General features: G+C 42.3%; 44 protein-coding genes. 31 read left to right on the forward strand and 13 right to left on the reverse strand.

From position 1 onward, the window contains the following. From JL57_RS04870 to hisH, 13 genes are all read left to right on the forward strand, one after another. A partial coding sequence (locus JL57_RS04870) for a hypothetical protein (protein WP_034140940.1) occupies window positions 1-180 on the forward strand: 180 nt, incomplete at its 5' end. Between the two features lie 253 nt (window positions 181-433). Continuing rightward, window positions 434-1,210 carry a methyltransferase domain-containing protein gene (locus JL57_RS04875; protein ID WP_291299718.1) on the forward strand — a complete coding sequence of 259 codons (777 nt, stop codon included), beginning with the start codon at window positions 434-436 and terminating at the stop codon, window positions 1,208-1,210. Window positions 1,211-1,318: 108 nt separating this feature from the next. Further along, complete coding sequence (locus JL57_RS04880) at window positions 1,319-1,942, forward strand: pseudaminic acid biosynthesis-associated methylase (protein ID WP_034140941.1); 624 nt, start codon at window positions 1,319-1,321, stop codon at window positions 1,940-1,942. 64 nt (window positions 1,943-2,006) lie between these two features. Beyond that, a complete protein-coding gene (locus JL57_RS04885; protein WP_291299719.1) occupies window positions 2,007-2,753 on the forward strand; it encodes a glycosyltransferase family protein in 747 nt (248 codons plus the stop codon). Between the two features lie 28 nt (window positions 2,754-2,781). Continuing rightward, window positions 2,782-3,891, forward strand: coding sequence for a UDP-2,4-diacetamido-2,4,6-trideoxy-beta-L-altropyranose hydrolase (pseG, locus tag JL57_RS04890; RefSeq protein WP_291299720.1), 1,110 nt, complete (start codon window positions 2,782-2,784; stop codon window positions 3,889-3,891). A gap of 60 nt (window positions 3,892-3,951) precedes the next feature. Continuing rightward, entirely contained in the window at window positions 3,952-4,503 is a 552-nt protein-coding gene (gene pseH, locus JL57_RS04895) for a UDP-4-amino-4,6-dideoxy-N-acetyl-beta-L-altrosamine N-acetyltransferase (RefSeq protein WP_034140942.1), read from the forward strand. Between the two features lie 22 nt (window positions 4,504-4,525). Beyond that, on the forward strand, window positions 4,526-5,206 hold the full coding sequence (locus JL57_RS04900) for a formyltransferase family protein (protein WP_034140943.1): 681 nt from the start codon (window positions 4,526-4,528) through the stop codon (window positions 5,204-5,206). Further along, the gene (locus JL57_RS04905) at window positions 5,207-5,896 is read left to right on the forward strand and encodes a PIG-L deacetylase family protein (RefSeq protein WP_034140944.1); all 690 of its coding nucleotides are present in this window, start codon (window positions 5,207-5,209) and stop codon (window positions 5,894-5,896) included. It abuts the gene before it with no gap. 12 nt (window positions 5,897-5,908) lie between these two features. Beyond that, window positions 5,909-6,958 carry a pseudaminic acid synthase gene (gene pseI, locus JL57_RS04910; protein WP_034140945.1) on the forward strand — a complete coding sequence of 350 codons (1,050 nt, stop codon included), beginning with the start codon at window positions 5,909-5,911 and terminating at the stop codon, window positions 6,956-6,958. A gap of 276 nt (window positions 6,959-7,234) precedes the next feature. Further along, the gene (locus tag JL57_RS33530; protein WP_291299721.1) at window positions 7,235-8,500 is read left to right on the forward strand and encodes a lipopolysaccharide assembly protein LapB; all 1,266 of its coding nucleotides are present in this window, start codon (window positions 7,235-7,237) and stop codon (window positions 8,498-8,500) included. 71 nt (window positions 8,501-8,571) lie between these two features. After that, window positions 8,572-9,906, forward strand: coding sequence for an N-acetyl sugar amidotransferase (locus JL57_RS04920; RefSeq protein ID WP_034140946.1), 1,335 nt, complete (start codon window positions 8,572-8,574; stop codon window positions 9,904-9,906). Beyond that, the gene (locus tag JL57_RS04925) at window positions 9,899-10,675 is read left to right on the forward strand and encodes an imidazole glycerol phosphate synthase subunit HisF (protein WP_034140947.1); all 777 of its coding nucleotides are present in this window, start codon (window positions 9,899-9,901) and stop codon (window positions 10,673-10,675) included. The genes JL57_RS04920 and JL57_RS04925 overlap by 8 nt, the downstream gene beginning before the upstream one ends. Continuing rightward, window positions 10,663-11,316, forward strand: a complete 654-nt coding sequence (gene hisH / locus JL57_RS04930) for an imidazole glycerol phosphate synthase subunit HisH (RefSeq protein WP_034140948.1) — start codon at window positions 10,663-10,665, stop codon at window positions 11,314-11,316. The genes JL57_RS04925 and hisH overlap by 13 nt, the downstream gene beginning before the upstream one ends. Before the next feature lie 189 nt (window positions 11,317-11,505). On the opposite strand, the gene JL57_RS04935 is transcribed toward hisH, so the two are convergent. The 10 genes from JL57_RS04935 to JL57_RS04980 form a co-directional block, all read right to left on the reverse strand. Next, the gene (locus JL57_RS04935; protein WP_034140949.1) at window positions 11,506-12,207 is read right to left on the reverse strand and encodes a cytidylyltransferase domain-containing protein; all 702 of its coding nucleotides are present in this window, start codon (window positions 12,205-12,207) and stop codon (window positions 11,506-11,508) included. Between the two features lie 4 nt (window positions 12,208-12,211). Then, window positions 12,212-13,378, reverse strand: a complete 1,167-nt coding sequence (gene neuC / locus JL57_RS04940; protein WP_034140950.1) for a UDP-N-acetylglucosamine 2-epimerase — start codon at window positions 13,376-13,378, stop codon at window positions 12,212-12,214. Further along, the gene (gene neuB / locus JL57_RS04945) at window positions 13,375-14,373 is read right to left on the reverse strand and encodes an N-acetylneuraminate synthase (RefSeq protein WP_034140951.1); all 999 of its coding nucleotides are present in this window, start codon (window positions 14,371-14,373) and stop codon (window positions 13,375-13,377) included. Before neuB ends, neuC begins: the two co-directional genes overlap by 4 nt. After that, on the reverse strand, window positions 14,370-15,011 hold the full coding sequence (locus JL57_RS04950) for a NeuD/PglB/VioB family sugar acetyltransferase (RefSeq protein ID WP_034140952.1): 642 nt from the start codon (window positions 15,009-15,011) through the stop codon (window positions 14,370-14,372). The genes neuB and JL57_RS04950 overlap by 4 nt, the downstream gene beginning before the upstream one ends. A 4-nt stretch (window positions 15,012-15,015) precedes the next feature. Beyond that, window positions 15,016-16,056: a sugar phosphate nucleotidyltransferase gene (locus tag JL57_RS04955; RefSeq protein ID WP_034140953.1), complete on the reverse strand. Its 1,041-nt coding sequence runs from the start codon at window positions 16,054-16,056 to the stop codon at window positions 15,016-15,018. A 250-nt stretch (window positions 16,057-16,306) separates the two neighbouring features. After that, window positions 16,307-17,473, reverse strand: coding sequence for a LegC family aminotransferase (locus JL57_RS04960; RefSeq protein WP_034140954.1), 1,167 nt, complete (start codon window positions 17,471-17,473; stop codon window positions 16,307-16,309). Window positions 17,474-17,494: 21 nt separating this feature from the next. Next, a complete protein-coding gene (locus JL57_RS04965) occupies window positions 17,495-18,475 on the reverse strand; it encodes an NAD-dependent 4,6-dehydratase LegB (RefSeq protein ID WP_034140955.1) in 981 nt (326 codons plus the stop codon). 507 nt (window positions 18,476-18,982) lie between these two features. Next, the gene (locus tag JL57_RS04970; protein ID WP_034140956.1) at window positions 18,983-19,390 is read right to left on the reverse strand and encodes a type VII toxin-antitoxin system HepT family RNase toxin; all 408 of its coding nucleotides are present in this window, start codon (window positions 19,388-19,390) and stop codon (window positions 18,983-18,985) included. Further along, entirely contained in the window at window positions 19,380-19,790 is a 411-nt protein-coding gene (locus JL57_RS04975; RefSeq protein ID WP_034140957.1) for a type VII toxin-antitoxin system MntA family adenylyltransferase antitoxin, read from the reverse strand. Before JL57_RS04975 ends, JL57_RS04970 begins: the two co-directional genes overlap by 11 nt. A gap of 192 nt (window positions 19,791-19,982) precedes the next feature. Next, window positions 19,983-20,972, reverse strand: a complete 990-nt coding sequence (locus tag JL57_RS04980; RefSeq protein ID WP_034140958.1) for a glycosyltransferase family 4 protein — start codon at window positions 20,970-20,972, stop codon at window positions 19,983-19,985. 135 nt (window positions 20,973-21,107) lie between these two features. Here JL57_RS04980 and JL57_RS04985 point away from each other — a divergent pair, with 135 nt between their 5' ends. Continuing rightward, entirely contained in the window at window positions 21,108-21,689 is a 582-nt protein-coding gene (locus JL57_RS04985; RefSeq protein WP_034140959.1) for a bifunctional 2-polyprenyl-6-hydroxyphenol methylase/3-demethylubiquinol 3-O-methyltransferase UbiG, read from the forward strand. Here the strand turns inward: JL57_RS04985 and JL57_RS04990 are convergent. Further along, the gene (locus JL57_RS04990; RefSeq protein ID WP_034140960.1) at window positions 21,684-22,679 is read right to left on the reverse strand and encodes a glycosyltransferase family 4 protein; all 996 of its coding nucleotides are present in this window, start codon (window positions 22,677-22,679) and stop codon (window positions 21,684-21,686) included. The two genes, JL57_RS04985 and JL57_RS04990, sit on opposite strands and share 6 nt — an antisense overlap. A 198-nt stretch (window positions 22,680-22,877) precedes the next feature. Between JL57_RS04990 and JL57_RS04995 the strand changes: the two genes are divergently transcribed. From JL57_RS04995 to JL57_RS33535, 7 genes are all read left to right on the forward strand, one after another. Next, a complete protein-coding gene (locus JL57_RS04995) occupies window positions 22,878-23,921 on the forward strand; it encodes an NAD-binding protein (RefSeq protein ID WP_034140961.1) in 1,044 nt (347 codons plus the stop codon). A gap of 84 nt (window positions 23,922-24,005) precedes the next feature. After that, on the forward strand, window positions 24,006-24,923 hold the full coding sequence (locus JL57_RS05000) for an NAD(P)-dependent oxidoreductase (protein WP_034140962.1): 918 nt from the start codon (window positions 24,006-24,008) through the stop codon (window positions 24,921-24,923). Between the two features lie 162 nt (window positions 24,924-25,085). Continuing rightward, a complete protein-coding gene (locus JL57_RS05005; protein ID WP_034140963.1) occupies window positions 25,086-25,790 on the forward strand; it encodes a glycosyltransferase in 705 nt (234 codons plus the stop codon). Between the two features lie 36 nt (window positions 25,791-25,826). Next, window positions 25,827-26,768, forward strand: coding sequence for a hypothetical protein (locus JL57_RS05010; protein WP_291299722.1), 942 nt, complete (start codon window positions 25,827-25,829; stop codon window positions 26,766-26,768). A 55-nt stretch (window positions 26,769-26,823) separates the two neighbouring features. Then, window positions 26,824-27,174: a hypothetical protein gene (locus JL57_RS05015; protein ID WP_034140965.1), complete on the forward strand. Its 351-nt coding sequence runs from the start codon at window positions 26,824-26,826 to the stop codon at window positions 27,172-27,174. 137 nt (window positions 27,175-27,311) lie between these two features. Continuing rightward, complete coding sequence (locus tag JL57_RS05020) at window positions 27,312-28,178, forward strand: YncE family protein (RefSeq protein ID WP_034140966.1); 867 nt, start codon at window positions 27,312-27,314, stop codon at window positions 28,176-28,178. A gap of 244 nt (window positions 28,179-28,422) precedes the next feature. Continuing rightward, window positions 28,423-28,812 (forward strand): UDP-N-acetylglucosamine 2-epimerase, encoded by a 390-nt coding sequence (locus JL57_RS33535; RefSeq protein ID WP_291299723.1) that lies wholly within the window; start codon window positions 28,423-28,425, stop codon window positions 28,810-28,812. A gap of 98 nt (window positions 28,813-28,910) precedes the next feature. Here JL57_RS33535 and JL57_RS05030 read toward each other — a convergent pair whose 3' ends face one another. Next, a complete protein-coding gene (locus JL57_RS05030; RefSeq protein WP_034140967.1) occupies window positions 28,911-29,786 on the reverse strand; it encodes a CAP domain-containing protein in 876 nt (291 codons plus the stop codon). A gap of 402 nt (window positions 29,787-30,188) precedes the next feature. Between JL57_RS05030 and JL57_RS05035 the strand changes: the two genes are divergently transcribed. The 10 genes from JL57_RS05035 to JL57_RS05080 all read left to right on the forward strand — a co-directional run bounded on the left by JL57_RS05035 (window position 30,189) and on the right by JL57_RS05080 (window position 43,125). After that, window positions 30,189-30,920: a PIG-L deacetylase family protein gene (locus JL57_RS05035; RefSeq protein ID WP_034140968.1), complete on the forward strand. Its 732-nt coding sequence runs from the start codon at window positions 30,189-30,191 to the stop codon at window positions 30,918-30,920. Beyond that, window positions 30,921-32,069, forward strand: coding sequence for a DUF362 domain-containing protein (locus JL57_RS05040; RefSeq protein WP_034140969.1), 1,149 nt, complete (start codon window positions 30,921-30,923; stop codon window positions 32,067-32,069). It abuts the gene before it with no gap. A 56-nt stretch (window positions 32,070-32,125) separates the two neighbouring features. After that, window positions 32,126-33,148 (forward strand): DUF1786 domain-containing protein, encoded by a 1,023-nt coding sequence (locus JL57_RS05045; RefSeq protein WP_034140970.1) that lies wholly within the window; start codon window positions 32,126-32,128, stop codon window positions 33,146-33,148. A 115-nt stretch (window positions 33,149-33,263) separates the two neighbouring features. Further along, a complete protein-coding gene (gene cdaA / locus JL57_RS05050) occupies window positions 33,264-34,076 on the forward strand; it encodes a diadenylate cyclase CdaA (protein ID WP_034140971.1) in 813 nt (270 codons plus the stop codon). Between the two features lie 4 nt (window positions 34,077-34,080). Further along, window positions 34,081-35,322 carry a YbbR-like domain-containing protein gene (locus JL57_RS05055; RefSeq protein ID WP_034140972.1) on the forward strand — a complete coding sequence of 414 codons (1,242 nt, stop codon included), beginning with the start codon at window positions 34,081-34,083 and terminating at the stop codon, window positions 35,320-35,322. Window positions 35,323-35,326: 4 nt separating this feature from the next. Continuing rightward, window positions 35,327-36,928: an NAD(P)/FAD-dependent oxidoreductase gene (locus tag JL57_RS05060; protein ID WP_034140973.1), complete on the forward strand. Its 1,602-nt coding sequence runs from the start codon at window positions 35,327-35,329 to the stop codon at window positions 36,926-36,928. Window positions 36,929-37,019: 91 nt separating this feature from the next. Continuing rightward, complete coding sequence (gene glmM, locus JL57_RS05065; RefSeq protein WP_291299724.1) at window positions 37,020-38,357, forward strand: phosphoglucosamine mutase; 1,338 nt, start codon at window positions 37,020-37,022, stop codon at window positions 38,355-38,357. A gap of 655 nt (window positions 38,358-39,012) precedes the next feature. Next, the gene (glmS, locus tag JL57_RS05070; protein ID WP_034140975.1) at window positions 39,013-40,836 is read left to right on the forward strand and encodes a glutamine--fructose-6-phosphate transaminase (isomerizing); all 1,824 of its coding nucleotides are present in this window, start codon (window positions 39,013-39,015) and stop codon (window positions 40,834-40,836) included. A gap of 157 nt (window positions 40,837-40,993) precedes the next feature. Beyond that, on the forward strand, window positions 40,994-41,824 hold the full coding sequence (locus JL57_RS05075) for a heteromeric transposase endonuclease subunit TnsA (protein ID WP_034140976.1): 831 nt from the start codon (window positions 40,994-40,996) through the stop codon (window positions 41,822-41,824). Then, window positions 41,821-43,125 carry a hypothetical protein gene (locus JL57_RS05080; protein WP_291299725.1) on the forward strand — a complete coding sequence of 435 codons (1,305 nt, stop codon included), beginning with the start codon at window positions 41,821-41,823 and terminating at the stop codon, window positions 43,123-43,125. Before JL57_RS05075 ends, JL57_RS05080 begins: the two co-directional genes overlap by 4 nt. A 148-nt stretch (window positions 43,126-43,273) precedes the next feature. On the opposite strand, the gene JL57_RS05085 is transcribed toward JL57_RS05080, so the two are convergent. Then, on the reverse strand, window positions 43,274-43,453 hold a 180-nt coding region (locus JL57_RS05085), incomplete at its 5' end, for a hypothetical protein (protein ID WP_034140940.1).

Consider the following 43,453-nt stretch of genomic DNA (forward strand, 5'->3'; position numbering starts at 1 on the left):
ATACGTGGGCAAAAACGGGTTGAGATCTACCTTCGCCTCGTTGATTTAAGCCGCTTAATTATGGGGATGATCCACCACGCCCAGGAATACTTAGTTCCTAAAGGACGAAGTCAAGAGTTGCGACGCCTTGCTGAAGAAGCTATTTATGACCGAAAATTCGTTCTTCTTCGCACAGCTTAAGCACCAGAGCATCCTAAAAGCAAGTCTTGGAATCCAACCCCAGATGGAACCAAGGAAGTACTATATCCTTTTTTAGGGTGTTTTTTCGCGACGTATCCTTTTTCAGTATCGAGAAGTCTTTCGGGAGCTTTAGGAGGAGTATAAACTTCTAAACGAGTGACACGCTTGTTCGCTTGCAGGGTTTGTTTTTGCCTGTTCCTGCTTTTTTGTAACAACCACTGATAGGAGCAACACTAATTCGATTGAAGACATAATGATAAGTTATGATTTTCAGGCAGGGACGTATTACCAAGAATACAAAAAAGATCCATCATTAAAAGACAAATATTGCTCATATCTAGCAAATGTTATCAATGATTTTGGTCATTATAAAACTTTATTGGAAGTAGGGGTTGGAGAAGGAACCACATTAGGGCCATTGCTTCAATGTTTAAATAACAAGCCTGATAAAGCCTATGGATTTGATCTTTCTTGGTCCAGAATAAAATATGCTAATAAATTTCTCGAAGAACTAGGAATTAGAAATGTTGAATTATTTACAGGAAACTTATTTGCTACTCCACTAAAGGATAATTCGATTGATATAGTTTACACTTCCCATTCGATTGAACCTAACGGAGGAAAAGAAAAGGAGGCATTAATTGAGTTATATCGCATAACTAATAAGTATTTAGTTATGCTGGAACCTTCCTATGAATTTGCTTCTATCCAGGCTAAAGAAAGAATGTTAAGTCACGGGTATGTGACAAAACTATTTTCCACGGCAGTAGAACTTGGTTTCAATGTTATCGAACATAGATTATTTGAAATATCGTCCAATCCGTTAAATCCGACAGGGTTAACTATTATTAAAAAAGAGTTTAATTCAGAGTCCTTAAATCCTCTATGTTGTCCTTTGACAAAGACAGATCTTATCCATAGGAATAACGCTTACTTTTCGGAGGAAAGCCTTTTAGCCTATCCGATAATCGATGGCATACCATGTTTGATGGCGGAAAGTGCTATTGTTGCTACCAAGTTTATAGAATAAGGTTTGTGATTAAAGGGATAAACTGAAAATAAGACTCAATAAGCAAAAAGCCAGTTACTGGAATATCATAGATTGTATCTATTTTATAAAGATATTTATGGAGGATTTATGAAAAAATACAAAACTGAGCAGGAAAGATTTTGGGCTGGTCAATTTGGTGACGAGTATATTAAGAGAAACGACAACGAAGCAATAATCGCCAGTAATATTGCCATGTTTTCTAAAATACTGGATGGCATTAAAAATGTTGAGTCAGTGATCGAGTTTGGAGCTAATATCGGCTTAAATTTGATAGCCGTAAAAAGTCTTCTTCCTAATACTGAAATCTCTGCTATTGAAATTAATCAAAAGGCAGTCTTAGAGTTGCAGCAACTAAGTGAGAAAATAACGATCTATCATAAATCAATACTCGATTTCATACCTGAATATAAACGGGATTTTGTATTGATTAAAGGTGTGTTAATTCATTTAGACCCAAACTGTCTTCAAGATGTATACGATAAACTTTATCAAACAAGCAATCGTTATATCTGTATTGCAGAATATTATAATCCAGTTCCTGTAGAAATTTCGTATCGAGGACATGAGGGGAAACTTTTTAAAAGGGATTATGCTGGGGAAATGCTCGAAAAATTCAAGGATTTAAGTTTAATAAAATACGGGTTTGCCTATCATAGAGATCCTTCATTTCCTCAAGATGATCTAACTTGGTTTCTATTTGAGAAAAAGTGACTTATATGCTTTTTGGTTCATTCTGATTTTAATTAAAACATGTTGTTTTTGGGGAGTTTTGAATATGAGTTCTAAGATGAAGGTTGGAATTATCGTCCAGGCTCGGATGACGTCAACACGGTTACCAGGAAAAGTGCTTAGGCCTGTGCTGGGTAAGCCACTTTTAGAATATCAGATAGAACGGCTTCAGCGGGTTCGTCGCGCGGATGAACTTATTATCGCAACAACGACCAAGGACACGGATCAGCCGATTGTCGATTTAGCTGAACGGTTGGGAATTAAGGTCTTTCGAGGACCAGAAGAGGATGTACTATCACGGTATTTCTATGCGGCTCAGGAAAATGATTTAGATGTCGTTGTTCGTATCACTTCAGATTGCCCACTCATAGATCCGGTGGTGATTGACCGCGTTATTAGTGCATTTCTAGATAAAACGGTCAACAGTGACTATGTTTCGAATTGCTTGACCAGAACGTTTCCCAGGGGGATGGAAACCGAGGTCTTCCCGTTCGGTCTCCTAGAAACGGTGTATCGGGAAGCGATTGAGAAGTCATGCCGTGAACACGTCACCCCGTTTATTTATGAAGATTGCCAGAGATTTAGCCTATTGAACGTTGCCTTTCAGCGTGATGAAAGCCAACAACGGTGGACGGTGGACACTCCAGAGGATTTTGAACTGATAGAGCGAATTATTGCAACACTCTATCCGATCAATCCCTTATTCGAATTGGAAGATGTCTTGGCTCTAATGAGCGCTAATCCAAACTGGTTAGAGATCAATTCTCACATCGAACAGAAGAAGGTACGCTAAATCGATCATCTCATGAGAAAAAGAGCTGATGAAATTGTTAATACTTATTCGTGCAGATGCTTCACAATCGATTGGTAGCGGCCATATCATGCGCTGTCTGACGTTCGCAGAACGACTATTAGTACGGGGTGGAGAAGTAGTTTTCGTATGCAGGGATCTCCCTGGCAACCTGTCTGAATATATTAGAAGTCAGGGTTTTGAGGTGCATCTTCTTCCCTTGGATGAAGCCTGTGACTTAGCCTTGAGAAGACCAGAGCAAGTATGGTCGAAAACCAGGTCAGAAGCAGATGCAGAGCAGACGATGGGAGTTCTAAAGAAGTATGGGAGAAGGATTGACTGGTTAATCGTCGATCATTATGGTATTGATCATCATTGGCAATCGCTTTTGAGGGGGGGAGTAGGCCATACCCTGGTGATTGATGATTTGGCCAATCGGCGTCATGACTGTGATGTCCTATTGGATCAGAATTACTATCACAATGCGGCGGATCGTTATCACGGATTGGTTCCTAAGGACTGCTCTTTATTTCTTGGGCCCCAATACCTTTTATTAAGAAACGAATTTTACAAAGCTCGGGAAGACATGAAAATCAGGACGGGCGAGGTTTACAACATCTTGGTGTTTTATGGGGGAGCGGACGCGACGAATGAGACTGAAAAGTGTCTAACCGGATTAATGGATTACCTAGGCTCAACGATAGAAATTCATGTGGTAACCGGTCAGTCTAATCCAAACAAAGATAGAATTAAGGACATTTGCACTTCAAGGCGGAACCTATCTTATCATTGTCAAGTTTCAAATATCGCTGAACTTATGAACAAAGCAGACCTAGCCTTTGGAGCGGGGGGCGCTACCACTTGGGAGAGATGTTTTCTGGGTCTACCTTCCGTCGTGACGGTAACAGCGGAAAACCAAATGGAAACAACTCAGGCAGTGTCTGAACTGGGCGCAATCTGGAATCTTGGCTGGTACGAGAAGGTCAATGTCAACGCGTTAGTTAAAGTTGCAGAGAGATTTTTAATGGAACCCAATAAATTAGAAGGCATGCAAAAGAAGGCTCTTGATTTAGTGGGAGTTAGAGGTTCCTCAGGCATAGAGCAGTTGGTCGAGGCCATATCTCAGAGAAGAGTGAACTAAAGCATCGTGAATTTAATTGTTGAGCATAATTATCGATTGCGATAAAGGAGGTAGGTACAGATGCTCAAACTGGTTGAAATTGAAGAATCAGATCTAGAAACACTGATGCACTGGCGAATGCTACCTGAGGTAACAAACTATATGTTCACCGAACCTCAGTTAACTATGGAAATGCAAAACAAATGGTTTGATGCCATTAGTCATGATCCAACCTGTAGATACTGGATCGTTAAACTTGAAAATACGAAGATCGGGAGCGTCTACCTAACAACTATCGATTTTCAAAACAGTCGGTGTTCGTGGGGATACTATATTGATCCCTCAATAAGAGGTCGTGGTTATGGAAAACTTTTAGAGTACAATATCTTTGATTTTGTTTTCAATGAATTGGGATTAAATAAGCTAACGAGCGAGGTTCTGGCCTTTAACGAAAGAGTCGTTAAACTCAAAGCAAAGTGCGGCTCCCAAATTGAAGGAGTATTGAGAGAGCATATAAAAAAAGGAAACACATATCACGATGTTGTGGTCATGGGGATTTTAAGAGATGAGTGGCTGGAGCGCAGAACTAAGATCGATTACAATAAGATTCACATAGAATGCAGTAGTAACTGAATTCGAAAGTGGGAATGTTATTATGCCTTATGTCATAGCTGCAAGCCGACCTGGATATGAGCAGATTACTCATCAGATAGCTCAGCTCACGGGTGACGAATGTCATTTGATCGATAAGCAAGAGAACTTAAATTTGAACGTGTTAAGAGAACTTAATCCGACTTACGTGTTTCTTCCACATTGGTCTTATATAGTTCCTAAAGACGTGTATGAAGCCTATGAATGCATCATATTTCATATGACAGATTTGCCATTTGGTAGAGGGGGAAGCCCACTGCAAAACTTGATATCGAGGGGGATCTATGAGACTAAAGTTTCGGCTCTTCGATGTAGTGAAGGCATAGATACCGGACCAATCTATGTCAAGCGAAATCTTTCCTTATACGGATCTGCGGAGGAAATATATCTCAGAGCAGCCAAAATTATTAAAGAAATGATCTTTTTTATTATAGAAAATTCACCGCTTCCTAGAGGACAAGAAGGTGAAGTCGTTCATTTTAAGAGACGCCATCCAGAAGAAAGTAATATTGACGAGCTCGAAAGCTTAGAGAAAGTCTGTGATTATATACGAATGCTTGATGCAGAAGGATATCCCTACGCATTCTTTGAGACAAAGCACCTGCGAATGGAATTTCGAAGAGCATCCTTGAAACAAGATTGTATTCACGCGGATGTGATAATAACCATAAAAGAGGATAAATAAATGAACAACAAGGTTATAGTTGTAGTGGCGCATCCGGACGACGAAGTATTAGGTTGTGGAGCAACTATCGCTAAACACGTCGAGAATGGTGACGAGGTTCATATCCTTATTCTTGCTGAAGGCCAAACGAGTAGAGATGTGCAGAGAGATCGAAATAAAAACTCTGAGGTGCTTAATTATCTATCTATAGCTGCTCAAGAAGCGGCTAAAGTTTTAGGAGTTGCCACTGTGACACTAAAAGACTTCCCAGATAACCGGATGGATTCAGTCGATTTGTTAGACGTTGTAAAAGTAGTTGAAGACTTCATAAAACTTCATCAGCCAAATATTCTCTATACTCATCACTATGGTGACCTGAATATCGATCATCGAATCACGAATCAAGCAGTAATAACCGCAGCCAGGCCTGTTCCGGGATCATCTATCAAAACGATTCTCTTCTTTGAAATCCCTTCGAGTACGGAGTGGCAAGCCTCTAGTTCCAGTTTGCAATTTACTCCGAATTGGTTTGTCAATATTACAGACAATCTTGATAAAAAGATTGAAGCTTTAAAGAAATATGAGCATGAGATGCGGAGCTGGCCTTTCCCTAGATCACTCGATGCAGTGGGCTACTTAGCGAAGTGGAGGGGATCTTGCATCGGGACTGAGGCAGCAGAGGCTTTTATGCTAGGGAGAAATATTAACTAAAGAGGTGTCCTGATGTTAACTTTAAAGATTGCTGGAACGAAAATTGGCAAAGAATACAAGCCGTTTATTATAGCAGAGATGTCGGGTAACCATAATCAGTCGCTGGAGAGGGCTTTGGCAATTGTGGACGCTGCAGCTAAAGCTGGTGCACATGCCTTAAAATTACAAACATATACAGCAGACACTATGACATTGGATATAGATGAGGGTGCGTTCCATATCGATAATCCAGAAAACCTTTGGCGGGGCAACTCTCTCTACAAACTTTATCAACAGGCTTATACTCCCTGGGAATGGCATAAACCAATTTTTGATCGGTGTAAAGAGCTAGGACTCATTGGTTTTAGCACCCCATTTGATGAGACGGCTGTTGAATTTCTAGAATCGCTGGGCGTACCTTGTTATAAGGTCGCATCCTTTGAGAACACGGATCTCCCCCTGATCCGCAAGGTGGCGTCTACAGGGAAACCTATGATTATTTCGACAGGCATGGCAACAGTGGCCGAGCTGGATGAAACGGTTAGAGTGGCGAAGGAGAGTGGGTGTTTGAATGTCATTTTATTAAAGTGCACAAGTACCTATCCTGCCACTTCAGATAACACTAATATTTTAACGATACCCCACATGCGGGAGCTGTTTGAGTGTGAGGTAGGGTTATCGGACCATACGATGGGACTCGGAGTCGCGGTAGCGAGTGTCGCTCTGGGTGCAACGATAATTGAGAAACATTTCACCTTATCTAGGTCCGATGGAGGGGTGGATTCCGCTTTCTCTATGGAACCATTCGAAATGCGACAACTGGTTAATGAAACTGAATGTGCCTGGCAGGCCCTAGGTACGGTGGCGTACGGAGCAACAGAAAAAGAGATGGCGTCATTTAAGTATAGGCGATCTTTGTATATTGTGGCGGATATGCAGGCCGGGGATATATTGACTCATGACAATTTAAAGTCGATAAGACCAGGTTTTGGACTCCCTCCAAAGTATTTAGATATTTTAATTGGTAAGCGGGTTAATCAAGTTATTTCTAAAGGGACACCAGTAAGCTGGGATATAATATAAGCTGGTAACTGATATTACCTATGTCTCAACCGATGAAGGATGGCTGTATGTGGCTGGAGTAATGGACTATGTAACATAATAAGCATAAGCGCACACGCGAGGAGATGAATGCATACCATAGAGTAGTCTCACTAATGCTAGGCCACGAGGGCCCTCAGTCATCATAACAATATTTTGGAAAACGTGCTTCACCAATGGTTTTGCAATCAATTTTTGTAGACAGTGAAATCAATTAATGATGCCCTAATTAAGGAGAATATAATTGGAGGCTGAATTATGGATTGGTATTCAATCTACGGACTTCATGCAATTATCAGAGAATATGCTAGCTGCCCATCGACGCTACCGATTTTTTGTCGATTTCAACACGGATGGGACCCTATCCCAAAGCCTGACCCATATGATGCTCAAACTGATAAACCGCTGATGTTAGTTTGGAATAAAACACGTCTAAAAATATGGAATGAAGGAAGTAGTATTCCTGCAGCTATTGTTGGTGCACCTTTTGTACACTATCGAAAATCAAGGCAAATTGAGAAGGATATAGCTGCTAACGGTACAATAGCCTTTCCTGCACATTCTCAGCCAACAATTGACGCAGTATTCGATATTGATGGGTATTGTGAACAACTGAAAAGTCTTCCCATCGAGTTTCATCCGATAACGATATGTTTACATCTTCATGATTTAGAAAGAAAGAAGGACGTAATTTACAAAAAACACGGGTTCAATGTTGTAACCGCCGGGCAAAACTGGGTGCTAGGATTTGAATATGTAGAAAAATTTTACGAAATTCTTAGAAGTCACAAATTTGCAACGTCTAATCAAGTAGGCTCATATACTTTTTATGCTGTAGAAATGGGTATTCCCTTTTTTATTTTTGGGGAGTCACCCAATCTGGAGAATAGTGGAGAGCCACTTATGCCCTCTAAATATAGTTATACAGACTATCAAATCGGTGCTTTTGCAACAAATTTGTTCCAAGGTCCCACACAAGTCATTAGTGAAGAGCAAAAGAAGTTTGTGGAAGATGAATTAGGCGTCCATGACTGCCTGTCCGGAGTTGAACTAAGGGAATTGTTGATTGAAAGCAATCATCGGGCGATCGAAGCGTATCAGGAATTTTTGGAGACAGGACAGGGTAAGGTTGAAGACAAACTTTCTACTTGTAAAAAACTTGTTGAATATTTTCAGGATTCAGGAGAAGAGGAAAAACAGCTTAAATATATCTTAAAATCCTTTGAATATGCCGCCCCCAGTACTGAGTTTTGTTGTCACTTAGGTTTGTACTTCCAGAATAAAAAGGAATATGAGCAGGGAATTTTTTGGTATAAATTAGCAACACAACTAGAAAAGCATGTTAGCAGCAGGTTGATGTGGTTACCGCATATTCAGTTGTGTGTTTGCTATGATCACTTAGGTAAACATGAGCTGGCCTATGAGCATAATGAGATTGCTAGGAAATATTCTCCCGACAACAACCAGATTTTGCATAATAAACGATATTTAGAACGTGTGTTGGGTATTGGATCTACCGAATAGAAAGAGACTCTCAAAAAAAATTAGATAGCATTAAAAACGATTATTATCAAATTTATAAAGGTGGCAAAAAGATGAAAGCAATTAGTAGACCGACCTTTATTGATTACTCTAAGTTTGATTTGAACCGAACAAAGCTTGAAGCTAAATACGGTCTTCCTTCAGAACTAAAGTATTGCCGAAGCTGTGTAATATCAAATCAGCGCCCTAATTCTACAGTTGAATATCAACACACCAAGAACTCCAAGAAAGAGACAATACATTTTAATGAGGAAGAGGTTTGTGATGCATGCGCTTTTGCAGAATCCAAAAATAAAATTATTAATTGGAAGCAACGTGATCAAGAACTAATTGATCTATGTAACAAATATCGGAAAAATGACGGCTCTTACGACTGCCTTGTTCCTGGATCTGGCGGCAAAGATAGCTTTTACGCTGCTCATATTCTAAAATATAAATATGGAATGCACCCACTTACAGTAACTTGGGCGCCTCACATTTATACACCTTGGGGATGGCATAATTTTCAGGCATGGTTGAACGCTGGCTTTGATAATTTCTTGTGTACACCAAATCCTCGAACACATCGTTTGCTAACAAGACTCGCGGTAGAGAATCTTTTTCACCCGTTTCAACCTTTTATTTTTGGGCAGAAATCTCTTGCACCTAAGATGGCTTTATTACACGATATAAAATTAGTATTTTACGGTGAAAATGAGGCTGAGTATGGTAATCCTATATCCGATACTTCTACAGCTAAAAGAAATTGGAAGTATTTTACTGCAGAGAACAAAAGCGAAGTTTATCTCGGTGGAGTATCTTTAGAAGCCTTAGATAGTAATTTTGGAGTTGAGCCCGTAGAGCTAATTCCATATATTCCTGCTAATCCCGATGAATTAGAGCGAAAAAAGGTCGAGGTACACTATCTCGGATATTATTTAAGATGGCATCCCCAAGAGTGTTATTATTACGCTGTTGAGAATGGCGGTTTTAAGCCGTCACCTGAACGTACTGTTGGCACTTACAGTAAGTATAACAGTATTGATGATAAGATTGACGATTTCCATTACTATACAACCTATATTAAATTTGGGATCGGACGGGCAACCTACGATGCTGCACAAGAAATTAGAAATGCAGAGATTACACGGGAGGAAGGGGTAGCCCTAGTAAAAAAATTTGACGGAGAGTTTCCTGAACGTTTTGCTGAGGAAATCTTTAAGTATTTAAGTATTCCTGAAAAGGATTTTCCGGTAGCATTTAAGATGTTTGAACAACCAATTGTTGATAGGGATTATTTTATGGCACTTGCTGACAAGTTTAGATCCCCTCATCTATGGAAACGCGAAAACGGAAGTTGGAAATTACGATACCCAATTTACGAAGAGCGAAGTGTGGACTATGACTAATATTAGATTAATAGCGAGATTAGACGTAAAAGGACCTAACTTAGTTAAAGGGGTACAACTCGAGGGGCTTAGAAAAATCGGAGACCCAAATGTTTTCGCCAAAGAGTATTATGATCAGGGAATAGACGAACTAATTTATATAGATATTGTTGCAAGTTTATATGAAAGAAATAATTTATTGGAGATAGTGCGTCGCACAACAAAGGACGTTTTTATCCCGCTCACAGTTGGTGGAGGTATTCGTTCGGTAGAAAATGTAAGAGATGTATTACGGGCCGGGGCTGATAAAGTAGCTATCAATACAGCCGCAATAAAACGCCCTGAATTGATCCGCGAGATCTCAAAAAGGTTTGGCTCTCAGTGTATGGTCTTATCTATCGAAGCAAAAAAGGTTAGTGAAGGTAAATGGGAAGCTTATTACGATAATGGTAGAGAAAAGACAGGGATTGATGTTATTGAATGGGCTAAAAGAGGTTATAAACTTGGAGCCGGTGAAATACTCTTGACTTCAGTCGATATGGAGGGTACAGCAAAAGGATTTGATGTAGACCTTGTCAGGGCTATGTCGAATACTGTTTCCATACCAGTCATTGCTAGTGGTGGTATGGGTAATATACAAGATTTGATTAACGTTATTAACGATGGCTGTGCAGATGCCGTGGCAATGGCTCATGTCCTGCATTATAAAAAATTTACGGTACAGGAAGTTCGTGAAAAGGCTGTCTCTTGCAATGTAAACGTAAGGAGATTGAAACTATGGTCAAGATAACGTTGGTAGACCATGGAATAGGAAATATTCTTAGTGTACAAAGAGCTTTTGAATATTGTGGTGCTCAAGTGATGATCTCAGATAACCCTCAATATATTAAAAACGCAGACTACCTGGTTTTGCCAGGCGTAGGTGCTTTTGCTGACGGAATGAGGGGATTGTCTGAACGTGGTCTTGTAGAGGCAATTATTGACTTTGCTTCTAAAGAAAGACCTTTCCTAGGTATCTGTTTGGGAATGCAAATGATGATGGAGAAAAGTGAAGAATTTGGACTACATGAAGGCTTAGGTTTGATACCCGGACGTGTTGTTAGAATACCAGATCAAGATGTTCACGGATTTAGACAAAAAATACCTCACATTGGCTGGAACTCGTTAGAGTTACCTAGGGAAAAAGAAAACTGGAATGGAACGATTCTTGAGGATATTGAAATCGGCGAGACAGTTTACTTTGTACATTCCTTTACTGCGGCACCCGAAAATTTAGCGAATCGATTAGCAGATACGTATTATAATGGACAACTTATTTCCGCATCAGTACAATCTGGTTCCCTCTACGGTTGTCAATTTCATCCGGAAAAAAGCGGGGTCACGGGATTGAAGATTATAAATAACTTTATTAAACAGAAGGTTGAGCCATAGTGATTTATTTCATATTGAACTGCGGCATGAAGTTATTTATTACTGACTTGATTAAGGCATTTAGCTGTTGAATTCAGTTAAACGCCTTAATAGCATGACTTTCTAAGCTCATCGTTTCGGAGGATTATTCTACGGAAAGGATAGCGTGCTTGTGATTTGCACCACTGATGCGACCGAACAATTACATTATTACATTTTTAAGTTATGAAGGTACTCTGCCAGAGAAAAATCATAGAGGGTATCAATATCAATGGATCTTTCTTTCGGCATTACGTAGGCAAAAGAATTTCCATCATAGATATTCTGTGTTCTTAAAAAATATGATGTACTTACAGCATATATTGCCCCATTAATTCTAAAGAAAGTAGGCAACTCCTGTCTGGTTTTAGCCATGATTTCTGATCGGACAAAACCCTTAAGAGATTTATTTTCTGGCAATGTATTGTACCACAAGGGAGAATGGTCAGCCTCACACACTGACACTACTGAATCTGCATTAGTAAGTACCATTTGTTTAATTACATTAATAATATCTCTAGTAGTTCGTAATGGTGATGTTGGCTGCAATACTACAAAGATATCATACTCTTTGCCTATTGTATGGTATTGCTCAAGAGCCTCCCTTACACAATCCCATGTCGAAGCAGAATCTGAAGCCAGCTCATCCGATCTTAAAAATGGTACATTTGCCCCATATTGTATCGCAATACTAGCATATTCCTGTGAATCAGTTGAAAGGAATATTTCATCAAATATTCCTGCCTCCTGAGCCTGAATTATACTATAGGCAATTAAGGGCTTCCCATTAAGAATGCGTATATTCTTGTCAGGTAATCCCTTAGAACCGCTGCGCGCAGGAATGATGGCGATAATTCGATGATCATAGAACATTGCCTTATCCCCTCACATCATAAAAGCTCTTTTTAAGGTTTATCTTGTCATTATCCAGAAAATCCTTGATTAGTGCTACAATTTTCTCAGAGGTTTTCCCATTGCCATAGGGATTTACCTGATTAGCAATTCCCTGCAAAAACTGCTGTGACCTTGCCTTATTAATACTCTTGATTATAGCGCGCTTTTCCGCTTCACAAGTAATGACTGATTTTGCACAAATCCTGCCTTTTTGCCTGTCTCCGATATTGATCGTGGGTTTTTTAAAGCTTGGGGTTTCAATGATTCCGCTGGAGGAATTGCCGATGACCATTGCACAATATTTCATTGCAGAAAGGTAACGCAAAACACCCATAGATGTAAAGGCAATCGCATTTCCTTTTTTCTTACAGTAGGTATCTATTTTGTTATTTATTGCCCGACCATTTGCATCAGCATTAGCTTTTGTAAAGATATAATTCAACCCACTGGTCTCGTCAAGAGCAGATAAAAGTTCTTCAATTTGCTTTATCGCAGTATTTCTTTCCAATGTTACCGGATGAAAGGTTACAAGGGCGTATGGACTATTCAAATCAAAGTCTATGATTCGGGCCAGCTCATCTTTGGCCATAAGGGGCATACTTAAAATGTTTTCCACACCTGTTGCACCAACATTGAAAACCCGGTCCGGTGCTTCCCCCATATTTATAATACGCTGTCTGTATTGCTCAGTAGAAGTAAAGTGCAAATAACTCATTTTCGTAATAGAGTGACGAAAAAACTCATCTACCGCCCCCACTGTTGTTTCCCCACCGTGAAGATGCGCAATGGGAATACAGGCAACTGCAGCAGCTGTAGCAGCAGCAAATATTTCAAATCGATCTCCTAACACGACTACCATATCAGGTTGATTCTTTTCAAAGTACTCTGCAAAACCAATAACTCCGATCCCAAGAGCCTTGGACATAGCTTTATTTGAATCATCATTTTGCAAAACATCAATTTTAGCATTTACTGAAATACCATCCGCTTCTATTTCCTGATAAGTAAGTCCAAAGTCTTCAGACAAGTGTGTACCCGTTGCCACAATTTTTAATTCAAAACTATTAGTAGCTATAAGTTGCTTTATAATAGGGCTTAAAAGACCATACTCAGCTCGAGAACCTGTCACTATACAAATTGATTTTTTCATAAATCGATCAACTCATCCTCGCAAAAATCACGCATTGCGCTCATGCCTAGTACCTCAAACCATTTCATAGGAGAAATCCCATTACCGGGACGTTTAACAGTCAAATTATCTTGAGTAAAGATTTCACCTTTAACGATATTTCGCCTGGCGACAATGCTTTTCCGAGCTACTTCTTTATTCATTATTTCGGATACTGATGGTTGTTTTATGCCATCTCCTAAAGCGACTTCAATATTCCTGATAGATGTCACCATGGCTTTGAGCTCCTGCGGATCAAGGCTTGCCTTGTGATCCGGACCCACCAGACTTTTATTAAGCGTAAAGTGCTTTTCAATTACTGTAGCTCCTAACGCTATAGCTGCAATAGGAGCTTCAATCCCTAATGTATGATCTGAATAACCAACTGCTAAGCCAAATCGTTCCTTTAAAGTAAGCATCGCCTTGAGGTTGGCGTCCTCAAAAGGAGTAGGGTACTGAGTATTACAGTGCAGCAGAGTCATCGTTCCTACACCATTATCCCGGAGCACCTCTAATGCCAAACCCACCTCATCTAAATCACTCATCCCCGTTGACATTATCACTGGCTTGCCGGTGCTTGCGATTTTCATCAGGTACGGCAGGTTAGTTATCTCTCCTGACGGTACCTTATAGATAGGCATTTCAAGACTTTCTAAAAAATCTATGCTATCGAAATCAAAGGCTGTGGAAAGAAACAATATTCCCTTTTCTTCACAATACTTTTTAAGGTCCTTAAAATCGTCATAAGATAGCTCTAGCTTCTTAAGCATTTCTAGCTGACTTTCATCAGTCTCAGAAACTTGTTTTTGATAATCTGCTTTTTGCGCAACTTTTGAGACAAGATGTTCTGCTTTAAAAGTTTGAAATTTTACTGCATTTGCACCTGCGCTTTTTGCGGCGTCAATTAATTCTTTAGCTATGCTTACATCGCCGTTGTGGTTTACTCCAGCCTCGGCTATTATAAAAATGTTACTCATTTATTTCTCACTACTTTACACGGGTTACCATAAGCAATAACCTTACTTGGCACATCATAGACAACAATACTTCCAGCTCCTATGATGCTGTCATCGCCAATAGTTACACCTTGGATAACCGTAGAATTTGCGCCAACATGTGTACTGGCGCCTATTTTAACGTCACCGCATATAACAGCACCTGGCCCAATATGTGTGAATTCATTAATACAACAACCATGCTCTATAATAGCGCCGGTATTTACGATCGCCATGTCTCTTATAGTGCTCTTGGCATTTACTACCGTGTTCTTTCCTATATAAATACCCGCGCCAAGCCATACATCACTTCCGATATTTGAAGAATTATCGATGATCGCAGGTAAGATAAAACCTTTACTCTTAAGCATAAAATATAGTTTTTCTCTCAAAGCAGTGTTGCCAATACTTCCAACTGTAATAAAAGCATACTTAACCCCGCTATCAAATATTGAATTTAATATGGCATCATTTCCTAAAATCTTATAGCCTAATACTTCCTCATCGACAACATAGCCCAATTCAGTAATTCCAACGATTTCGAATTCCTGATTTGATTGGATGCTATTGATGACACTGAGTGCATGACCACCTGCACCTACAAGAACAATTTTTTTCACGCATTCACACTCCCAATTCCTTCCTCATTCTCTCCAACTCTTCAAGTTGCCCCATATCGAGCCAGCACCCTTCGCTAACAGGGAAAACTCCAACCTTTTCTCCCAGGCTTTTTTGCTGCTCAATTATATCTGTGAACCCGATTGCTTTATCATCCTCAAGTTTATTTACAATGTCTGCTTCCACAACATAAAAGCCAGTATTGGTCAGAAATGAATACTCGGGCTTTTCTATCATAGAAGCTATTTCACCATTGTTTATCATGTTAATGATTCCATAAGGAATAGTGAGATGCTTATAAGCTGCTACTATCGTAATCATATTTCCGTTTTGCTTATGAAAATCATATATTTCCTTATAATTAGCTCTAATGAGAATATCGCAATTAGTCATAAAAAAGGTAGATTCCAGTTTCCCTTTCAGCAGGCTAAGCCCACCACCTGTACCCAACTTTATCTCCTCATTATGAAATTCAATTTTATAATCCTTTTCAACTTCGCTAAAATAAGCCTTGATCATATTTTTTTTGTGGTTTACGATCAAATGAAACTCGTTGCATTCATACTTCATAAAATGATTAATGATATGCTCAGTTATGGGTATTTCGCCAATAGGAATGAGTGGCTTCGGTAATATTTTAGTATACGGATAGAGCCTCGTCCCCAATCCACCCGCCATGATTACTACAGGTGCACCAACAGAAAGTTTACGTCCAATCTCGTAATCTTTGAGAAAAGCGATGGATTGTATTTCGAGCGTTTCATTCACAATCGGCAAAGATAAAATTGACCATTTCTTCATTAGTTCTTGAGCATTATCCTTATCTTTTTCAAATATAAATTTTGGATTATAATTGGCAATTTCTTTTACTCTATCTTCTAACTTTCCTCCGCGCAGTAAATGCCTTCGAATATCTCCATCAGTAATAATTGCTTTCAATATATTGTTCTCAGCAACCAGCAATATTTGATTGGCTGTTGCATCTATCTGTTTCATGGCTTCCAGAACACTTTGATCTTCTGTGATAAATAATATCTCTATATTCAATATTCCCACCCCTTTTATTATATGAACGCAATAATAAAATGGAGCCGGAATTATGGATAATGATGGTAAAAAAGTAAATAACTTGCAATAAAACTCTGGATTACTCAGAGAGTTAAAATTCTGGTGATACGGAGGTAGAGGAGTGCATCGAAATTATGTCTCAACGTTCCGAGCGCAGGTCTTTAAATATCAAGGAACGCAGTGAAGTGGTACTTTAGTGGCGAACATGTACCTTGGAAAAGGGAGGAAATTACGAAATAGCATTAATTTTATTAATAACCTTATACACATTTTCAACGGACAGATTGCTACTACAAGGAAGATTGACAATGCGGTTAAAATAATCATGCGCCTTCTCGATCAGATAAGCTTGGGCATGTAAATAAGGTTTTTGTTCATGAATAAGCCCCCATATAGGACGAGTTTGAATATTTTCATTAGCTAAACTTTTAATTATCTTCATACGAGAATATTTGTCTAAATTCAATATATATAGGGAAAAGAACCAATAGTTTGGTCTTATATCGTCTCGAAAATCCAATATCTTCAAACCGTTTATTTTATCATTTATACTGCTTTTGTATATTCTATAGTTTTCTTTCTTTACAGATATAAAGTACTCAAGCTGCTCCAGTTGGGCAACTCCCAGTGCTGCCTGGAGGTTGGTTAATCTATAATTATAGCCAACCTCTTTATGTATGAAGTTAACGGCATCATCCTTAGCCTGTGTAGACAGATATTTGGCTCTTTTCATAATGCCTGTATCACTAGAGACTATCATTCCCCCGCCGCCGGTCGTAATTATTTTATTGCCATTAAAAGAATACACTCCTATATCGGCAATTGTCCCAGCATGTTTACCTTTATACCTACCCTCCAGGTAGTAGGTTCCTAATGCCTCAGTGGCATCCTCAATTACTTTAAGGTTATACTCCTTAGCGATATCCATGGCCGCTGACATATCTGCCATGTTGCCAAAAACATGCACCACCACTATCGCTTTTATATGTCTTCCTGTAGACTTGTTAATTAATTTATTATCAATAAAATTACATTCCGCTTGGCAGAACTGCTTCAACTTAGCCATATCCATGCATAAAGAATCATCACAATCCATAAAAACAGGATAGGCCTGTAAATATTTCACTGGATTTACTGAAGCTATAAATGTCAGAGTTGGCACTATTACCTCATGATCCTTTTCCACACCCGCTAAAATTAAGGCTAAATGTAAGCCGGCAGTCCCGCTCTGACAGGCAACTGCTGATTTCACGTTTAAATAATCAGCTAATTCCGTTTCAAAGCGGGCTATGTATGCCCCGCCAGTCGATACCCATTCCTTTTCAATCGCATCTGATACATATTTCAGTTCGTTACCTTTTAGGTTAGGTACTGATAACGGTATGAATTTATTCATAAGATCACTTCCTAATAGTTGCTAAAGGTTATAAATATCTGCTTTATATCTGCTTAAATTCTCCCTAAGAAATGCTATAGTCTCTGCAAGACCCTCTTTTAAACTGTACTTTGGCTCCCACGCAGTAAGTTGTCTAATTAGTTTATTTGAACCTAATAACCTGTTCACCTCGCTTTTTTCTGGACGAACTCTTTGCTCGTCACAGTTTATCCTAGCCTGAGGATTAATCTGATCAACTAATTCCTGGGCCAGCTGACCGATTGAGATCTCCTGCTGGGACGCTATGTTAATCTCCTGACCTACGGTTTTATCCGACTTGGCTATGTCGATAAAACCCTGGGCAGTATCTTTTACATAATTAAAATCTCGAGTTGGTGTAAGTGAACCTAGCTTTATTTCCGTCATTCCCGATAAAAGCTGAATAATAACTGTCGGAATCACTGCTCTAGCCGATTGACGCGGGCCATAGGTGTTAAACGGACGTACTATGGTAATGGGCATTTCGAAACTGCGATAAAAGCTCTCTGCTAATCTGTCAGCCCCGATTTTTGTAGCCGAATATGGAGATTGCCCTTGAAAGGGGTGCAACTCATCGATGGGTACATACTGGGCAGTGCCATAGACCTCTGAGGTAGAGGTTACCAGGACTCTTTTAGTTTTCAAATCTCTAGCTGCCTGCAGCACATTCAACGTACCTTTAATATTAGTATCAACGTAGGAATCAGGCGAATGATAGCTAAATGGAATTGCTATAAGGGCAGCAAGATGGAAAACCTCATCCACCCCATTCATGGCAGTTCTTACTCCATTGGGATCTCGAATATCCCCTGCAAATATTTCTATTTCAGCTAACAGCTCTTTGGGGAACGTATCAAGCCATCCCCAGTTACCAAATGAGTTATAATAAACAAAAGCTTTTACTTTTTCACCTCTCTTGATAAGTTGTTCTACAAGATGGCTTCCAATAAATCCATCAGCACCGGTAACAAGAATTTTTTTCATAGCGTTCCCCCTCAATAAATATATGAATTAAATCAAGTTTACTAAATCAATCAATTTCAACCTTAGATATGATGGATGTAATTACCCTTTTTCGCACCCTTTATTGTTATATTACAAATATAGGTAATATTTTTCGACTGAACAATAGACTTCCCTCATGATACGTTATGTTATTCTTTTCAGCTTATCAGGGGGGAATTGCTATGGAGTTTGGAACATATTATTCTCATCCCACAGCCCATATTCCGTAATTAACAAACTCCTATCATTTATTTATCATATGCATTGTTTTTAAATAAGTTCTATGGCATTGGGTATACCCAACTGAAAGCATCCACACCAATAAAAATGTTGAAAATTCATTACTCAAAGGTGAATTCAACTCCGATAACACCTCAGTACTTAATGGAAAATAATGTATGGTGATGCGCAACCTAAAAATCATCATTGAGGAAATAATGAAAAAAAAAGGCCGAGCACGTAACTCGACCCCGTTTTTCTGCCTTTTCACTGGGTAGAAAGAACCAGTTTTCCAAATTTCAAGAGATCCGCTAGGTTCTTCTCGATAATTCCTTGTACAATTCCTAAGTTAACAGTCTGATAATTGTGGACTGCGATATTGCGGAATCCAACCATCGCTTTGAGTTTTAGTGCGAGCTGTTCGTCGATAATTCCAACTTGCTGTAAAAAATCAAAGGCATCCCGACTTGACTGCGGAATACCTAGGCTCTTCGAAGCCACTAGATGCATTGCTAGATCAATGCTTGCTTCACAAGCTCGTTGGATATTGAGGATGATTGAATCTTGCTTAGTATAATTCTCCAAGTTCGAAAAATTCCCCTGGTACTCTTCTTGAATGCGACGGATACAACGTTCGATAATCGCGACTTTGTTGAAGACAACATCATCCACCATATACCCTCCCCCTAACAGAAATATTCCTGAGGATTTCTGCTCTTTCTTCATTAAGTAAGGCATACTCTTTGAGAGTCCGTATCTGAAAATCGGCCAGTTCTTTTGGGTCGTTGGAATAAATTACTTGTCCTGAACCAAGAATTTGTGCCTTGAAGACTGTTGATGCTTGCCTTAAATCAACTAGATCAATTTCCCGGCCTACCTCTGAAACGAGTGCCTGAGCTAAGAGATAAAGATCATAAGACTTAAATTCTTGGGCACTGATAAAAGCAATATCAATATCGCTATCTTCCCGAAAATAACCCTTCACCGAAGAACCAAAAAGAATTATAGTATAAGGCTTTAATTCCTGTACAAGATAGTCTCTCACTATACTTACTATGTTATCAGCGATACTCAACCTATTTACCTCCCTGCATTTTACGCTGAGATTAGATTCACAATATTCCAGTATTTTCTATTTAATTATATCATAAAAATAGGTTGTCTTCCACCTTATAAAAGCAGGCACTAGTTCCATGGGATTCCCGAACAAAAACGGGTTGTGACGAAACTGGAAAACCAGTTTTCGTCACAACCCGTTTTTTGAATATTACCTAAGGCTTATCAAGAAAGCTTCTACTTGATCTGCGGTGCGTTGCCAAGTCCAAGCTTGTGCAAAACGATGGCCTGCGGCGGCTAGACGCTGGCGTTCGGTATCCTGTGTCAATAGGCGATAGATCGCTGTGCTTAGCTGGTCGATGTCACTAGGGGGAACTAACAAACAGTTTTCACCGCTTCTAACGTAATCACGAACTCCACCACAATCAGTGGTCACTACGGCTGTACCGCAAGCCATTGCCTCAAGGGGTGGCAGGCCGAACGCTTCAAAGTAAGAGGTGTAAACAAAGAGGTCTGCCACTGCATAGAGCTGAGCAAGTTCTTGATCTGTTGTCGAGGTTTTAAGCCGACAAGGCACAGGGCTTGCAAACAGGGCGTTCTCTGGAATTGAAACGGTTAAGTCAAAATTAACCTGATCTTTTAAACGGGTTACGACTTTTAAAAAGTCTTCGCCTCCTTTCCAGGTATACCCAGAAACAGCGTCGCGCATGATGTAAAAAATATTCTTGCGGCCTGTTTGCTCAGATGGTTTAGGATAAGGATGAAACGTCGAAGTGTCTACTCCACCAGAAATGACCGTACTTTCTAGGCCCGTTTCTTGGCGTATGAGTTGGCGGTGCCACTCCGATATAGACATGATTGGAGCGCCAATCAGATAGGTCTGCTTAGCAGTTACCGAATCAGGAACCCAAAGGGGTTCATACCCAAGACTAAGGCGTACTACCCGGCCTTTTTGAGATTCCCAGGCTGGCCTAACCGTTAAATAGAAATTAGGGAGTATAAAATCAGCTGAAGGGATGGAGGATGGAGTTAACTCTTTTACTCGTCTTAGTTTGGTACGCAATGGCCAGACTTGAACTCCTTTTTCGGGCATAACAACTTCAATATCATGCCCTTTATCAGCTAGGGCATTAGCTAGGTGATAAATAAAACGGGCCCCCCCGCCCATTTCTAAACTAAGAACAGGAAACACGATCTTCATGGTTTGTCCTCCCTTTGCTTTACGGTACTACATATTATGCGTTCAAGTAGGCAATTTGTGTATCAGATGGTACTTTAGGGAAAATTTTGAATACCATAATAAAGAAAGAATTAACATGGGAAGGATGTTCAGCCAGTGACAGTCAATGTCGTAAATCATAAAGATTTCCTCGATACGATTAATGGACTCCTGTCGGATTCCCGTACGGTTCTAGATATTGGCTGCGGAGTCGGTGAGACTCTCAAAGATCTTAGTTGCCCTATAAAAATTGGGCTTGATGCTCATCGACCATACTTAGAGCATGCTAAGTATGGTGAACAGTTTATAAAAATTAATTTTACGGCAGAGCGCGTGAGCGAGCTATTTCTGCCAAAGTCCCTAGATAGTGTGACGCTGATTGATGTCATTGAGCATTTTGAAAAAGGGGTTGCCTGGGATGTCTTGCGCCAAGTAGAAGAGATCGCTGCCAAAAAGGTGATTGTCTTTACTCCCAGAGGTTTTTTTCAACAGCTAGAGGTTGATCATTACGGTTTAGGGGGAGAAAGCCTACAACGGCATCGATCGGGATGGGAGGTTGAGGATTTCCAAAAGCACGGTTACAATATTTTTATTTTCAGTAAGTTCCACGATCAAAAAAATTTAGCGTTCTTGAAAGTCTATGGTAAAGACGCTGAGCCCATCGATGCCCTTTTAGCTTGGAAGGATTGCTGTCTATAAGGTACGAGCTAACTTCAAAAGGTAGGCTTCTAGTTTATCGGCTGATTGCCGCCAAGTCCAAGACTGGGCGAAGTTTCGGCCGACTTGTGCAAGTTGATTCCGTGCATTTTGTTGAGTTAATAGATGAGCTAGTACAAGGGTCAGTTGTTGGATATCACTGGGGGGAACGAGTAAACAGTTCTCTCCGTTTTTTGTATAATCGCGGTTACCGCCATTATCGGTGGTTACGACCGCTGTACCACAGGCCATGGCTTCTAATGGTGGCATTGAAAAAGCTTCGAAATAGGAAGTCGACACAAAAATATCTGCCTGGGCATAGAATCGGGCCATCTCACTGTCAGAATGGGCCTTCACTATCTCATAGGGCAGGGGTGCAGGGTAATGTGCCCCTTCTGTAGCGACAACCTGAACGTCAAAGGCAGGAACCAACTGAGCTAAACGCTGGCAGGCTTCCCAAAAGTCCTCGGCACCTTTCCAAGTATAGCCATGTTCCTTGGAACGTAGGATATAAGCAATTGAAAGGCGACCAGTAGATAGAGATTTTTTGGGGTAGGGACAAAAAACCGTGGAGTCTACGCCCCCAGGGATTACGGTGCTATTTCGCCCAGTTCCTTGTAAAATTAATTGACGATGCCATTGAGATATGGCAATGATAGGAGCATTTATAAGGTAAGAATCCAAAGCTTTTTTTTCTTCAATCCATAAAGGCTCATACCCCAGGCTAAGTCGAACGACTCGGCCTTTTTTTGATTCCCAGGCAGGAAAAACAGTCGGATAGAAATTTGGAAGTATGAAATCCGCAGGCGGCATTGTATCAGGAGTAAGTTCTTTAACCCGGGTAATTTTTGCCCGTACTGGCCAAGCCACAGAGGCGTTTTCAGGGAGCACGATTTCCACGCTGTGTCCTTTATCCACCATTTCATTGGCTAACTGATAAATAAAGCGTGTCCCCCCAGTTTCCAAACTTACCACTGGAATAACTAGTTTCATAGTTTAGCCCTCCTAAATGATACCGTAATTTGTTGTCTTTTCAGTGTATGTTGCGAGCGGCATCGAGGTGGCAATATTTTACATATTAATCTAATATTACATGATAATTTCTGGGAAAAGCATACCTCTGTTGTGTCAACAAGGCGTGGACTTCCATAACTTATAGTGATGAGTTAGGGGAAGGGATGGATCCAAAAAATGAAGATTTGTGTCGTGGGTTTGGGTAATATCGGCTTTAATCTTTTCACTTACCTTAGTCATAAATTTCCGGGAGAGGTCATCGGCGTGGATGTGAACGAGAGTAGGGTCAGCGAATTACGAAGCAAGGGTTATAGGGTGACCTCGGATTATCGGGCATTAACTGGGATAAAGGTTTGGTTAATGGCTCCTTCCACAGGTAATCAGGGACAAAACCTATTTGCTGCTTTAAAGCAAATGATCATCTTTCCAGGCTCTTTGATCTCCATTGAATCAACGTTGCCCCCAGGAACTATGAGGCGCGTGCGTGAATTTTTAGAAGGAAAAGGGTTTGAGTTAGGAACTGATATTTTCGTGATCCATGTTCCCCATAGGGTAATGTTTGGTGTCGACAAAACTGTTTGTGATACCCCGCGGGTAATGGGAGCCTTTACAAAAGCCTGCTTAGAAAAAGGACGTCAATTTTATGTTCCATTGGTTCCCCTTCTAGTGGAAGTTTCTGACGTCCGGATAGCGGAGTTATCTAAGGTGGTTGAAAATGTCAAGCGCTACATTGATATAGCCTTTGCTCAGGAGATTTATGGCTATTGTGTTACCCAAGGAATGGATTATGACGATCTAAGAATGGCTGTCAATAGTAAGAGTAACGTCGAGCTGCTAGGTACTGACTGGGGTATTGGTGGAGAGTGTCTGCCTAAGGACATGAGTTTCTTGCGAACAGTTTGTCCCTCCACTTTGTTGGAAGGGGCTGAACAAGCGGATCAGGACTATCGAGATCGAATCGTGAACCAGGTGGGCAGTGGTAAAGAGGTCTTGGTCAGAGGTTTGAGCTATAAAACAGGAGTGAAGGATCTTAAGCATAGTAGAGGGGTTGATTTGGTCAGAGCTTTAGAGGCAACCGGAAATACTGTCTGGGTTGAAGATCCCTTATTTTCGTCGGCTGAGCTAAGTGGAGCGGGCTTTAACTCCATTAATGAGGTTGATCAGGATCAAGTAGTAGATCGGTTAGTACTGGATCGACAAAAGGCCTTAGACATTAAATAAAGGGTCACAGATCAACTGAGAAACTGTCAGCAAAAATTCAAACGATTCTTGTGGCTTAAAAGAGTGGAAAAAGGAGCAGATACGATGGCCAAAATTTTAGTAACGGGTAGTAAAGGAACCCTAGGTTCGCGATTAGTAGAAGTACTTCAATATAGAGGACATGATGTATGGGAAGTTGATTTGCAACATCATCTCGGGGAGAAGTATATTAGGGCGGACATCTCTGAGTATCGTCAGTTAGAACGTGTTTTTGAGCAAAACTATGATTATGTCTTTCATTTAGCTGCAGAATTTGGCCGTATTAATGGAGAACATTATTATGACACATTATGGAAAACAAACGTAATCGGAACCCGTAATATTTTGGAATGGCAATTAAAAAAAGGATTTAAACTGATCTTTACAAGCTCCTCTGAAATTTACGGAGAAGCAGCAGAACCCTTGTTAACAGAGGATTTACCATTAAAAAAGACAATTATTCAGCATAATGACTATGCTTTAACCAAGTGGGCTAATGAGGTTCAGGTGATCAACTTCGAAAAGAAATATGAATCTCCGATCGTAAGACTGCGCTTATTCAATGCTTACGGTCCGGGGGAGTACTATCACTCTTACCGTAGTGTTGTTTGTCTCTTTATCTATCGAGCGCTAAGGGGTATTCCTTATGAGGTTTATGAAGGCTACTACCGTGTCTTTATGTATGTCGATGATTTAATCCCGACTATAGCCAATGTGGCAAAAAACTTCAAGCCAGGTGAGGTGTATAACATCGGGGGAACGGAATATCGCAGCGTCAAAGATTTAAGTGAATTAGTGCTCAACTATACGGAGGGTGATCCGAAATTAGTAAAGTATCTTCCCGAAGACAAACACAATACAGTCAGCAAACGACCGGATATTGGCAAAGCAAGGGCTGATCTGGGTCATGAACCTAAGGTGCTGCTAGAAGAAGGATTGCCCATTACCGTAGAGTGGATGAAAATGATTTATCGTAGTTCGTAGTTCGTAGTTCCAATTTCGAACATCGATTACGCCCCTGGATAATTTCAACTTACTTCAGATGGAATAAGCCTCCATCTGAAGTAAGTTTCCTATATCCTATGGCTAACCGCCACTAGTCGTGGTTCGTAGTTCGAATATCGATTATGTAAGGAGGGGCCCCTAATGCTAATGCCTACAGTCAGTGTCGTTATCCCCACGTACAATCACGCCCGGTATCTTCCTTATGCGCTTGACAGTGTCATCGATCAGAACTATCCAAATCTGGAGGTTTTCGTCATTGATGATGGTTCCACCGATGGAACAGCCGAACTCGTGAAGCCATATCGTTCAAAAATTAACTATGTCTATAAGGGAAATGGGGGAACACCCAGCGCGTTAAATCTTGGGCTATCTCTTGTAACGGGTAAGTACGTTTGCTGGTTAAGTGCAGATGACGTACTAATTGGTGATAAGGTGTCTAAACAGGTGGGATTGATGGAACGTGATCCGAGTCTCGGTTTTAGCTACACGAGCTTTGTGGTGATTGATGCCAACGGCGTAAAGCAATATGAGGTTAATTCACCATATTTCCCCAACAAGAAGGAAATGGTGAAGAAGCTCATGGAGGGCTGCTTTATTAACGGGTCTTCCGTGATGATGAGAAGTTCTGCATTAAAGATAATAGGATATTTCGACGTAAATCTGCCCCAAGCCCATGACTATGATTTGTGGTTTCGCTTTCTTCGGCATTATTCTTGCGGATTTTTAGAGGAACCTCTGTTGGCTTATCGTTGGCACGGTGAAAATATGAGTCAAAATCCCAACGAAGCATGTTCTCTGATTGTAAAAGAGAGAGCCAAACGGCTATTTCCTGAGTGTTTAAATTAAACCCAAGCGTTGGGAGAGAGGAATGATGGGGGAATTATGATGGATAGGCTAGATGATCAAAGCAAAAGGAATCTATTAACCCTCCCTCAGGTAATTGGGGTAGGATATGGTTTTAAAGAAGTTAAGGGTGTAAAAACTGATCAGGAATCTATTATTGTCTTAGTAAATAAAAAACTTCCTCCTGAGCAGCTTGCTGACCATGAACTTGTACCCAAGAATGTTAACAGTATGGTGACGGATGTTATTGAAGTGGGAGAACTAAAAGCATTGAAAGTGGAAATGTTAGAACCGCTCCAAAGTCGTACTGAAAAGGTAAGACCTGCGCCTCCAGGGGTGAGCATTGGTCATTATTTAATTACGGCTGGGACTTTCGGAGCAGTGGTTTATGACAATTCCAGCGTTCAGCCGATGATCCTTTCAAATAATCATGTCCTCGCGAATTCTACGAATGGCAACGACCAAAGGGCCAGTATCAATGATCGAATCTATCAACCTGGGCCCGTTGATTTTGTCCACACCGATCTTGGCTACGCAGATCGACAGTATATTATTGCCTGCTTGAAACGATTTGTTAATTTAGCCGATTACCCGGCAATTAATGTGGTAGATTGTGCTATTGGCGAGCCGTTGGAAAATAGCATGATCATTCCGGACATTCTCGATATCGGTTTGGTACAAGGAGTCACTACTCCAGTTTTAAATATGGAAGTCAAAAAATCGGGACGAACTACTGGCTTAACGTTTGGTCAGATTACAGCTCTTGATGCTATGGTCAATGTGCAGTACGGGCCGGGACGAGTTCTGCGTTTTGATCACCAAATCATTACCACCAATATGTCCTCGCCAGGAGACAGCGGTTCCCTCCTGTTAGATGACAATAACTTGGCAGTTGGATTGCTGTTTGCCGGTTCCAATACTGTAACGGTACACAATCCAATTCAAGATGTTTTGGATTTACTGAGTGTTAATTTCGGTTAGTGTTCATGATGGACTGTATTTATAATGGTACAAAGCAGAGAGGAGGCCTTAAAAGATGTTATACGTAACGACGGGCATCTTGGAAAATACGGCTATTGCAGGAGTGAGGCCGACGTCCACAGCTGATTTAAGAATCACTAATGACGGCCTAATTAACGATATGGTGCAAATCATTGGTTTTTATATTGAAGGGACGACGAAGGTGCAGTATGTCAGTGAGATTATCACTATAGAACCGGGGGGAGCACTGTACAGAAGTTACTATGCCAATTTCGACGCATTTGAATTCCAGTTTATGACCGTCAATAATTCTATACAGATCTCAGTTTGGGGTAAAGATGCCAATAACAATCTAAATCCAGCGCATCGGGTGCTACCTTCAGAGCTTAATGCTATTCCGTTATGAAAATAGGGATGATGTATCCTCGGGTAGGATACATTGGAAACTTGGATTGCGACAAGCAAAGATTTTCACCGAACTTGTACCCATTCATATAATGTCATAACTTTTGTACAAGATTATTTGAATGGAGGTAATAGCCAGTGGCTCAAATAACTACCGGATTGATCGAGAATACTAAAGTCTCCGGTGTAAGACCAAGTTCAACGTTCTCAGTAAGAATTTCTAATGCTGACTCAGTAACTGCTAACATTCGAATAAATGGGTTTTATTGGAATGGGATTACTAAGACAGAGTACGTTTTGGATTTATTAACCTTGGCACCTGGGGAAGCAGCAGATCGTAACTATTACGCACAGTTTGACGCTTTTGAGTTTCGGTTTGTCACCAGTACTGACGCTGTTGAAATCTCAACTAGGGGGAAAGATGCCGCTGGAAATATGACCGTAGTTCATAGTATGCTGCCAGCAGAGCTTTTTTCAACGGGCATGGAAGGAATAGCAGGAGCGCCGGGAAGGGTGATTCCTTCCGCCCTTAACCAAATTTACGTTCTAAATTCTAGCAGCAACAATATCTCAGTTATCGACGGAAAGGCCAATACCTTCATAGGAAACGTAATAGTTGGTTCGGGGCCCTTCGGAGTAGGTGTTAATCCGATAACGAACCGAATTTACGTCGTAAACTTTGGCAGTAATAATGTCTCAGTCATTGATGGAAACTCCAATACAGTCATTACCACCATTACTGTGGGTACCAACCCGGTAGGCGTGGGTGTAAATCCTGAAACGAACAGGATTTATGTCACGAACTGGAGTGGTCACAATGTCTCTGTTATTGATGGGTTTACCCATGTCGTTATAGCAACCATTTCGGTAGGTGCGTCCCCAGAAGGAGTGAATGTGAATCCGTCATCGAACCGAATTTATATTACAAATCATGGCAGTAAAACTGTCTCAGTCATCAACGGAAGCACCAATGCGGTCATAGCCACCGTAGATGTAGGGAACTAAACTAAGAATCTGCATATAGAACTTCATTTAATAATTGTTTAATATAGAAGAGAAATCCTGCCATGAAGATTATAACTATATTGGGTACTCATCTGGAAATTATTCGCTTAAGCCGGATCATTCCTCTCTTAGATCAACTTTGTGATCATATCCTTGTGCATACTGGTCAGAACCGTTGATCGGACGTGCCAATGCCGACCGTAATGGGCCAAATTAGTGAGATACTCGCAAGTGTGAACAGGTTATGCTCCAAGAAAAACCTGTTCGCCTGCTTATTTTAGGAGATACCAACAGCGCCTTGGCGGCGTTGGTTGATAAGCGGCTGCGGATTCCGGTTTACCATATGGAGGCGGGTAACCGCTGTTATGATGACCGGGTACCAGAGGAAATCAATCGCCGAGTGGTGGATCATTGCAGCGATATCTTACTACCTTACACGGAACGAAGTAGAGCTAAAGGTCAAATGAAAGAGGAAATGACGTGCAAATTAGCAACAATCTTTACACGTCATTTTCCCTACCAATGGTTTGAAGGTCAATACCCCTATGAATTGGCTCATCCGCTATTTGTTCCAGTTGCTTTAAGGATTAGCAACTTTGATGCGGCAGTATCTTGTTGCAATATAGGCAACTAATATACCCCAACCGCTATAGACGATATATACCGACCATATTGTTATAGAGGAAGGGATAAAAAAGGACCCCCGAACAATGGAGGCCCTTAATCGTATTATTATTGTTGCAAAAATTCTTGAACGTAAAGGTTACCATATGCGGTTCCATAAGCTATCCCGACGCCGACATGTGTGAAGCGAGGATCTAGAATATTTGCTCTATGACCAGGGCTTTGCATTAAAGCGGCCATGGAACCAGCTACGGACTTATTACCAGAAATGTTTTCTCCTGCCCAACGCACGCTGATCCCCACTTGCTGCATCATGGCCCATGGGCTACCGTAGGTTGGAGAGGTATGACTGAAGTAGTTATTTACTTTCATATCGTTGGCTTTAGCGCGACCTACTGCGGTTAAGCGAAGGTCTGCTTTGACAGGGTTTAAGCCTGCCGCCAGTCGTTCTTGATTGATCATATCCACCATGAGTTGCTCATCAGCCGTTAACTCGGCTACAAGTGGAATGACAGGAAGTGCTGGGGTCGGAGTTGGGGTTGGGGTTGGGACTGGAGTCGGGGTTGGGACTGGAGTTGGAGTTGGGACTGGAGTCGGAACTGGGGTTGGTGCTGGAGTCGAAGTCGGAGTAGGAGTAGTGGGTACTGGGACCGTATTAGGTTGCTTAAAGATATTTTTTAAGGAAATAACGTTTCCATTATTGGTTGTCGGTAATGGTCCGATATTGATCCGCTGAGAGGGAGCGGTTGTTTGAGGATTCGTGGTGGATGGAGTTGTAACCACAGGTGTTGTCCCCTGAGTTGGAGGGGATACTGGAGTTGGTATTACTGGCGTTATCACAGAACCAGAAGAACGAAGAGTGACAACAGAACCAGTTAGGGGTCGAGGAGCGCCAATATTGATACCTGCTTGTACTGGTAAAGCGACTAAAGTCATGAGGGTGACCAGATGAATACTGACTAATATTTTTAAGTTTCGTTTCATTTGGGAAGCCTCCTTATGATGATTAATTTTTACTATAGAAACCTCAATTGTGGGCCAAGCCCTTTTTGTATTGCCCTATTGATACTCTCTTGACTAGTTGCTATGTGGCTTGTCCGAATGACAAGTGAAGTATAACACAGCAATTTGCTTGAATAAATGGTACTTTTATACAACCGGAATGTTAAGTGACTATTGAGTGAGATTATCCGTATTATTCACGTGCCGAAATTTCCCTCAATGCCTAAAAAACGCTATAATAATAAGTGACTTAATAAATTAATAGTTTGATTCTCTTAAAGAAAACGGCTTTTATTAATAAGGCGTTTTTGTAAACCAATGTGTATTCAAACTAAGAGTTAAACGACTAAAGTTAAAAACGAATAGAGAGAGTGAAGTAAACGGATGGCAAAACAAATGCTGCTTATCTTTGCCCATCCTGACGATGAATCGTTCGCTTTGGGCGGTACCATTGCCAAATACGCTGAACAAGGGGTTACTATAACCCTGGCCGTCGCGACCAAGGGCGAGGCTGGTCAAACAGCAGGGTTTTGTCAGAAGGAAGAACTGGGTTTATTTCGAGAACAAGAACTGATGAGTGCCGCAAAGGTCCTAGGGATTACTGAAGTTATTTTCCTGGGATATCTCGACAAGGAAGTTCCGCTGGCACCACCCCTTGAAATTGTGGAAAGACTTGTCCGCATTATCCGAACCAGACGTCCTCAAGTAGTGATCACCTTTGGAGCAGACGGTGCATCCGGACACCGAGACCATCGGGCGATTCATCATTTTGCCAAGGCAGCTATTAAACTGGCGAAGGAGCCCGTAGTACTGGAGTGGGGAAAACCCTATACTCTGCCACGTCTTTGCTATGTTCAGCCTGGCTGGAGGCTTACTGAGGAAAAGCGGCAAAAAATTGATTATATTATCCCAATTTCAGCATGGATGGAGCGGAAATGGCAGGCAATTCTAGAACATCGGACTCAAAAGGGTTCTCTGCAAAAATTTGAGTCCTTAGAGGAAACAGTCAAACAGGATTATTTAAGTAGAGAATATTTTCAATGCGATTTGGAGTTAAGTCCCTTTCCCGGACGGGGAGAGGATATCATGGCAGATCTGGAGAGGGTGGGATCCTAAGTGCAGGCCAAAGTAGTAATGAAATTTTGCCCGGACTATTCTGCAGACGTAGAAATGCGTTTGAGGGAAGGCTTGGCTGAATTGGGCGGCATTTCCTTCTTTGTGAAGCCTGGACAGAGGGTCTTATTAAAAGTAAATCTTCTCATGAAAAAACGACCAGAGGAAGCGATCACGACCCATCCCAGTGTCGTGGAAGCCGTCGTTCGTCTCGTTCAAGAGGCTGGCGGAATACCGATTATTGGGGATAGCCCAGGTGGACCGTACACTGTCGCTGCACTCCGAACAATTTATATAAAGTCGGGTCTGCGTGAGGTTGCAGAGCGGACCGGGGCAATCCTTAACGAAGATGTGGGGCAAACAACCCTCCAATATCCGGAGGGGAAACTTGCTAAAAGTTTAACCGTAACGAACTGCGTCTTGAATGCTGACGTTGTGATCCCTATTTCTAAATTAAAAACCCATGGCATGATGACCTTCACGGGGGCTGTTAAGATCCTTTTTGGAGTCATCCCTGGACTTCTAAAAGCCGAATACCATTTAAAAATGTTTAGGATTCCTGATTTTGCAGATCTTTTGGTCGATATTGCCACTTGGGTAAACCCCGCCTTAAGCATTATGGATGGGATCGTGGGCATGGAGGGAGATGGACCTTCAGCTGGCAAACCACGAAATGTCAACGCTCTGATTATGAGTACAAACCCTTTCGCCTTAGATGTCGTAGCTACGGATCTGATTGGCTTAAAGCCAGAAAAGGTTCCAACTCTGATGGCTGCCCGCGCTCGGGGTCTAACAAGTCGTCTTAGCGAAGTCGATTTAAAAGGAGATGTGCGCTCCCTGTGGCGGATTCAAAGCTTCGAAATACCTAAAGCAGTCTCGACCAATTTCTTGGATATGGTTCCACTCCCGCGAAGTGTGAAGAAATTCATACTCAACCGTGTGCGTCCTCGCCCTGTTTTTGAACATGAAACGTGTGTGGGGTGCCGGGACTGTCTTAATAACTGTCCGCCTAAAGCTTTGACGATGAATGAAAATCAGCGCCCGATCGTGGATTTAGAAGCCTGTATACGCTGCTTTTGCTGTCATGAGCTTTGTCCACATAAGGCGGTAACACTTTTTAAACCATGGGTCGGCAGAAAACTTATTAAGTAATTTCCCAGAATGTAGTGATTGGACAACCGCAGAGTCTTATTGTGGAGGTGTAAGCAATGGCAGAAAGTGTTATAGTTGTTGATGTGGGCTCTGGAACCCAGGATATCCTTATCTACGAGCCAGGACGATCGTTGGAAAATTGTCCTAAGTTTATCGTTCCGAGTCGCACCCAGCTGGTGGCGGGCAAGATTAGAAAGGCTACAGAACAAGGGAAGGGAATCTTTCTGCATGGCCATTTGATGGGTGGAGGGGCGAGTGCTCAAGCACTGAAAAAGCATGTAGCCGCGGGTCTAAGGGCCTATGCAACTCCTCAAGCTGCAGTTACATATCATGATAATTTGGCGCGAGTCGAAGAGATGGGAATCGTTCTTTGCCAAGAAGCACCGGAATCAGCAACCTCAATTTGGCTGGGAGATATTGATACTGCTTCTTTGCAACAGGCAACTCATGCTTTTGATCTTGAGTATCCTTTAAAATCAGCCGTAGCGGTACAGGATCACGGCTTTAGCGAAACCGAAAGTAATCGTATTCTTCGCTTCCGGCTCTGGGAAGAGTTTATTCTACAAGGTGGGGACCTGCGCAAATTAGTGTTTACCGAGGATATTCCAGAAGTGTATACACGAATGCGTGCAGTTCGAGAGATTGTACCTGGAGCAGTTCTAACGGATACTGGGACGGCGGCCCTCTTGGGAATCACTGCGGACCCCATGGTAAAACCCTATCTTAATCAAGGAATCATAGCCGTCAATATTGGCAATTCTCACACTCTCGCCGCAGCTATTCGAGGGGATCGGGTCTATGGGATTTTTGAGCAACACACTAGTATGCTCAATGCCGACTCACTGACCAATCTTATACAACGTTTTCGATCGACGGAATTAACAAACGCCGAAATCTTCGACAAAGGAGGACATGGTTCGGCTTTACATCCAGACATGCGACCGGGTTGGGAGTTTATCACGGTCACCGGTCCCCGCAGAAGTTTGGCAAAATCTCTGAAATGGTACGAAGCCGCACCCTATGGAGATATGATGTTAACAGGGTGTTTTGGGATTCTTGTCGGTATGCGGATCCTTTAGGGTTAAAAAAAATATTTTAAGTGGCAAGGACTTTTCATATAATTGGAGAATCAAACAGAGGGGCTAAATTCATTTGACAGATAGACGTTTGAATGAGTAGAAAGGGGGGGAGATCATGGCAGAGTTTTTATCTCAAATTCGGAACTTTGAATTTCGAAGCGCAATCGATATCATCGTAGTGGCGGTGGTCTTCTACCAATTTTATATGCTCATTAAGCGGACCCGTGCCGTACAATTGGTTAAGGGAGTCATGGTCCTAGTAGCAGTCTCTTTGCTCGCTAGATTTTTCCATTTAACAACAATTAGTTGGATTTTGGATAAACTTTTGCAAATGTTTGTTATTGCCATTCCGGTTGTTTTCCAGCCGGAACTCAGGAAGGTTTTGGAGCAGCTCGGAAGGGGAAGATTTTTCACTCGCCATCCCTCGACTCCCGGTTTGGATACTCAGGAACAGGTCGTGGAAGAGTTGGTGCGTTGCACGCAGGTCCTCTCCAAGACCCGCATTGGGGCTTTAATCGTGCTTGAACGGAAAACAGGAATCCAGGACTTTGTAGAGACTGGGATTAAGATCGACGGAATGCTCTCCTCGGAATTTTTAGTCAATATTTTTATCCCTAATACCCCGTTACATGATGGTGCAGTCATTGTTCGGCAGGATCGTGTCGCTGCTGCAGGGTGTTTTCTTCCACTCTCTGAAAATCCAAATATCCAAAAGGAATTGGGAACACGCCATAGGGCAGCTTTAGGATTAACGGAAATTACGGATGCATTGGCAATTGTTGTCTCCGAAGAAACAGGGGCGATTTCAGTGGGCATCGATGGAACGCTGACACGTTTTATGGACGAGAAAATGATGCGAGAATTATTGATGAGCGAACTTGAAATTAAGAGTCTTTCTTCATCAGTCATTCCGTTTTGGAGGTGGTAGCCCCATGCTTGATATGTTTCGCCGCAACCTCGGGGTTAAGATCCTCTCATTACTTTTTGCGATCCTCTTTTGGCTCTTCGTTCTGAATGATGAGACCCCCGATAAGCTTCTTCCCGAACAGACGTCGGCTATTCCACTCGTGGCAAGCGGATTAGATCAAAATATGGTTGTAATGACTCAGTTTCCAGTCGTTCGTGTTCGTATACAAGGGAGTAACCCGAGCGCAAATATTAAAGATATCTATGCCCAAATCGACCTTTCAAATGCAGTGCCGGGAGAAAGTACCTATGACATTAAAGTCAACACGCCACCGGGAATGATTGTAGTGGATCGCCAACCAGCCAATGTTAGATTGACCTTGGATAGGGTTCAAGAGAAGACGATCCCGGTTGAGGCAATCGTTTCAGGAAATCCTGCCAATGATTATGAAGTGGGTAGTCCCATTGTCAAACCGTCGGCGGTTAATGTTCGTGGACCGAGTTCGATTCTTGGCACCCTAAATAGAGTGACTGTAGAAATCAGTGTATCGGGTGCAAGTGAGACAGTTCAGATTACGAGACCCGTAAGTTTTCGAGATAAAGAGGGCAAACCTATTTTTGGACCGAATCCGGCTGCAGAGATTTTAAGTGCTTATCCAAGCAGTGTGGATGTGATTGCTCCGGTGATCGCCAAAGGGCTCTCTACTATGATGATCCCTTTGAGGGCAACGACTACTGGAACGCCTGCTGCAGGCAAGGAGCTTCGTTCCTTAGTCTCCACCCCTGCAAGTGTAACGGTTCAAGGGACTCCCCAGGTTTTAAAAGCCTTTGATTTCCTAAATATCGGACCATTGGACATTAGCAATCTATCCGAGGATAAAAATTTCCAGATACCGTTAGATAAAGTCACGTTACCGCCGGGAGTTTCGTTCCTGAACGGGACCAACTTGAGTGTTTTCGTTCAAATTGGGGATGGACCCATCCAAAAAAGTATCTCAGGTGTAGTGGTCCAAGTCCGTAATGTTGGGACTGACCTAGAGGTTGATAAAATCACTTCTCCTATCGATGTTGTGATCGAGGGTCATGCTGATATTTTAGAGAAGGTAACTCCAGACCAGATCCAACTCTGGGTTGACGCCTCCGATAAAAAAGCGGGAGATTATCTCGGCTCGAACGTATTCTGGCAGCTCCCTCCGGGCGTAACCTTGCCTACTACAGTGCAGGTGGACTATAGTCTCAAAGCTCAGGTAGTTAAAGGAGTAGAATAGTCACGTGGATTTACTGTATACGAATTTAAGAATCCCTGTGGAAGAGGATGCGTTGTTAATGGCAACGCTTGCACGAAAGCTAAAAGTACCAAGCCACTCGATCAGCGGTCTTCGTTTCCTACGTCGTTCTTTAGATGCCCGCAAAAAGCCCAATCTGGTGTTTGTTTATACGATCCAGTTTTCCCTTGATGTACCCAATACCGAGGTGAGCCGTGTTTTAGCGCGGGTCCCCGGACTGAAAGAAGCTCCGGTAGAGGCCCCGGTACTTTGGCCTAGGCCTAGTCTAGCCTTGAAACATCGCCCAGTGGTGATTGGAGCTGGACCGGCAGGGTATTTTGCCGCCTTAGCCTTAGCCAGAAGAGGGTATGCGCCGCTTGTTCTTGAGCGTGGAGACTCGGTCGAAGAACGGACACGCAAGGTTCAGGAACTCTGGGATACGGGAACCTTAGACCCGGAAAGTAATGTTCAATTTGGGGAAGGGGGAGCTGGAACCTTTTCGGACGGCAAGCTCACAACCCGAATTCAGGACCGACGTATTTCTGACGTCTTAGGGACGTTTGTCAAACATGGAGCTCCCTCCGAGATTCAGTATCTGGCGAAACCCCATATTGGGACGGATATTCTTAAAGAAGTGGTCAAGGGCATCAGGACGGAAATCGAGTCTTTGGGCGGCGAGATCCGCTTCAAGACTAAGGTGACCGGGTTGCTACCATCGTCAGGCCGCATGAAAGGGGTCGTCGTAAACGATGGGGAGGAAATCCCCGCCGAAGCGGTGATTCTCGCCATCGGACACAGTGCCCGAGATGTTTATAAATTACTCCACTCTCTGGACATTACGCTAGAGAAAAAATCGTTTGCAATTGGTCTGCGCGTAGAACACCCGCAGGCACTCATCAATCTTTCTCAGTATGGAATCGAAGAACACCCCCATGTCGGCCCAGCGGACTATCAGCTGACCTATCAGGACGTTAGGACGGGACGGGGAGCCTATGCTTTTTGTATGTGCCCAGGCGGAAAGGTTGTGGCCGCGACCTCGGAAGAGGGAGGGGTTGTCACGAACGGTATGAGCGCCTATGATCGGGACACGCAGATTGCCAACAGTGCGATTGTTGTAACCGTTGGTCCAGATGACTTTTCGACCGACCATCCTCTGGCGGGCCTAGAATTCCAAAGAGAATGGGAACATAAGGCATTTATTGCGGGAGGGTCAAATTATCGGGCTCCAGCTCAACGAGTGTTGGATTTTTTAGAACAGCGAGTCACAGAGCGCTTTGACTTGTCGCCAACTTATGCCCCGGGCATTGTGCCGAGTGAGTTGCATCAGGTACTTCCGACTCAAGTAGGAGAGGTATTAGAGCGAGCACTTCGAGTTTTTAACGGTAAAATTAAAGGTTTTGCTGGGGAAAGAGCAACTTTGACAGGAGTCGAGACAAGGACAAGTGCCCCCATCCGCATCGTTCGAAACACTCAGGGGGAATCTTTAAGTATGGTAGGACTTTATCCAGCAGGGGAAGGAGCCGGGTATGCTGGAGGGATTACAAGTGCTGCAGTGGACGGATTAAGAATCGCAGAATTTCTTATGGCGCAATATGCTCCAATAGAGTAAACTAATACAGTTAACCCTAAAAAAACATTAGAGATTAAGAACATTTTGCTTAAGAAGTAATACACTAGAAGATATGAAGGGAGGGAACGATTTGAGTCGACTCTTTGGAACCGATGGGGTCCGTGGTGTGGCTAACAGCCAGTTGACACCGAATCTCGCTTTTAGACTTGGGCAAGCAGGGGCTTATGTGCTTAGTAAAGAGCATCCACACCCTCGAATTGTCATCGGCAAAGATACTCGGATTTCTGGAGATATGCTTGAAGCGGCACTTATCGCCGGAATATGCTCGGTCGGAGCGGATGTTTTACGGGTCGGTGTACTACCAACACCTGGGATCGCTCTCTTAACGCGTACCCTTGATGTTAGTGCCGGAGTGGTGATTTCAGCATCCCATAACCCTGTTCAAGATAACGGCATAAAATTCTTTGATTCAACCGGGTATAAATTACCGGATGCTATCGAAGATGAAATCGAAAGCATCGTAGATAGTGAAGATAAACCTTGGCAGATCCCTGTTGGCGGTGAGATCGGGCGAGTGATTGAGGTGAACGATGCAGGACGTCGCTATAAGGAGTTTCTTAAAAGTACTGTAGGGCGACTGGACGGGATTAAAGTTGTCTTGGACTGTGCCAACGGAGCGGCATCGTTTGTAGGCCCAGAAGTATTGCAAGAAATCGGAGTAGAAGTCATCTCTATCTGTAATATACCAGACGGTGTGAATATCAATGATAGTTGTGGATCGACTCATCCAGAACAGTTGCAGCGAGCAGTTTTAGAACACGGCGCAGATCTAGGCTTAGCCATGGACGGAGATGCTGACCGTCTCATCGTGGTTGATGAACGTGGGGCGATTTTAGACGGAGATTTTATCATGCTGATTTGTGCCCTAGCTCAGAAGGCTAAAGGGACCTTAGCCCAGAATGCAGTCGTGATAACCGTCATGAGTAACTTAGGTCTCCATCTGGCCCTGAAAAAGGCAGAAATCTCAATTTTCGAGACACAAGTCGGGGATCGCTATGTCATGGAAGAGTTGATCAAGACCGGGGCGAAGCTTGGTGGAGAGCAGTCTGGACATATTATTTTCCTGGACAGCAACACGACCGGAGATGGACTATTGACCGCTCTGCAGTTGTTAGCTGTGGTGAAGGAGCGGCAACTTCCGCTCTCCCAACTCGCATCTCAAATGCAGCGGTTACCTCAGGTGCTCCTCAATACTAAGGTACAACATAAAGACCGCTTAATGAAGGATGAGAGAGTACTTGCGAAAGTACATGAAGCTGAGGAATTTCTAAACGGTACTGGCAGAGTCTTAGTACGTCCTTCCGGGACAGAGCCACTCATCCGAGTCATGGTTGAAGGACCTGACCAACAAAAATTAAAAGAATTGGCCCAAGGGGTCATTGACATTATTAATCAATGTGATGAATAAATAAAAAATACCAATAGCTTACTGTCTCTAATTCACGTATAATGGTTCATGTGCCTTTAGTAGTAAAGAACTCACATAGTTGAGGCACATGAACCCAACCGATCTGCTGTGTGGAGGTTAGACCGATTCTTAATGTGTTGTCTATCATAATAATGGAGAGAAGGTGATGTTCTAGGTTGAGAGATAAAGATTGAAGCTCAGAGTTTTGGAGTCAGGAGTTGAGTTTGAGCAAAAGGCTAAAGATACTTGTGGATAGACAGTTGTAGTTAGAGGGCAATATATTAAAGCGCCAGGACCTTAAGAGGATTTTCTATTTAAGGTCGACGAGGAAGAGGGTTATCGAACAATTCGGCGGATCCCTCTCGGTGGCTTGTCACCGTAAAGCTTGCTTAAAACCGAGGAGTAATTCTCGGGACAAAGAGAAAGCTGACAAGACAAGGGGAAAGTCTACTCAATTTGCCCCCTTGCTTGAATTGCCTAAAATCTAAAGCAACAAGTCGTCCGTACAGGGGCGACTTTATTTTTTTACTAGAAGACCAGTCTAAATGAATCATCGAGCGACGTACGTAGTATACGTAAAGCAAGAACAGGGATTATAAGGATTAATGATGAGCAGCCAGAGGCCAGCGCAATTATTTTGAAGGAGATGTTACAAATGTGTGGAATTGTAGGATATATTGGAAATAAAGTAGCCATTCCGATTCTGGTAGACGGCTTAAAGAAGCTTGAGTATCGGGGGTATGATTCCGCAGGCGTTGCCGTGCTGGATCATGAGGAAATTGTCATTTCTAAAAGCGTGGGTAAGTTAGTAGCTTTAGAAGAGGAACTTGGAGCAGTTTATTCCCAATCATTCATTGGGATCGGGCATACTCGCTGGGCGACTCATGGGCGACCTTCTCAAGCTAATGCTCATCCGCATAGCGACTGTGGTCAGGATTTTGTCGTGGTGCACAACGGAATTATTGAGAATTACCTAGAATTAAGGGAAAGACTGATCGAAAAGGGACATCAGTTTGTTTCAGAAACAGATACAGAAGTTTTAGCCCATTTGGTGGAGGACTATTATGCAGGAGACCTTGAGGCGGCTGTCCGTGAAGTCTTGAAGACAATTCATGGATCCTATGCCATGGTTGTCCTAAGCCGTAAGGAGCCCGATAAGTTGGTTGCCGCCCGTAAAGACAGTCCGATGGTAGTGGGCCTTGGAGATGGTGAGTTCTTCGTGGCCAGTGATATAACTGCGATTTTAAACTATACGAGAAAAGTCTATATCTTAGATGACGGCGAGATGGTCGTCATAACAAAAGCTGGGGTTAAAGTCTCGGACTTCGAAGGAATTCCGCACACGAAGGACGTTTTTGACGTGAAGTGGGATGCCGTGGCTGCAGAAAAAGGCGGGTACGAGCATTTCATGCTCAAAGAAATTCACGAGCAGCCTCGTGCTTTGAAGGATACGATGTTGGGTCGTTTAGAAGAGGAAAGAGTCGTTCTTCAGGAAGTCGATCTGACCCTTGAAGAACTTGCGAAAATCAACAAAGTATATATTGTGGCTTGTGGTACTGCCTGGCATGCCGGATTAGTCGGCAAGACTTTGATTGAGCGCTGGGCACGTCTCCCGGTGGAAGTAGATATTGCCTCAGAGTTCCGTTATCGTTCCCCGCTTGTGGATGAGAATACCCTAGTAGTAGTGGTCAGCCAGTCCGGAGAAACAGCCGACACTTTAGCGGCACTGCGAGAAGCTAAAAATCGCGGAGCACGCGTGGTAGCCGTCACGAATGTCGTGGGCAGCACGGTATCCCGTGAAGCTCATGATGTAATCTTTACTTGGGCGGGCCCAGAGATCGCGGTCGCTTCTACGAAAGCTTATACCACTCAGCTGGAAGGAATGGTGTTACTCGGACTCTATCTTGCCCAAGTCAAAGGAACCTTGCCTGCCAAAAAGATCGGGGAAATTATCTCCGCTCTGAAGAGAATTCCTGCCCAAGCTCAAGAGGTTTTGGATCAGGAAAGCCTGATCAAAGAGTTAGCAAAGTCCTTTGTTAATGTGGAAGATGCTTTTTTCATCGGTCGCTCGTTAGACTGGGCCGTTGCCATGGAAGGCTCCCTGAAATTAAAGGAGATTTCCTATATTCATGCAGAAGCTTATGCCGCGGGAGAATTAAAACACGGCACTTTAGCACTGATCACAGAGCATACGCCGGTGATTGCTCTGGCAACTCAACGGGATGTGTACGATAAAACGATCTCCAATGTCAAAGAGGTTAAAGCTCGGGATGCTCGTGTGATCGGACTGACCTATAAGGGCAACACCAACTTGGCGAAGTCCGTCGACCATGTGATCTACATTCCAGAGACCCTAGATGAGCTTGCTCCGATTTTGACAGTTATACCGCTGCAGCTTCTGTCTTACTATGTCTCCGTGGCTAGAGGGTGTGACGTCGATAAGCCAAGGAATTTGGCCAAGAGTGTGACGGTGGAGTAGGGGTTTGGGTTGTGAAACAGCAGCAGCTGTTCATCGGAAATAAAGTTTTTCAATAGGAAAAAAAGTTGTTAAAAAGGAAATAAAGTTATTAAATATGGAACCACCATTTTATGGTATACTAATTGGTAGTATATTCAAGGAAAGGTGGTTTTTTCTTTTGCCTGGAGGAAAAAGCCTATGGAATGAAGCTAAGTTCAAACGATATCTGAAAGAGGGCCGTGGTCAAGGAATAGGAGCAGATTATATTCCTTGGCATAGGGTTCAAGACTTCAATTCGAGAGGAAGAACTTCTCGTGGACCAGGTTGGAAAACAGGAAGAGAGCATCAACTCTTTTCTGACCTCGAAACGAATTACTTTTATATGCTTGAATGGGAAGATTCAGTTACGGATATACGAGAACAATATCCTTTGCTGGATTTGGAACTGGCCATGAGGATCGCGGAAGAAATAGGAGTCAAATATCCTGCAAGGCAAGGATTTCCGTGGATGCTTACTACAGATTTCTTGATTAATACTGTTGTTAATGGTAAAGAAGTCACCATTGCAAGGACAGTTAAGCCTTCTGAGGACTTGGAAAAACGACGGATATTAGAGAAGTTTGAGATTGAGCGAAGATATTGGCAGACCAAGGACATTGATTGGGCGATCGTTACCGAAAACGAGATTCAAAGGCAAGTCTCAAGGAATATCGAGTGGCTACACCCTTACAAGCGTCTAGAACCAACTGAAAGTCTGTCGCAGGACGACCTGATATACTATGCAGAAATAATAAAAAGAGAGCTTGATAAAAGCGCAAAGCCCATAAGAATTGTTCTGACTCAAATAGAAAAGAACCATAATTTGAATTCCGGAACAGGGATATATCTCTTTAAACATTTGTTAGCTTGCAAAGATATTAAGATGAACATGGGTACGAAAATCTATGAAGGGTGTTCGGCAGCAGATATATTGTCTATCCACTTTGAACATGAGGAGGCAATTGTATGAGAAAAAACCTCCTGATAAATGATCTGATCTGTTGGACTGATGATGGAGATCGCCTAGAAAGGGTTCTCTGGATTGACGAAGGCCGGGTTATTGCTTTTTGCATAGATGTACAAGCTTCAGTTGGATTTCCTCGGAAGGTGCCATTATCTCAAATTAATGAATCTATTGAGCGATATGAAGCTGTAATAATTGAAAATGATCCATACGCTGTAATTGTGAGAGAAGATGATTTAACAGAGAGCCAAAGGGTATTGAGAGATATGGGCTGGAATGTTGTTTCATCCGTGATTTCTAAAGTTGGTGAACCGGATATTTTTATTCGAGAAAAACGTGGATCTGTTATTGTTTCTGTCTCCAAGGAGTTTAGGATTTCCGTAAATACAGTCTACAGATATTTGAGAAGGTATTGGCAGCGTGGAAAGAGGCCCAGCGCCTTGCTGCCTGATTATAGCAATTCGGGAGGAAGAGGGAAGCCGAAGAGCGCCGGAGAAAAGAAACGGGGTCGTCCGAGAAAAAATCCCTCTATAGCAGGAACTGGGATCAATGTGGATGAATCGATAAAGCAGATATTTCTTATTGCTTATGAAGAGTTTTATAAGACCCGCAAAGAATTAACTTTGGCTAAAACCTACGAGAGAATGTGTGAGAAATATTTTGCGGAGAATATGTATTTTGAGGACGGACAGAAGAGGGTTGCCATATTAGGGCCAGATGAAAGGCCGAATTTGGATCAATTTGACTATTGGGTTGAGAAGCATGAGAAAACAAACTTTAACAGTACTGTGATTGCAAGGAAAGGTGAAAAGTGGTTTTCTTTGAAGGGCAGGGCATTGCAAGGAAGATCCGATGCGGAGCTTATCGGCCCCGGTTCATTGTTTCAGATTGATTCTACAGTCGGCGATGTGTATCTCGTATCAAGATTTAACAGAGAGTGGATTATTGGCAGGCCGGTGATTTATGCAGTAATTGACGCATTTAGCCGGATGGTCGCAGGAATATATGTTGGCTTAGAGGGACCATCTTGGTTGGAAGCAGCAAATGCTATAGCTAACTGTGCGACTGATAAAGTGAAGTTCTGTAAGGATTATGATATAAACATTGAACCTGAAGAGTGGCCTATTAAAGGACTGCCCAATGCCATAGTGGCGGATCGTGGTGAACTGGAAGGAAAGCCTGTTGAGACACTGAGTAAAAACCTTCATGTGTGGATTAAGAACACCCCGCCTTATAGTGGTTGTTACAAAAAAGCAGGAACAGGCAAAAACAAACCCTGCAAGCGAACAAGCGTGTCACTCGTTTAGAAGTTTATACTCCTCCTAAAGCTCCCGAAAGACTTCTCGATACTGAAAAAGGATACGTCGCGAAAAAACACCCTAAAAAAGGATATAGTACTTTCTTGGTTCCATCTGGGGTTGGATTCCAAGACTTGCTTTTAGGATGCTCTGGTGCTTAAGCTGTGCGAAGAAGAACGAATTTTCGGTCATAAATAGCTTCTTCAGCAAGGCGTCGCAACTCTTGACTTCGTCCTTTAGGAACTAAGTATTCCTGGGCGTGGTGGATCATCCCCATAATTAAGCGGCTTAAATCAACGAGGCGAAGGTAGATCTCAACCCGTTTTTGCCCACGTAT

Source organism: Desulfosporosinus sp. BICA1-9 (assembly GCF_000802135.1).

Bases quoted from the DNA above. Each gene is read 5' to 3' on its own strand.
- JL57_RS04875 (WP_291299718.1), top strand. From the start codon at position 434: ATGATAAGTTATGATTTTCAGGCAGGGACGTATTACCAAGAATACAAA.
- JL57_RS04880 (WP_034140941.1), top strand. From the start codon at position 1,319: ATGAAAAAATACAAAACTGAGCAGGAAAGATTTTGGGCTGGTCAATTT.
- JL57_RS04885 (WP_291299719.1), top strand. From the start codon at position 2,007: ATGAGTTCTAAGATGAAGGTTGGAATTATCGTCCAGGCTCGGATGACG.
- pseG (WP_291299720.1), top strand. From the start codon at position 2,782: ATGAAATTGTTAATACTTATTCGTGCAGATGCTTCACAATCGATTGGT.
- pseH (WP_034140942.1), top strand. From the start codon at position 3,952: ATGCTCAAACTGGTTGAAATTGAAGAATCAGATCTAGAAACACTGATG.
- JL57_RS04900 (WP_034140943.1), top strand. From the start codon at position 4,526: ATGCCTTATGTCATAGCTGCAAGCCGACCTGGATATGAGCAGATTACT.
- JL57_RS04905 (WP_034140944.1), top strand. From the start codon at position 5,207: ATGAACAACAAGGTTATAGTTGTAGTGGCGCATCCGGACGACGAAGTA.
- pseI (WP_034140945.1), top strand. From the start codon at position 5,909: ATGTTAACTTTAAAGATTGCTGGAACGAAAATTGGCAAAGAATACAAG.
- JL57_RS33530 (WP_291299721.1), top strand. From the start codon at position 7,235: ATGGATTGGTATTCAATCTACGGACTTCATGCAATTATCAGAGAATAT.
- JL57_RS04920 (WP_034140946.1), top strand. From the start codon at position 8,572: ATGAAAGCAATTAGTAGACCGACCTTTATTGATTACTCTAAGTTTGAT.
- JL57_RS04925 (WP_034140947.1), top strand. From the start codon at position 9,899: ATGACTAATATTAGATTAATAGCGAGATTAGACGTAAAAGGACCTAAC.
- hisH (WP_034140948.1), top strand. From the start codon at position 10,663: ATGGTCAAGATAACGTTGGTAGACCATGGAATAGGAAATATTCTTAGT.
- JL57_RS04935 (WP_034140949.1), bottom strand. From the start codon at position 12,207: ATGTTCTATGATCATCGAATTATCGCCATCATTCCTGCGCGCAGCGGT.
- neuC (WP_034140950.1), bottom strand. From the start codon at position 13,378: ATGAAAAAATCAATTTGTATAGTGACAGGTTCTCGAGCTGAGTATGGT.
- neuB (WP_034140951.1), bottom strand. From the start codon at position 14,373: ATGAGTAACATTTTTATAATAGCCGAGGCTGGAGTAAACCACAACGGC.
- JL57_RS04960 (WP_034140954.1), bottom strand. From the start codon at position 17,473: ATGAATAAATTCATACCGTTATCAGTACCTAACCTAAAAGGTAACGAA.
- JL57_RS04965 (WP_034140955.1), bottom strand. From the start codon at position 18,475: ATGAAAAAAATTCTTGTTACCGGTGCTGATGGATTTATTGGAAGCCAT.
- JL57_RS04970 (WP_034140956.1), bottom strand. From the start codon at position 19,390: ATGGTGGATGATGTTGTCTTCAACAAAGTCGCGATTATCGAACGTTGT.
- JL57_RS04980 (WP_034140958.1), bottom strand. From the start codon at position 20,972: ATGAAGATCGTGTTTCCTGTTCTTAGTTTAGAAATGGGCGGGGGGGCC.
- JL57_RS04990 (WP_034140960.1), bottom strand. From the start codon at position 22,679: ATGAAACTAGTTATTCCAGTGGTAAGTTTGGAAACTGGGGGGACACGC.
- JL57_RS04995 (WP_034140961.1), top strand. From the start codon at position 22,878: ATGAAGATTTGTGTCGTGGGTTTGGGTAATATCGGCTTTAATCTTTTC.
- JL57_RS05000 (WP_034140962.1), top strand. From the start codon at position 24,006: ATGGCCAAAATTTTAGTAACGGGTAGTAAAGGAACCCTAGGTTCGCGA.
- JL57_RS05005 (WP_034140963.1), top strand. From the start codon at position 25,086: ATGCTAATGCCTACAGTCAGTGTCGTTATCCCCACGTACAATCACGCC.
- JL57_RS05010 (WP_291299722.1), top strand. From the start codon at position 25,827: ATGATGGATAGGCTAGATGATCAAAGCAAAAGGAATCTATTAACCCTC.
- JL57_RS05015 (WP_034140965.1), top strand. From the start codon at position 26,824: ATGTTATACGTAACGACGGGCATCTTGGAAAATACGGCTATTGCAGGA.
- JL57_RS33535 (WP_291299723.1), top strand. From the start codon at position 28,423: ATGCTCCAAGAAAAACCTGTTCGCCTGCTTATTTTAGGAGATACCAAC.
- JL57_RS05030 (WP_034140967.1), bottom strand. From the start codon at position 29,786: ATGAAACGAAACTTAAAAATATTAGTCAGTATTCATCTGGTCACCCTC.
- JL57_RS05035 (WP_034140968.1), top strand. From the start codon at position 30,189: ATGGCAAAACAAATGCTGCTTATCTTTGCCCATCCTGACGATGAATCG.
- JL57_RS05045 (WP_034140970.1), top strand. From the start codon at position 32,126: ATGGCAGAAAGTGTTATAGTTGTTGATGTGGGCTCTGGAACCCAGGAT.
- cdaA (WP_034140971.1), top strand. From the start codon at position 33,264: ATGGCAGAGTTTTTATCTCAAATTCGGAACTTTGAATTTCGAAGCGCA.
- JL57_RS05055 (WP_034140972.1), top strand. From the start codon at position 34,081: ATGCTTGATATGTTTCGCCGCAACCTCGGGGTTAAGATCCTCTCATTA.
- glmS (WP_034140975.1), top strand. From the start codon at position 39,013: ATGTGTGGAATTGTAGGATATATTGGAAATAAAGTAGCCATTCCGATT.
- JL57_RS05080 (WP_291299725.1), top strand. From the start codon at position 41,821: ATGAGAAAAAACCTCCTGATAAATGATCTGATCTGTTGGACTGATGAT.